This window comes from Actinomadura fulvescens, from assembly GCF_039533225.1.
GTDB lineage: Bacteria > Actinomycetota > Actinomycetes > Streptosporangiales > Streptosporangiaceae > Spirillospora > Spirillospora fulvescens.
The window spans coordinates 1-57,671 of record NZ_BAAATD010000004.1 but is presented as its reverse complement, the minus strand read 5'-3'; the positions used below and the strand labels follow the sequence as shown (position 1 = coordinate 57,671).

Sequence of the window (57,671 nt, the reverse complement as noted above, 5' to 3'; positions counted from 1 at the left end):
GACCTACCGCGCGCTGGTCGCCTTCGACCCGCCCGCCATCGATTTCCTGCTCCCGCACGGCAACTGGTCGGCGCCGCCCCCGCGCCCGGCCGGGGTCACGAGCGCCACCCCGTACGCGGACTGGCTGATCACGGTGTTCGACCACTGGTACGCCGGGCCGCGCCAGCGCGCCGAGGTGCGCCTGTTCGGTGAGATCATCCAGTTGCTGCTGGGGGGCGCCTCGGCCCAGGAGCACATCGGGCTGTCCCCGGTCGGCGTCATCACCGTCGAGACCGACGGCGGCATCGAGCAGTCCGACACCCTCAAATCCGCCTATGACGGAGCCCCGGTCACGGGCCTGCACGTGTCACGGGATTCGTTCGACGCCGCCCTTTCCCTGCCGCCGATAGTCGCCCGGCAGATCGGGGAACGAGCTCTTTCCGCCATTTGTGGCTCATGCCCCGAAAACCGGGTCTGCGGGGGCGGGCTCTACACCCATCGCTATCGGGCCGGCCACGGATTTGCGAACCCGTCGATTTACTGCCGCGACCTCTCCCGGCTTATCAAGCATATTCGGCGGACCGTGGCGAAGGATGTCCACCGGCTTCGGGAGAGCAGGCCTTGAATCTCTCCGAATACATTGTGCCGGCGCCGATCTTCCAGGACCTCGCCGCCGGCGCGGGCGGCCCGCGCGCAGCGCGCTTTCTCGCCGGTATGCAATACAGCAAACATGTGTTGCTGGTCAAAGGCGTGCGCGACACCGCGACGGCGCTCGGACATCCAGAGGCACGGCTGGCACGGCAGGCCTATGAATTGCTCACGGAACTGCAGGACCGCGCACCGGAGGCCGTTGACGAAGTCATGAAACACCCGCCCGTCGCCGCCTGGTCACGCCGTACCATCCAGGCGATGACCGAGCGGGCGGCCGGTGTCACCGTGGCGCCCGGTCAGCTGGCCGGGCTGGCGGCGGCCGCCGCGAGCCGTGCCGGGATCGCCGCCACCGTGGAGCTGCCGGTCCTCGACGGCACCCTCATGCTGCCCTCGATCGGACGGGTCACCGGTCTGCCGGCCGGAAGCCTCGCCCGGATCCGGACGGCCGCCGCCCGGACGAGCGGCGCCCACGGCGGCCGGACCCGGCATGGCGAGATCGAGGTGACCGCCGGGGACGTGATCCTGCGGCTGCCCGCCGAGACGGACGCGGTCGCCCCGGACGCCGCGGGCGGCCCGCCCGGTTGGCAACCCCTGCGCACGCTGACCTGTACGGCCGGCGACGTGTCACTGCGCGTTCTCATCGAGGACGTCGACCCGCATCGCATGCCCGGGGCGGGGAACGTCGCCCCCCGGCTGTCCTCCGCCGAGGTGGCGCGGTGGCAGCGGACCATGGACGCGGCATGGGACCTGCTCACCCGTCATCATCACGATGCCGCGGTCGAGGTGGCGGCGATCGTACGAGCGCTGACCCCGCTCAAGTCACCAGAGCAGGGCCACACCAGCGCCACGTCACGCGAGACCTTCGGTTGCGTGGCCCTGTCGGCCCCGCTGGACGCGTGCGCGGTGGCCGTGACGCTCGCGCACGAGACACAGCACGGGAAACTCTCGGCCCTGCTCGACGCGATGCCGCTCCTGCTGCCGGAGGACGGGTCACGGTATTACGCACCGTGGCGCGACGATCCCCGGCCTCTGAGCGGCTTGCTCCAGGGGGCGTACGCGCATCTCAGCGTCGCCAGGTTTTGGCGCCGGCAACGCCACCACGAGCGGGCGGACGCGGCGGCGATGTTCGCCGAGACCGAGTATGTGCACTGGCGGGACGCGACCGCGCTCGGCATCGGCACCATCGTCGGCAGCGGCCGGCTGACCCCCGCGGGCCAGGACTTTCTCGCCGGGATGGCGGGTGAGATGCGATCGTGGCAGGCGGACGACGTGCGGCCGGAGGCGGAGGCGGCGGCGCGGCAGGCCGCCGCGGAGCACCGCGCACGCTGGCAGCACGGGTCAGAGGGGCGGAGGGTCGAAGTCGAAGTCGAGCCGTGATCTCTGGGTGGCCACCACCGTGTCGGGGTGCTCGGGCCCGAGCACCTGCGCGTAGAGCTCGAACGCGTAGCGGCGGAGCCGTTCGGCCTCTTCCTGCTCGCCACAGGTCTCCATGTCGATCGACAGGTTGGCCGCGCAGGCGATGGTGAGCGGGTTCCTTTCGCCGAGGAGCGCTTGGAGCTGGTCGAACGCGCGTTGCCCGAGCCGCCGGGCGGCCTCGGGGTCGCCCGTCTCGGCCAGATCGCTCGCCAGGTTGACGGCACAGGTCAGCGTGAAGTGGTGCGCCCAGCCGACCGATTCCTTCAGCGCGGCCAAAGCGGCCTCGTCGTGCGTCCTGGCCTCGGCGAAGTCTCCGTGCGCGCGGAACAGGAGGGCCAGGTTGATCGTGCAGCCCTGGTTGAACGGGTGGTCGGGGCCGTAAATGTACGGATACCGGTCCATCGTCCGGTGGGCGAGGGCGAGGGCGTCGTCGATCTCGTCGCGGGCGCGCATCGCGTTGGCCAGGCTCATGGCCGCGGCCAGCGTGTCCTGGTGCTCGAACCCGAGAATGCGTTCCTCCCGCTCGAACGTCTCCCTCGCGAGCTCGTACCCTTCGTCGGCGAGCCCGTTGCGCCGCTGGGCGATCGACAGGTCCTTGGCGGTCCGCAGCGTCCAGTGGTGGTCGACGCCCAGCTCCTGCACGCTCAGCCCGAAGGCGTCCTCACCGAGGTCGACGGCCTCGTTGTATTCGCCGATCAGGCGCACGGCACGGGCGAGGCCGTTGAGCCAGTTGACCGTGTCCTGGACGCTGACGCCCACGCCCGAGACGCTCTGCCGGTACGCCGCCTCGTGGAGTTCGCGCGCCGTCCGGTAGTCGCTGATCAGCGCGTAGTCGATGGCGAGGTTGTTGATGGTGCGCAGGGTCCGCCGGTCGTTGGCGCCGAAGGCCTCCTCGTGCCTGCGCCGGGACTCCTTGTCGTGTTCGAGCGCGCCACGGAAGTCACCGGCGGCTCTGATGTCGGCGCCATGGCTGTTGGTCAGGCGCAGGGTCTCCTCGTGCTCGGGGCTGAGCACCCGGTTCATGACCTCCAGCGTCCGGCGGTTGAGCTCGAACGCCGCGTTGGGCTCGCTCAGCTCGCGCAGCAGGGCGCCCAGGTGGCGCCGGGCGACCAGGACGTCCGGGTGCTCGGGTCCCGACAGCTCGGCCCAGGCCTCGATGAACTCGTCGGCGAACGTCCGGCCCGCCTCGAAGTCGCCGGAGCTGTAGAGATAGCGGAGCACGTTGAGTGCCGCGGTGCGCACCGCGGGCCGGTCGCTCTGGGCGATGAGCGTCGGCCGGATGTGCCCGACCAGGCTCTGGTAGCGCGGCCAGGCGGCGGTGTCGTCCGGGTTGCCGGGCGTGGCCCCGGCCAGCAGGTAGTGGACCTCCTGCCGGACGCGCCGGGTCTCGTCGTCGTTGAGCTCGGCCCGGATCAGTGCCTGGATCAGCCGGTGCACCTGGATCGTCCGGCTGCGCGACTCGACCTTCGCGAGCGCGAACCGCCCGAGCTCCCGGATCGCGCGGCTGAGCAGGATGGGATTGTCGAGCAGGCCGCTCAGCGCCGACTCGCCGAAGTCGGGCGGAATCGGTGCGAAGACGTCGCGCGGGATGGGCTCCGGTCCGAAGAAGGCGCAGCAGCGCAGCACGTCGACCGCCTCGGGCAGCTTGGCGGACAGCTGCGACACCGACAGCGCCCAGACCGCCGTCATCGACTGCGGATATTCGGTCGGCTTGCCCTCGGCCAGCAGCGTCTGGGCGTGCTGCGAAAGCTGGCGCAGGTACTCCTCGACGGACATGCCCGTCTCCGACAGCAGCGCGCCGGCCTGTTCGAGCGCCAGCGGCAGGTCGCCGAGCTGCTCGGCGAGCCGGTCGGCCTCGTCCGCGTTGACGGCCCGGGGCACCCGCTTGTTGAGGAACGCGACGCTCTCGGTCCGGGTGAAGACGTCGATCGAGATGGTGTCGACGACGCTGTCCCAGCGCTGGTTACGGGAGGTGATCAGCACATGGCCCGGGCCGCGCGGCACGATCTCGTTGATCTCTTCGGGCTGGTCGGCGTTGTCGAAGATCAGCAGCCAGCGTTTGTAGGGCTGTCCCCGGCGCAGCGCGTCCAGGACCGCCTCGGCGGCGTCGTCGATGCCGGTCGCCGTCGCCGGGGGCAGGCCCAGATGGGACGCCAGGCCGGCGAGGGACGAACGCACCAGCTCGGGGCGGTCGGCGGGGATCCACCAGACCAGGTCGTACTCCGACCGGAAGCGGTAGGCGTATTCGATCGCCACCTGTGTCTTGCCGACTCCGCCGAGCCCGTGCAGGGCGTGCGGGGTGTGCGGCACCACGGCCGTCACGTCGGCCGGGGCGCCGCCGTGCAACTGTCCCAGCAGTTCGTCGCGACCGGTGAAGTTCTTGTTCTGCTGCGGGACCTTGCCCCAGATCTCGGGGAAACGCCCCGGAACGGGAGGAACCTCGGAGGGCTGCGAAACGGTCATGGACGCCTCCGGGGCGGAGTCGTTGGCCGGTCGGGCCTTCATGTTAGACGCGGCAGGGCGAAAGTTCATGTATCGCCGGACGTCATTGTCACTACTCTTCCGTTCCGGCTCCCGAAGGGGTACCCGCCACGTTCGCCGTAAGGGAAACCCGCCACGTTCGCTGTAAGGGGTAGCTGCCACGTTCGCTGTACCGCCATGGCATGATACGGAGACATTGTCGCTTGATGATCCAAGGGGTCCGCATGGCCGGGGAAGCGAACAGCTACGAGACCGAACTGATCGACGTCAGCGGACTCTCGCTGCGGGATCTGGACTCCATTGAGGGATCCAGCCTCGCGAAGGCATTGCAACGGCTCCTCACCACCGACGACACGGCACCGGTGGCCGGGTTTAGCGCGGTAATTCGGCCAGCCGAAATCAGTTCACCCGCGTAGGTCGGAATCACAGCGGCAACTCACGTCCGACAAACCACCGCACTTCACCCGCACTGCCTTCGAACTTCTGATACGGGGGCAGATCTTGACGTACCATTATTACCGGCGGTTGGATTGCGGCGACAGGGCCTGCCTACGATCACCAAGGTGGTTCCGTGGAAGACGGGGACTGGCAACGGCTCATCGATCAGCTGTCGAACGGGGACTGCACGCCATTCCTCGGCGCCGGAGCATGTCACGGCACGTTGCCGAGCGGTGCCGACCTCAGCACGACCTGGGCCGCGAGCTGTGACTACCCCTTCACCGACACCTTCGATCTCGCCCGGGTGATGCAGTACGCGGCGTTCACCCATGGTGACGCCGTTTATGTCAAGCAACTCATCTGCCGCGAGCTCGAATCGGCGGCCCCGCCGGACTTCTCCTCACCGATCGAGCCGCATGCCCTGCTCGCGGGCTTTCCGCTGCCGGTCTTCATCACCACCAACTACGACGACTATCTGGCCAAGGCGCTTGAGGAAGCGGGCAAACAACCCCGCGTGGCGCTCTGCCCCTGGTCTGACCACGGGGTTTACGACAGCGAACTCTTCGACGCCGTCAACGAGCTCGACGACGACCCCGACCGGCCGCTGGTCTACCATCTCCACGGCAGCTGGTCCAAGCCGCATTCCCTGGTCCTCACCGAGCGCGACTATCTCGAATTCCTGGTCAACGTCGCCGCGGCGAAGAACAACGACGACCGCCGTCTCGTCCCCGGTCCCGTCCTTACCGCACTGACCAGCCGGCCACTGCTCTTCATCGGCTACAGCCTGCGGGACCTCACCTTTCTCGTGCTTTTCTACGGCCTGCTGCGTGACATTCCCGGCATTCACCGGCGACGCAACGTGAGCGTGCAGTTGCCGCCTCCCACCAATGGCGCCTCGGCCGGCGCGGCAGAACGTGCGAAAAACTTCATGACCAGCTATTTCGCGGAATGGAACATCTCCATCTTCTGGGGCAGCGCCGCCGAATTCTGCGCCGAGTTGCGGTCACGCATGGGGAAGACGGCATGACGGCGCGCGCGGGCTCGGCGCCGCCGGCCAGCCCCTACGTCGGCCTCCGTGCCTTCGCCGCCGAGGACCGCGGGCTGTTCTTCGGGCGTGCCCGGGAGACCAGGGACGTCGCGGCGCTCTGGCAGGCGAACCGGCTGACCGTTCTGTACGGGGCGTCCGGCGTGGGCAAGACCTCGCTGCTCCAGGCCGGGGTCATCCCGCGTGTCTCCACCAGGAACGCCGACATCTGGCCCGTCGGGCGGGTCGCTCCACGGCCCGCCGGGACGACGGGCAACCCGTTCGTCGCCGCCCTGCTGGCCTCGTGGTCGCCCGAGGAGGAGCCGGCCGCCGGCAGCCTGCGCGACTTCGTACGCGGGCGCCCGGAGCGCGTCGACCGCTACGGTGACCCGCTGCCCACCCTGATCTCCATCGACCAGGCGGAGGAGCTCTTCAGCGACTTCCCGCGGCTGACCGAGGAGCGCGACGAGTTCCTCACGGAGCTGGCCGAGCTGCTGGGCGAACGTTCCGGCACCGGCCTGCGCCTCCTGCTGTCGCTGCGCGAGGACTATCTCGCCGCCGTCCTTCCCTACGAGAACATGCTCGCCCAGGGAGCCCGGGCGCGGTTCCAGCTCAGGCCGTTCGAGTCCGCGGCGGCGCTGGAGGCCGCCCGGCGCCCGCTGGAGGGCACCCACCGGCGCTTCGCCGCGGGCGCGGCCGAGACCCTGGTCGAAGATCTGCGCACCATCAGGCTGACGGCGGCCGACGGTACCCGCTCGACCGTCCTTGTCGACACCGTCGAGCCGGTGCAGCTCCAGGTGGTCTGCGCGGCGCTCTGGGCGTCGCTCCCGTCCAGCGTCAGCAAGATCACCTCAATTCATGTCCGCGAGCACGCCGACGTCGACCGGTTCCTCGCCCGGTTCTGCGGGCGCGCGCTGTCGGCGGTGGCGGCCGAGCACGACCTGCCGGCCTCACGCATCCGCGCGTGGTTGCGCCACACGTTCATCACCGAGCTCGGCACACGGGGCACCGCCTACGAAGGCCTCACCCAGACCGCCGGGATGCCCAACGCGGTCGTGCACGCCCTCGAAGACCGCCACATCCTGCGCGCCGAGCAGCGTTCCGGCTCCCGCTGGTACGAGCTGCAGCACGACCGCCTGATCGAGCCGATCCGGCAGGCCGACCCCGGTGAGCACCTCCAGGACGCGCGGCTGGCGCTGCACGAGGCCGATGTCTCGCTGGCCCAGCGCCAGGCCGAGCTGGCCCTGGCCGCCGCGGGCGACGACCTGCGCATCCGGGCTCAGGCCGAACGCCTGCTCGGCGACATCGCGGTGCGTCGGCAGGACATCGGCGCGGCGCAGGCCCGGTACCGGACGGCCGCGAGCCTCTTCGAGGTGCTCGGCGACACCGCGTCCGTCGGCAACGCCCTCGCCGGGGCGGGCGAGCTGTCCATGCGCAGCGGACGGCACGAGACGGCCGTGGCGGAGCTGCAGGCCGCCGTCACCCGGATCCCCACCACGCTCCACGTCCGCACCCTGCTCGCCAGGGCGCTCTGGCACGCCGGGCAGCCCCGGGCGGCGGTCATCGTGCTCAACGAGGCGCTGGCCATCGACGGCGAGAACGTCGACGCCCTGCGCGCCCGCGGCGAGATCCTCGCCGACGAGGGCTCGTCGGTGGAGGCGCTTTCCGACCTGGGACGCGTCCGGCGGCACCAGGGCGCGACGACGCTGGCGGCGCGCGCCCTCGCGCTGGCCATGTCCGGCAAGCTCGAAGCCGCCGAGCAGGAGGCCGAGGACGCGCTGGCCAACGCCGAGGACGACGGGCCGGTGCTGCTGCGGGTGGCGATGGTGCACGCCCTCAGCGGGCAGGACACGTCCGCGGCCCGGCTCGCCGGGCTGGCGTTGTCGGCCGCCGCCCCGGAGGTCCCCCCGCACCTGCGCCCCAAGGCGGTGGCCCTGGCGTCCCAGGTCCTGGACCCGTCGGACGAGGGCCGCTGAGGGCATCGCACCGACCTCCGCGTCAGGGCGCCAAGGCGGGTAACGGTTAAGACTCCTACTAACTGTGCCTCTTGAACTGGTACGGACCACCTTTTATCTTCGTGGCCACGCGCGATTCTGCTCGTTGCGCACTCGCACCGCGCACAATTTTTCATGGGCGGAAGGGGGATGGCGGCGGCTTCCGGCCGCACAGGGACCACGCCAAGGACCGGGGGGTTGGCGGAGAAGCGAACCAGGGGGCGCGCGTGCGCGCCCGCAGAAGCCGGAGAAGGCGGGGAGATGAAGCGGCACCTCATGGGCGCCATGGCGGCGGGCCTGACGTTGGCCCTCGGCGTGAGCGGATGCAGCAAGGGAAGTTCGTCGGGCGACGGCGACTCCGACGGCAAGACGATCAAGTTCGTCGCGGCGATCTACGACGACAACACCAAGGGCTTCTGGGACGGCCTGATCAAGGACTTCGAGGCCAAGAACTCCGGCTACAAGGTCAACCTCGAAATGGTCGACTGGACGCAGATGGACGCCAAGGTCAAGACCTACGTCCAGACGAAGCAGGTCCCCGACATCCTCAACTACAACGCGTTCTCCGACTTCGCGCGGGACGGCCTGATCTACAAGGCGGCCGAGGTCGTGTCGCCGCAGGTGCTGAGCGACTTCACGCCGACGTTCGTCGAGCAGGCCAAGTACCAGGGCGAACAGTACGGGCTGCCGTTCATCAGCAGCGCCCGGCTGCTGTTCTACAACAAGGACCTGCTCTCCAAGGCCGGCATCAAGGAGCCGCCGAAGACCTGGGCCGAGGTCAGGACCGCCGCGGAGAAGATCAAGGCCAAGGGCACCATCGGGTACGGGCTGCCGCTGGGACCGGAGGAGTCGCAGGCCGAGTTCTACTCGTGGGCGATGAACAACGGCGGCGGCTGGGTCGACGCGTCCGGCAAGTGGGCCATCAACCAGAAGGCCAACCTCGACACCCTCACCTTCCTGCGGGACCTCACCAAGGCGGGGCTGACGCAGCCGAACCCGGAGACGACCGACCGCAAGACGGTCTTCAACCAGTTCGCGCAGGGGAAGATCGGCATGGCCATCGGCGGGCCGTTCACCCGCGAGGCGTTCATCAACAAGGCGAACAAGGACCTGCCGTTCGGCGTCACCTCGCTGCCGAGCAAGAGCGGCACCGAGCACAACACGCTCGGCGTCATGGACGTGCTCGCGGCGTTCAAGAAGGCCGACGGCAAGAACAAGGACGCCATCGCCAAGTTCCTCAACCACTTCTACCAGGCCGAGAACACCTCCAAGTTCCTCAAGCTGGAGGGCTTCCTGCCGGTGACCAAGTCCGCCGGTGACGCGCTGAGCGCCGACCCGTACTTCAAGCAGTTCGTGGACGCGCTGCCGACCTCGAAGTTCGCGCCGACCGGCAACCCGGCGTGGAGCGCGGTGGCCGGTGCCGTGAAGCAGAGCCTCGGCACCGCGGTGGCGAACGAGAACCCGAAGAAGGTCCTCGACGACATCCAGAAGACGGCCGAGAAGAGCGGCTGAGTTGCAGGACGTCACGACACGTGGTGCCGGGGCGGCGACCGCCCCGGCGCCGCGTCCCACGCCCGGGCGGCGGCTCCGCCGAGCGCTGTCCCCGCTGCTGTGGCTCGGCCCGTCGATCGTGCTCATCGCGGTCGTGGTGCTGTGGCCGGTCATCGAGATGGTCCGCACGTCCACCCTGAAGATCAGTTCGTCGGGGGTGACGCTCGGCTCCAACGGGACCACCAACTACTCCGACCTGTTCGCCGAGGACGACCTCCTCCCCGTCCTCGGCCGCACGCTGTTCTGGGTGGTCGGCACCGTGGTGGTGACGATGGTGCTGTCGCTGGCGCTGGGGCAGCTGCTGAACGCCCGGTTCCCCGGCCGCCGCGTCGTGCGGTGGGCGGTCATCGTGCCGTGGGCGGCGTCGGTGCTGATGACGGCGCTGATCTGGAAGTGGATGCTGGACAACTACTCCGGCCTGGTCAACCGCGTCCTGCTGGACCTGAACGTCATCGACAAGCCCGTCAACTGGCTCGCCCATCCCGACCAGGCGATGTTGTGGATGATGTGGGTGGCGGTGTTCGTGTCGCTGCCGTTCACCTCGTTCGTGATCCTCGCCGGACTCCAGACCATCCCGCGCGACGTGTACGAGGCGGCGCGCGTGGACGGCGCGACCGGATGGCGGACCTACTTCCAGATCACCCTGCCACTCCTGCGGCCCGCCATCCTGATCGCGTCGATCGTGAACGTGATCAACGTCTTCAACTCGTTCCCGATCATCTGGGCGATGACCGGCGGCGGTCCGGGCCACGCCACCGACACCACCACGACGTTCATGTACAAGATCGCCTTCTATGACCAGAACGTGGGCGAGTCGGCCGCCATGGCGGTGGTCAACTTCGCGCTCGTCCTCATCATGGTGCTGCTGTACCTGCGCGCCTCGCGCTGGCGGGAGGAGGTCCGATGAGACCCCGCACGGTCATTCTCACGGGGGTCGGCTGGCTGGTCGGCCTGCTCTTCCTGCTGCCGTACCTGCAGATGCTGCTGACCTCGCTCAAGCCCGAGAACGAGCTCACCAAGTCGCCCGGCACGTACCTGCCGTCCGACTGGAAGTGGTCCAACTTCGTCGACGTCTGGAGCTCGCAGCCGATCTGGCAGAACATGCAGGTCTCCCTGATCGTCGCCGCCGTGGCCACCGTGGTCACCCTGGCCTGCGCGCTGCCCGCCGCGTACTACACGGCCCGTAACCGTTTCCGAGGCCGCAACGCGTTCCTCCTGCTCGTGCTCATCACCCAGATGTTCGCGCCGACCGCCCTCGTGATCGGCATCTACCGGGAGATGGTGGCGCTCGACCTGACCGACACGCTCCTCGCGCTGATCCTGGTGAACGCGGCGTTCAACCTGCCGTTCTGCATCTGGATCCTGCACGGCTACTTCTCCAGCATCCCCCGCGAGTTGGAGGAGGCGGCCTTCCTGGACGGCGCCGGCCGCGTGAGCGCGCTCACCCGCGTCACCCTCCCCATCTCGATGCCCGGCGTGGTGACGGCCGTCGTCTACACGTTCATCGCCGCCTGGAACGAGTACATCGTCGCGCTCACCGTGACGGCCTCCCCCAACCGCCGTCCCCTCACGGTCGCGATCCCGTCCTTCGTGACCCAGTACCAGGAACACTGGCAGTTCCTGTTCGCCACGTCCCTGATCGCGATCGTCCCCGTCGTGATCCTTTTCATCTTCATCGAGCGCTACCTCATCGGCGGGCTGACGGCGGGCTCGGTCAAATGACCGTCATCGCCCTGGACGTCGGCGGCACGTCCATGAAGGGCGCGGTCATGTCGGGCGACACCATCGTCCACGCCGAACGCCGCCCGACCGGCCGCGACCGGGGCCCGGAGGCGGTCGTGGGCGCGATCCTGGACTTCGCCGCCGACCTCAAGTCCGCCACGAAACCGGTGGCCGCCGGTCTCGCCCTCCCCGGCGTGGTCGACGACGCCACCGGCACGGCCGTCCGTTCGGCCAACATCGGCTGGGAGAACGTCCCGATCCGCGACCTCGCCACCGAACGCCTGGGCATTCCAGTCGTCATCGCCCACGACGTGCGCACCGGAGGCGTGGGCGAAGCCGCCCGGGGCGCCGGTCGCGGTGTGGGCGACTTCCTCTTCCTTCCGATAGGCACCGGCATCGCCGCGGCCCTGATGATCAACGGGATGCCCTATCCCGGCACCACCTCCTGGAGCGGGGAGATCGGCCACATCGTCGTCCGCCCCGGCGGGGAGCCCTGCGCCTGCGGGGCCTGCGGCTGCCTGGAGACCTACGCCTCCGCAGCCGCCATCTCCCGCCGCTACCACGTGCCGACCCGCTCCCCCATCGGCATCTGGGAACCCCCGCTCCCGCCCGAGACCCCCGCTCCCGCCGAAGAGGTCATAGCACGCGCCGAGAAAGGCGACCCCATCGCCGCCCGCGTGTGGACAGAAGCCCTGGACACCCTCGCCGACGCCCTGGCCACCGCGACGATGCTCCTAGACCCATCCCTGATCGTCATAGGCGGCGGCCTGGCCGAAGCCGGAGAACGCCTCTTCACCCCCCTCCAACTCCGCTTGGCCAACCGCCTCCCCCTCCGCCTCGCGCCACCTTTGGCCCCCGCACAACTAGGCCCCGAAGCCGCCATGCACGGCGCCGCAGTCCTCGCCTACCAAGCCGCCGACTAACAACCAAGCAACAGCGCCCCGGACGCGACACCGCGCAGAACCCGACGCCGCGCCTAGAACTCCTAGCAGAATGACCGCATTGGGATGAGTGCTGTCATGGTGCGGTCGGCCCGTACCCGGGCCGGTTGGTCGGTCAGGACCGACCACAGGCGGGTGCCGAACTCGAAATGCCACCACTCCTCCGCCAGGACCACAAAGCCCTGCCGCCGAAGGGTGTGGTACAGCAGGCGTCTTAGCGTGCGCACCGGTCCGGCCAGGTTCTCCAAGGCTGCGGTCATGGCCAGACTGGTGAACTCGTCGAACGCGGTACCCAGTGCCAGCGGCATCCCTTGCCAGGTCAACGTGAGGTCGACCGCTCCGCCGGTGAGGTGGGGCGGGGGCTCGGTGGGGTCGTCCGAAGGCGGTGCTACCAGATCTTCCGCATTGGGGTCGAGGGGCGGGCCGATCGCCTCGAACAACTCGCGCTGCAGGGTCAGGGGCCGCCAGCCGTCGAAGACGGCGAGGCCGAACCGCGGCGGAAGGGTGGCGGCCGCCTCTTGCAGCCGCACAAGCACCTCGGTCCTGAGCCACTGCTGGTCGACATGCAGGACGCGCAGCGCGCAGGACGCGCAGCGCGCAGGACGCGCAGCGCGCAGGACGCGCAGCGCGCAGGACGCGCAGCGCGCAGGACGCGCAGCGCGCAGGACGCGCAGCGCGCAGGACGCGCAGCGTGCAGGGCGTCACGTGCAGGGCGTCACGTGCAGGGCGTCGGGCGTGCAGAACGCGGGACGTGCAGAACGCGGGACGTGCGTTAAGGGGTGGGCGGATAGGTCGCTATTGCCGGCCGGGTGGGATTAGTGCGTGAGGATCTTGAGGCCGACGACTCCTACCAGGATCAATGCCAAGCACACGAGACGTCCTGCGGTGGCGGGCTCGTGCAGCCAGACCATGCCGAAGACGGCGGTGCCTACGGCGCCGATTCCCACCCACACCGCGTACGCGGTGCCTAGTGGCAGTTCACGCAGGGAGTGGCCGAGGCCGCCCATGCTGGCCGCCAGCGCCACCAGGAACAGCACGGTGGGCCACAACTTGGTGAAGCGCTGGGACTTCTCCAGCGCCGCCGCCCACACCGTCTCCATCAGCCCCGCGACGATCAGGATCAGCCAGACCATCGGACTCCCTCCGGTATCCGGTCGGGGAGTCGATCTTGTCGTTCCCGCCCCGAGAAGGGCCAAACCGAGCCCCAGAGCGCGGCGCGATGGACGTTCGTCGCGTGTCCAGCAGGACCGCTTCGTTGGCGCCAGGGTTTGACGTAGAAGCCCCAATGAGTGAAGTTCCGAGCGAAGCGATGGACCAAGCGCCGCGGAAGTCGGTGTCGGTCACTTCAACCGGTCGGCGTGTGGAGAATCGCCCAGACCGCCTTGCCGCCGGTTTCCAGCGGTTGCGCGCCCCAGTCCTTTACGAGCGCGGCAAGCATGGCAAGCCCTCTGCCACCCTCAGCACTTTCGTTCAGAGGGCGGGCCACGGGCATCTCAGTAGAGGAGTCAAGAATCTCTATCACCGGCCAGGCCTCCGCCCGTCCCACCCGCACGGTCATGTTTACGGAAGCAGTGTGCTTCGATGCGTTCGTCACCAGCTCGGAGACCACGAGCTTGCCGACGTAGGGATCGTGGCCCCAGTCGGCGAGGATGACGGCCACCCAATCACGCGCGTTCTTGACCGACTCCGATCGCGCGGGAACAACTAGAGACGCGAAGCTCGACACGGCCATCACCTCAAAATGGGTTCCTGTGACTTGTCGCACAGGATCGCTCGCGCACCGTAGTGACCTCTACAGGGAGCAAGCGAGCGCAAACGGTTTGCTTGCGGTCGGTACCGCCCTGGTTTTGAGGAGGCACCATGGCTTCGAGAAAGCCGACTCCTGATCTCCGGCGATTCGGTGCAGAGGTGACACGGCTCCGTGAGGAGTCCGGGATCACGAGCCGGACGCAGCTAGCCAAGCTCGTTTCGGTCACACGCTCCTACGTCGGGCAGGTCGAGAACGGCACCACGCGATGCCGACGCGACTTCGCAGAACGTCTCGACCAGGCGCTCGATACCGGAACGGCACTGACGGACCTGTGGGACGACTCCCTTCGATCAGCCAGCTACCCGAAGGCTTTCGTGGATTTTGTAGCGGCCGAGGGAATCGCCACCCTGCTCCGCTGCTACGAGAACCGACTTATTTATGGACTGTTCCAAACTCCTGCCTATGCGGCGGCGGTCCTGGGCTCCGAGAAGCCCGTCGAGGGACGCATCAAGCGCCAGACGACGCTCGACAGGCAGTCTGTGATCATCAGTGTGGTCATGGACGAGAGCGTGCTGAACCGCGAGGTCGCTCCTCCTGGCGTGATGCGAGAGCAACTCGCTCGGCTCTTGGAACTCTCAGAGTGTCCGAACATCCACATCCAGATCGCCCTGTCCCATCGCTACTACCGGGATGCTCGCGGACCATTCGCGATCGCCTCGTTGCCTGATCATCGTGAGGTTGTTTGGCTGGAGGCAGCGGCCAGGTACGAGACCTCCACAGACCTCGAAGAGATCGCGGTCGTGGCGCGTACCTTCACTAGGCTCCAGGCCGAAGCGTTGAACACGAGTGATTCGCGGGAGTTGATCCGGCGGACTCTTCAAGAGAGGTGGCTTAAGGATGGAGTGGCGCAAGAGCAGGCGGTCCGGTGAAGAAGGCGGTAACTGCGTTGAACTCGCCGACCTTGGCGCAGACGGTGTGGGCTTGCGGGACTCCAAGCTCCCTGACGATATTCATCTGACCATCACCCGGGACACCTTCCGGAAGCTCATAGAAACTGTCCGGATGCTCTGATCACTCAGCACAGGCTGGGGCGCGCTTCTCCGTCGGGCGGGCCTCAGCCTCCTCATGGCCAAGGCTCCTGAGGACTGGCTTGGCCGTGTTCTCTCATGCATGCAAGGCGCTACTCCTCCGACCACAGGGCGTGGGAACGCGGTTGGGAGCCGGGGCACCTGAAGTCGTGGAGCGGCCTGGGCATCGGAGGGTCCCTCGGGGATGCCTTTTGTGAGCTGGATGGAAGGGGCGGGGGGTGTGGGGGGCGGAGCCCCCCGCTGGGGTTTGGGGCGGAGCCCCAATGAGGGGAGCCCCGAGCGGAGCGAGGGACGGTGCCTGGTGGCGGGAGGTCAAGGAGGAGAGGGCCGAGAGGAGCGAGGGGTGATGCCTGGTGGCGGAGCCCCTCGTGGAGCGAGCGGCTCCAGACGGCGGGGCCGCCTTTGAGGCGGCCCCGTTGGGTCAGGCGATTGCTTCCAGGGGCTCTCCGGTGGGGGTTTTGGGCGGGCTGTCCTGCTGGTCGAACTGGGTGCGGTAGAGCTCGGTGTAGCGGCCCTCGGCGGCCAGGAGGGCCTCGTGGGTGCCGCGTTCGACGATGCGGCCGGACTCGACGACCAGGATCTGGTCGGCGGCCCGGATGGTGGAGAGGCGGTGGGCGATGACGATGGCGGTACGGCCCTCCAGTGCCTCGGAGAGGGCCTCCTGGACGGCGGCCTCAGAGGTGGAGTCGAGGTGGGCGGTCGCCTCGTCCAGGATCACCACGCGGGGACGGGCCAGGAGGAGGCGGGCGATGGTCAGGCGCTGGCGTTCGCCGCCGGAGAGGCGGTAGCCGCGTTCGCCCACGATCGTGTCGAGGCCGTCGGGGAGTGACCTGATGAGGTCGTCCAGGCGGGCGCGGCGCAGGACGTCCCAGAGGTCGGGCTCGGTCGCCTCGGGACGGGCCAGCAGGAGGTTGTCGCGGATCGACTCGTGGAAGAGGTGGCCGTCCTGCGTGACCATGCCCAGGGTGGCGCGGATGGTGTCGAAGCTCAGGTCGCGGACGTCGACTCCGCCCAGGCGTATGGCGCCCTCGTCCACGTCGTAGAGGCGCGGGAGCAGCTGGGCGATGGTCGACTTGCCGGCGCCGGACGAGCCCACCAGGGCGATCATCTGGCCCGGCTCGGCCTTGAACGAGACGTCGTGCAGGACCTCGACGCCGCCTCGCGTGTCGAGGGTGGCGACTTCTTCCAAAGACGCCAGCGACACCTTGTCGGCGGACGGGTAGCTGAAGCGGACGTGCTCGAACTCGACCGAGACGTGGCCGGCGGGGACGGGCTTGGTCGCGGGCTTCTCGGCGACCAGCGGCTTGAGGTCGAGGACCTCGAAGACCCGCTCGAAGCTCACGAGTGCGCTCATGACCTCGACGCGGGCGCTGGCCAGGGCGGTGAGCGGCGCGTAGAGGCGGACCAGGAGGAAGGACATCGCCACGACCGCGCCCGCGTCGAGGGTGCCCTTGAGGGCGAGGAAGCCGCCCATGCCGTAGACCAGGGCCAGGGCGAGGGCCGAGACGACCGTGAGCGCGGTGATGAAGACGTACTGCACCATCGCGGTGCGCACGCCGATGTCACGGACGCGGCGGGCCCGGCGGGCGAACTCCTCGGACTCGCGGGCGGGACGGCCGAACAGCTTGACCAGGGTCGCGCCCGGCGCCGAGAAGCGCTCGGTCATCTGGGTGCTCATCGCCGAGTCGTGCGCGGCCGCCTCGCGTTGGAGGCGGGCCAGGCGGGAGCCCATCCGGCGTGCGGGGAAGACGAAGATGGGGAGAAGAACGAGGGCCAGCAGGGTGATCTGCCAGGAGATGCCCATCATGACGATCAGCGTCAACAGGAGCATCACCAGGTTGCCGACCACGCCGGAGAGGGTGTCGCTGAACGCGCGCTGGGCCCCGATGACGTCGTTGTTGAGCCGGCTGACCAGCGCGCCGGTGCGGGTGCGGGTGAAGAACGCGACCGGCATGCGCTGGACGTGGTCGAAGACGGCGGTGCGCAGGTGGAGGATCAGCCCCTCGCCGATACTGGCCGACAACCAGCGGTTGAGCAGCGCCAAGCCTCCCTCGGCCACGGCGATGATCGCGATGATCACGGCCAGCCAGACCACGGTGGAGGTGGCCGAGCCCTTGACGATCGCGTCCACCACTCGGCCCGCCAGGACGGGGGTCGCCACGGCGAGGACGGCGGTCACCACGCTGAGGAGCAAGAACCAGCCGAGCGAGGACCGGTGCGGGCGCGCGAAACCCCAGATGCGCTTCAACGTGGCCTTGGAGAACGGCCGTTTGTCATCTTGTGCGTTCATCGCGTGATGCAACGACATCCACGCGGTCACTTCCATATCCATGGCACACCGTCGCTTGTCAGAGGGGCTCAGCGGGCCGCCGTCCGGCGGCCTGTGAACAGGATGCAACCTCAATATTGCTTGAGGTCAACCCCGGCTTCCACCAGGGTCTCTCACAGGTCTGACACTTTGCGTCGCCGAAACTCATCGGGCAGCCTCTGGCCATGGGAATCGACATCGAGAAGGCCCGTGCCGAGACTCCCGGCAGCGCGGGCGTCGTCCATCTCAACAACGCGGGCGCCGCGCTTCCTCCCCGTGCGGTGACCGAATCCGTCTTCGCACACCTGGAGCTGGAGGCGACGATCGGCGGTTACGAAGCCGCCGAGCGGAACGCCACCGCGATCAAGCGCTTCTACGGCGCCGTGGCGGAGCTGATCGGTGCCGTTCCCGAGGAGATCGCCTACGTCGAGAACGCCACCCGGGCCTGGGACATGGCGTTCTACGGCATCCCGTTCGAACGCGGCGACCGGATCCTGACTACGACGAGCGAGTACGCCAGCAACGCCATTGCCTACCACCAGATCGCGGCCGCGCGGGGGGTGAGCATCGAGGTCGTCCCGGACGACGAGCACGGGCAGATCTCGCTGGAGGCGCTGGCCACCGAGCTGGCCAAGGGCGGGACCCGGCTCGTCGCGATCAACCACATTCCGACCCACAACGGCCTGATCAACCCGGCCGCCGAGGTCGGGCGGCTGGCCCGGGAGGCCGGCGCGCTCTACCTGCTGGACGCCTGCCAGTCGGTGGGCCAGCTCGCCATCGACGTCCGCGAGATCGGCTGCGACATGTTGTCGGCGACCGGGCGCAAGTTCCTGCGCGGCCCGCGTGGCACCGGTTTCCTGTATGTACGGCGCGACGTCATACAGACCTTGGAGCCGCCGTTCCTCGACTTGCAGGCCGCCGAGTGGATCACGCCCGAGACGTACGAGGTGCACGATGACGCACGCCGCTTCGAGACCTGGGAACGCTTCGTGGCCGGGCAGGTCGGCCTGGGCGTCGCGGCCGACTACGCCGCCGCGCTCGGCATCGACGCGATCGAGGAACGGGTGACCGGCCTCGGCGCCCTCCTGCGCGACGAGCTCTCCGCCCGCCCCGGCGTCACGGTCCTGGACCGGGGTGAGCGGCGTTCCGGCGTCGTCACGTTCACCGTGGACGGGCACGAATCGATGGCGGTCAAGCTGGCCCTGCGCGAGCGGGGCGTCAACGTCAGCGCGACCGACGGCGCCCACCAGCGGTTCGACCCGCGCGCGGTCCCGTCCGCCGTACGGGCGTCGGTGCACTACTACAACACCGAAGACGAACTGGACCGCCTGCTGGCGGCGCTCCCTAGCTCCTGAACGTCTGGAAGACCCTGCGGGCCGCCGGCTCGTCCAGAACGAGCCGGTTGGCGTCGCCCGGATGGGGCCGTACGGGAACGGTGCTGAACCGTACGGCGTCCGTCCCGGTCTTATCGAGGCTCTCGGCCAGCTCACGCAACATCCCCAGGTCGAGCGGCCCGGTGCTCTTGATCGAGCCGGACGCCGCCTTGAGGAACGCCGCCAGCCGCGGCGCCTCCGTGATCCGCAGCTGCTTGGCCCGGCGCAGCATGGAGGCCATGAACCGCTGCTGCCGCTTGATCCGTTCCAGGTCGGAGCCGTCCCCGAGGCCACGCCTGGACCGGACGTACGCCAGCGCCTGATCCCCCCTCACGAGCTGGCGGCCGGCGCCGAGGCGCAGCCCGGACGCCCGGTCCCACACCGCCTTGGGCATCACGACCTCCACCCCGCCGAGCGCGTTCACCATCCGCTTGAATCCCGCGAAGTCGATCGACAGCGCCTGGTCGACGCGTACCCCCGTCAGCTTCTCGACGGCCTTGAGCGAACACGCCAGACCGCCCACGGCATAGGCGCTGTTGAGCGGTCCGGTGCCGCCCGGCCGGACCTCGCCGGACCTCGTGCGGCAGGACGGCAGCGTCGCCATGAGATCGCGCGGGAGGCTGACCGCCGAGACCCGCCCGCGGTCGCGGGGCACATGCACCAGCATGATCGTGTCCGACCGTGCCTGGAGGCCGTCGCCGCGTTCGTCGGAGCCGAGCACCAGGATGTTGAGCGCCTTCGCCGCTCCCGGCCGCTGCCCGGAACCGTCGGGGCCGGGCTTGCCCGCGCCGCCGCCGCGCAGCAGCACGGTCGGCACGAGGATGAGGGCGGCCGTCACGACCGCTGCCACGCCGATGAGCGTCCACCCGCGGACGCGGCGGGGATTCGTCCGACCGGCGGCCGTCTCCGCCAGGCGGTGCCGCTGCCGGACGAGCGTGGCGGGCGGTTCGTGGTCGAGGTCGTGACCGAGGCCGCGAACCAGTTCGAGGTCGTCCATGATCACTCCTCCTCGTTCATCGGGTTGGTGTCGCCCAGGACGGCCCGGACCTTGCGCCGGGCGCGGTTGAGACGCGAACGGACCGTGCCGACGGGGATGCCAAGCGCCTGCGCGACCTCCTCGTAGGTCAGATCACCCCACGCCACCAGCAGCAGCACGTCCCGGTCACGGCGCGGCAGCCCGGCCAGCGCCTCGGCCAACATCGGCCGCGACGCCGTCGCCGTCACCCCGGCGGCGACCCGGTCGGCGGGTCCCTCGACGTGGCTCTCCACGGGACTGCGGCGCAGTGCCCGGTAGCGCGCCGCCTCGGAGCGGTGATGCCGGGAGACGAGCTTGGTCATGATGCCGAACAGCCACGGCCGCGCGTCCGCGTGGCTCAGGTCGTACCGGCCCCGGCGGCTGAACGCGACGAGGAACGTCTCGCCTACGAGGTCCTCGGCCACCTCGGGGCCCAGCCGCCGCGCGACGTACCGGTAGAGCATGCCGCTGTACCGGTCGAACAGCGCGGCGAACACCTCCGGCTCCGTGCGCGACCGTTCGATCAGGTCTGCGTCGGCCTTGGTCGGCGGAGCCGTGGGGGCGGTCATCGCGGACACCATGACATGAAGCCCGGCCTTCCCGTGGGGATCTCTCGTACGCGGATGTATCGCCACAACCACCGATCCGGGTTCACGCCACGGGTTGGCAAAGTCTCGATGTGCCCCACGCGTCGGAAACGGAATGCCGGGAAGGACCCGGAGCATGAACGCCACTGCCCAGCGGGCCGACGTCCTCGTCCTCTTCGGCATCACGGGTGATCTCGCCAAGAAGATGTTGCTGCCCGCGCTCTACCAGCTGACCGCGCGCGGCGAACTCGACGTTCCGATCATCGGCGTGGCCAAGTCCGACTGGGACGACGAGGGGCTCCGTTCCCACGCGCGCGAGGCGATCGCCGCCGTCCATGAGATCGACGACGAGGTCTTCGGCCGCCTGTCCGAACGGCTGAGCATCGTCACCGGCGACCTCAAGGACGACACGACGTTCGCCCGGCTCCGTGAGGCCGTGCAGGACTACGGATTCCGGACGTACTACCTGGCGATCCCGCCGTCGCTGTTCGAGCCGGTGGCCCAGGCGCTCGCCGGGGCCGGGCTGAACGACAACGGACGGCTGGTGGTGGAGAAGCCGTTCGGCCACGACCTGGAATCGGCGCGGGCGCTCAACGCGGAGCTGCAGAAGTACTTCGACGAGGACCATCTGTTCCGGGTCGACCATTTCCTGGGCAGTGAGCCGGTCGACGGGCTGATGATCGCGCGGTTCGCCAACACGCTGCTCGAACCGCTGTGGAACCGGTCGTACGTGGACAACGTGCAGATCTCGCTCTCGGAGGACTTCGACGTCGCCGACCGCGGCTCGTTCTACGACTCGGTCGGTGCCCTGCGCGACGTCGTCCAGAACCACCTCCTGCAGGTGCTCGCGTACCTGATCATGGACGCGCCGGCCAAGCCCGACGCCGACTCGTGGCTGAACGAGAAGTGGCGCGCCCTGAGCGCCGCCCGCGCCATCTCCGCCTCGGACGTCGTACGCGGGCAGTACGAGGGCTACTCCGACGTCGAGGGCGTCAAGCCGGGCTCCACGACTGAGACGTTCATCGCCCTGCGGATGTACGTCGACAACTGGCGCTGGGAGGGCGTCCCGTTCTACATCCGTTCCGGCAAGTCCATGGCCGTGACCTCCACCGAGGTCATCGCCGAGCTGCGCAGGCCGCCGGTCACGCTCTTCCAGACGCACGAGGGCACCGCACCGCCCAACCTGATCCGCTTCCGCCTCGAACCCAAGGCCGGGATGACGTTCGACCTGCTCGTGGAGCAGCCGGGAAACGAGGACCGGCCCGTGCCCGTCCCGGTCTCCGTGGACTTCTCCGACGTCCTCGGCCCGGGCGAACTGCCGTACGAGCACATCCTCAGCGCCGCGGTCTCCGGCGACCCCGAGCTTTTCACGCGTTTCGACCTGGTCGAGGAGTCCTGGCGGATCGTCCAAGACATACTGGACCCGCCGGACATGCCCGAGCCGTACAAGCCCGGCACCAACGGGCCCTCCTCGGCCGAGCTGCTGCCCGGCCCGGGCGGCTGGCACGAACTCGAAGGCGCCATGCACAAGTGACCAGCGGCGACTTTGATCACCAATGCGTAACTAGGTGAACTTTCGGGCTAAGCTGCGCATCCTCAATGGTGCACGGGGGCTCCGGCGAGACCGCTCCGCCCGTCCCGAACAGTCGTCGAGGAGGTCGCGCGGTGAAGGAAACCCGGCACGAGCCGGAGTCTGCGGACAAGTCCGCCGACCCCACGGAGACCGTAACGGACCCCAACCGTACGGACACGGCCGAGTTCCCCCTCCCCAAGCCCGCCCAACCCCCCGCGGACGAGGAGAACCCGGACGCCCAGCAACTCTCAGCCATCCTGGGCGCCGAAGCTGAGCCCGCACAAGACCCCGCCCGGGCCGAGGCCACGTCCACCCAAACTCCCCCCGTCGCAGCCGCCGAGGCCGGCGCCCCCGCGCAGGCAGACCCCGCTGGGGGCCAGCCCACCTCCGCGCAGACGCAATCCACCGCGCCCGCCCACACAAAACCCACGGCCGCGCAAACTGACCCCGCCGCGTCGGAGAACGCCGCACCCACAACACCTGGCGCCGCCGCGATGCCCGAGGCTGGCCCGCCCGCACAACCAGACCCCGCTACGCCCGCGCAGACGGAACCCGCCACAGCCAGACCTGCGGGGGGCCAGCAGACGGAACCCGCCGCATCCATCCAAGCTGACCTAGCCGCACCCAGGTGGGCAGAGGACGCTGTGCCTGCAGCGCCAGCCGCCGTGGCCGGGGCTGGCGCGCCCGCGCAACCAGGCCCCTCCGCGCCCTCGCCAGCCGAACCCGCTACGGGCCGTACCTCCGCGCAGGCGCAACACCCGGCTGCGCCCGCGTCGGCAGAAGCCACGGCCGCGCAGACTCACCCCGCCGCATCCATGTGGGCAGAGAACGCCGCGCCTGAGGACGGGGCTGGCGCGCCTGCACAAGCCCGACCTGCCGGGCCCACGGCCGCACAACAAGGCCTTGCCCAGGGCAAGACCACGGCCGCCCAAACTGCCCCAGCCGCGCCCACAGCGCCTCACGCCGAGGGCGAGGCTGGCGCGCCCGCGCAGGCAGAGCCCGCTACGGGTCCGCACACCTCCGCGCAGGCGCAACGCCCGGCTGCGCCCGCGCAGGCAGAAGCCACAGCCGCGCAAGCTGACCACGCGGCGTCCACGTGGGCGGACAACGCTGCGCCTGAGGGCGGGGCTGGCGCGCCTGCGCAAGCCCGACCTGGCGGACCGACTGCCGCACAACAAGACCTGGCCCGGGGCGCGACCACGGCCGCGCAGACTGGCCCGGCCGCGCCCACCGGGGCTGACGCCGACGGCCGGGCCGGCGCGCCTGCACAGGCCGAGCCCACTACGGGCCAGCACACCTCGGCGCAGACGGAACCCACCGCGCCCATCCAAGCTGACCTAGCCGCACCCAGGTGGGCAGAGGACGCCGCGCCCGCAGCGCCAGCCGCTCAGCACGATCCCGGCACGACCGCGCAACAACCCCCCGCCGCACGCTCGCAGACGGAACCCGCTGGGGGCCAGCACACCTCCACGCAGGAGCAACGCCCTGCGCCAGCCCACACCGAGCCCACGGCCGCGCAAACCGACCCCGCATCCACGTGGGCGGACAACGCTGCGCCTGAGGGCGGGGCTGGCGCGCCTGCGCAAGCCCGACCTGCCGGACAGCAAGACCTTGCCCAGGGCGAGACCACGGCCGCGCAACGTGGCCCGGCCGCGCCCACCGCGGCTGGCGCCGAGGGTGGGGTTGGCGCGCCCGCGCAGACAGAGCCCACTGGGGGCCAGCACACCTCCGCGCAGGCGCAACACCCCGCGCCAGCCCACACAAAGCCCACGGCCACGCAAACTCACCCCGCCGCGTCCACGTGGGCGGAGAACGCCGCGCCTGAGGGCGGAGCTGGCACGCCTGCGCAAGCCCGACCAGGCGCGCCCACGGCCGCGCAATCTCGCTCAGCCGCGCCCACAGGGCCTGACGCCGAAGGCGACGCTGGCGCGCCCGCGCAGGCAGAGCCCGCTACGGGCCAGCGCGCCTCCGCGCAGGCAAAACCCGCCGCGCCCACACAAGCTGGCCCAGTCGCACCCAGGTGGGCGGAGGACGCCGCGCCCGCAGCGCCAGCGGCCAAGCACGGACTTGGCGCGACCGCGCAACAAGGCCCCGCCGCGCCCTCGCAGGTAAAGCCCGCTGGGGGCCAGCACACTTCCACACAAGCGGACGCGCCGGCCCACGCAGAGCCCACGGTCACGCAAACTCACCCCACCGCATCCACATGGGCAGAGAACGCCGCGCCTGAAGGCGGGGCAGGCGCGCCCTCACAGGCAGAACCCGCTACGGGCCAGCGCACCTCCGCGCAGGTAGAAACCACGGCCGCGCAGACTGACCACGCTGCGTCCACGTGGGTGGAGGACGCTGCGGCTGAGGGCGGGGCTGGCGCGCCCGCGCAGGCCGAGCCCACTGGGGGCCAGCACACCTCCGCGCAGGCGGAACCCACCGCGCCCACACAAGCTGGCCCAGCAGCACCCAGGTGGGCAGAGGATGCCGCGCCCGCGGCGCCAGCCGCCCAGCACGGACCCGGCACGACCGCGCAACACCCCGCTGCGCCCGCGCAGGCAGACGCCACGGCCGCGCAGACTGGCCACACTGCGTCCACGTGGGCGGAGAACGCTGCGGCTGAGGGCGGGGCTGGGGCGCCTGCGCGACCTGGCGAGACCACGGGCGCGCAGTCTGCGGCGGTTGGGGTGGATCCTGATCGCGGTTCGTGGACTGTTGAGGTTCCTGGTCTTTCCCAGCCCGTGACGGAGGCGGTCGATCCGCCGCCGGTGACGGTGGAGTGGCGGCCTGAGGGCGATCCTCCTACGCCTGCGCAGGCGAGGGAGTGGAGGGCGGCGGTAGCGCCGCCTGAGCCGGTTCAGGGGTGGGGCGTTGCCGATCCGCTGCCGTTGCGCAGCGAGACTCCGGCTTCGACGGACTCGGGTCAGTGGGCGGTGCCGTGGGCGGGTGCGGAACAGGAGGTCCCGCGTAAGAAGAGGCGCCGCGGGCTGATCGCGACGGTGCTTGTGCTCTTGGTGCTGGCCGGTGGGCTGGTGGCGGGGCAGCTGTTGCGTCCGCTTCCTAAGCCGACGGTCACGTTGACGTTGGCCAAGACCAGTCACACGTTCGCCGGGAGCAAGCCCTCGTTGGCCTGGCCGGTCCAGGGGCAGTCGGCGTTGTACGTCGATGGCGTCGGGAGCATGGGCGCGGCGGGTGGTTCGGCGTCCATTCCTACGGCGAGTGTGGCCAAGGTGATGACCGCGTACGTGTTCCTCAAGAGCCATCCACTTGCCAGCGGACAGGCGGGTCCCGTCTACACCGTTTCCAGGGAGGCCGCGCTGCGGCTGGTCGGGCAGAAGCGGCGCGGCGAGTCGTTGCTGGAGGTCACGGCGGGGCAGCGGCTCACCCAGCGCAAGGCCCTCGAAGCACTGATGATCATTTCGGCGAACGACGTGGCGCACGAGCTGGCGCGGTGGGACGCGGGCAACCCGACGGCCTTCGTCGCCAAGATGAACGCGGCGGCCAAGCAGCTCGGCATGACCGGCACCCGGTACACCGACCCCAGCGGCTACGACTCCCGTACGGTCAGCACGGCGGCCGACCAGGTGAAGTTGTTGCGGGCGGCGATGCGCATCCCGGCGTTCGCCGAGATCGTCAGCAAGCGCACCTACGTGCCCAGCGACGGCGGCGCGATGCGGGTGGGCGGCAACATGCTGCTCGGGCAGTTCGGGGTCGTCGGCGGCAAGACCGGCTTCACCGACGCGGCGGGCGGCAACTACGTCTTCGCGGCCCGCAAGCGGGTCGGCGACGTCAACGCCCTCATCGTCGGCGCGGTGATGGGCCAGCGTTCAGCGAGCGCGGTCGGCGCCATCGACGCGGCCAAGAACCTGGTCGCCGGGGCCCAGGGGGCGCTCGTCTCGGCCACGCTGGCCCCGGCCGGGCAGCAGGTCGCGCAGGTCGACGACGGCATGGGCGGCACCACGCCGGTGACCACCAAGGCCCCGCTGACCGTGATCGGCTGGCCCGGGCTCACCGTGCCGGTGCAGGTCAAGGCGTCCGCGCCGCACGAGGCCCCGCAGGGCACGCAGCTGGGCACGGTGTCGGCGGGAGCCTCGCGCGTGCCGCTGGTCCTGGGCGCGGATCTGGCCGAACCGCCCATGACCAAGCGGCTCGTGCGCCTGGCCGACTAAGCGGTTCGGCGCGGGTCGTCCAGCTCGGCCGGGCGGTCCACGGCGGGGCTCAGCCAGACGGTCAGCACCATCTCCATCTCCAGACGGCTCTCCGGGTCGTAGAGGCGCTCGCCGAACAGCTCCTCCAGCTGGTGCAGCCGGTAGCGGACCGTCTGGGGGTGGACGTGCAGCCGCGTAGCCACCTCCGTGGCGTTGAATCCGCTCTGCAGGCACGCCAGGAGTGTGCGGGCGAGCCGTTCGCGATGGCGCGGCCGGACGGTCCGGAGGGGGGCGAGGCGCAGGTCGGCGACGGCGCGGACGAGTTCCTCGTCCTTGAAGACGACGAGCGTCGGCATGTGCTCCGAGCAGCGGATCAGCTGATCCGACGGCAGGATGCCGCGCCGCGCCAAGGGCAGCGCCTCGCGCGCCCAGCGGAGCGACTTGGACGCGTCCTCGGTACGGACGGTGGGCCCCATCGCGGCGACCCAGTTGCGCAGCGACGAGTCGAGCAGGCGTCCCCGGCCCGGCCCCTCGGGGTCGGGGACGAGCAGGCACGGCTCGCGCCGGTTGACGTCGGCGAGCACGTCGGGCGGCAAGGAGGGGTGGGAGAACGGGTGCTGGCCGCGCTCGTACAGAACGACCGCCGCGACCGTTCGTGGAACGCGCCATTGGGCGAGCCGCGCGAGGTCGGCGATCGCCTGTTGTGACGCGGGCGGCTCGGCCAGCAGCAGGTCCAGCAGGCGCCGGCGGCGGTGTTCGAGCTCGCCCGCCTCCTGTTCGCGCGCCTTGGTGTACCCCTCGGTCGCGGCCCGCGCGATCTCGTCGAGGAACGCGAAGATGGCCTCGGCGATGCTGGCCAGGTGGCGGCGCGAGACGTTCATCTGCTCGGATTCCGCGGCCAGCCGCCGCCAGGCCACCCGGGCGCCCAGCCTCAGCGTGCCCTGCAGCACGTCGAGGTTGCGGCCCTCCCGGGCCTCCGCCCAGCCGATCTCCCGGTAGACCGCGGCGACGGGCTCCCAAGACGCGTTCGGGTCGACGATCAGGTCCACGAACTGCCGCAGGGCGCCCTCCACCGCGAGACGTACCAGCCGGGCGTACTCCTCGTCCTGCGGCCGGTCGTACTCCGGGATCCCGGCGAGGATCTCTTCGATCATCTCGTCTGCCAGCTCGGCGAGATGGGGCCGGAAGATGTCGGAAAGCTCACCCGGCACCCCGGCCCAGGGCTTCAGGGGCGAGTGTTCCTCGATCGCCATGGTCACCGTCCGCACCTCCCGGCCCCCGGATCAGGAACGCGGGGGCGTTTCGGAAGTTACCTCGGCGTGATCCAGAGCACTTCACCACATGTGAAGCAATGAACCCGTCGAATTGTCACCCGGCTGACAACGCCCGTTCAGACACGCCGGTTTCCCGGCCCGGCGAACACCGCCGCGGCGCCGAGTCCCAGATAGATGAACCCGGTGGCGTAGCGCTGCCGACGCTGGAACGCCGGCCTGGCACGCAGCCAGCCGGCGACCGAGTCCGCGGCGAGCGCGTACAGGATGTCACTGCCGAGCCCGATCAGCCCGGTGATCATTCCCATCACCAGGATCTGCATGGGCACCGCGCCCGCCTCCTGGTCCACGAACTGCGGCAGGAACGCCAGGAAGAACAGGATGACCTTCGGGTTGAGGATGTTGACCAGCGCGCCGTCCAGGTAGACCCGGCCCAGCGACTGCGGCTTGAGGTCGGGCGTGTCGTGTCCGCCCCGGCTGCGGAACGTGCGGATCGCCATGTAGACCAGGTACGCGGCGCCCGCGTAACGCACGATCCCGAACGCGGTCGAGGAGGCCGCGATCACCGCCGACAGCCCCGCCGCCGCGGCCACCATGTGCACGATCGTGCCGGTCTCGACACCGAGGGCGGAGGTGATCCCCGCCCGCCGGCCCTCCGCGATGCTGCGCGCGGTGATGTACAGGTGATTCGGCCCGGGAATGACGATCAGTGTCGTCGCCGCGAGCAGAAAGAGCAGTGGATTCGTCACGACACGGACGTTACGGGCGGCACTGGACCCCGAGTAGAGCCAAACCGGGCCACCGACCGTGGACCAATCCGGGCGGCTCAGGTGCCGGCGGGAGCGGGGCCGACGGCCAGGGCGCCCGCGAGCACGAGCCGCCCCGACATGCGCACCATGCGGGTGACCTCCTCGGTCGGCCGCCGCAGGGCGGTGAGGCTGACCAGCGCGGCGAGCAGGACGTGGCCGAGGACGATCTCCACGTCGTCGAGATCGGGCACCGGGTCGCCGATCGCCGTCGACAGGCGGTCGCGCACGAACAGGAACAACACCGTGCGCGCGTCGTCCACGCTGGAGTCGTCCGAGGTCACCGCCTGGATGATGGCCGACGTGAGGGTGAGCTCGCCGGCCGCGACCTCGACGATCCGCTCCAGCAGCGCCGTGAGGCGTTCGGCCGGGGTGTCGCCGATGGCCAGCGCGTCGATGTCGTCGGTGATCCGGTGCGCCCAGGTGGCGGCGACCTCGGTGAGCAGGTGGTCCTTGGTGGCGAAGTAGCGGTACACCGTCGCCCTGGCAACGCCCGCGCGGTCGGCCACGTCGTGCATGGTGACGGCCGGGTAGCCGCCCTCGTGCGCGAGCTCGCGGGCGGCTTCGAGCAGCCGTTCCCGCCGGGCCTGCTGATCCTTGCTCAGCGTCCGCGTGACGGTGATCCGCACATCGCCGGTCAAGTGTCGCCTCCTGTGTGTGGCCGACCCCATTCTCCCGCACATTTGTTTCACCCCGGTCGCACGCGGGGTGGTGAATACGCGGAAAGAGGCCCCCGCCCCGAGTACGGCGGGCACGGCAGGGGCCTGAGTACGGCAAGCCCCGACCACATCCGGCCGCCCACGCACACCACGTCGGCACGTCCGCGTCGGCACGTCCGCGTCGGCACGCCACGCTGGCGCGCCACGCCGCGTCGCCACGCCGCACGCCACGTCGCCACGTCGCCACGCCGCACGCCGCGTCGGCACGCCCGCGTCCGCACGCCACGTCCGCACGCTGGCACGCCACATCCGCACGCCATGCGGGCACACCGCGTCGACACGCCCACATTGGCACGCCGCGGCCGAACGCCGCGCTGGCACGTCCGCGTCGGCACGCCCGCGTCCGCACGCCACGTCGCCACGCCGCACGCCGCGTCGGCACGCCCACATCCGCACGCCACGTCCGCACGCTGGCACGCCACGTCCGCACGCCATGCGGGCACGCCGCGTTGGCGCGCCCACATTGGCATGCCGCGGCCGAACGTCCGCGTCGGCACGTCTGCGTTCTGGGTGGCGGGGCTTCTCTTGCCGGGCGTGGCTGGGAGCGTCAGGATGGCGAGGGATGCGGCCTACCGCTTGCTTGGTTGAGACGTTAGCCTAGATCCCAGTCTCACTCCAGGGAGCCGCCCATGCCGCACCCGCCCACCCCGACGACCGGCGTCATCGTCACCGGCGGCGCCTCCGGCATCGGGGCCGCCAGTGCCCGTGCCCTGGCCGAGGCCGGCCGGCCCGTCGCGCTCTGGGACCTCGCCGATCCCACCCCCGTCGCCAAGGACATCGCCGGGACGTACGGCGTCGCGGCCCATCCCGTCACCATCGACGTCACCGACACCGCGGCCCTTCCCGACGCCGTCGCCGCGAGCCGGGCCGTGCTCGGCACCATCGGCGGCCTTGTGCACGCCGCCGGAACGCCGGGGCCGCACCCGGTCGGCGACCTGACCGAGGAACGCTGGGACTCCGTCCTCGACGTCAACCTGCGGGCTCAGGCGCTCCTGGTCCAGGAGCTCCTCAGCGACCTCAAGGCCAACCCCGGTTCCGCCATCGTCGGCATCGCGTCCATCGAGGCGTTCCTCGGGAACGCGTTCATCCCGGCCTACTGCTCGTCCAAGGCCGGGCTGCTGGGCCTTACCCGATCCCTCGCCCACCTGCTGGGCGGCGACGGCGTCCGGGTGAACGCGGTCTGCCCTGGCTACATCGACACCCCGATGCTGCGCCGGTCCACGCCGGAGGAGCTCATGGCGCGCTTCTCCACCAAGGCCGTCCTCGGCCGTCTCGGCGATGCGGACGAGGTCGCCAAGGCCGTGCGCTTCCTCATGAGCGACGACGCCTCGTTCGTCACCGGCACACACCTCACCGTCGACGGCGGCACCACGGCGGTGGACCACTGATGGAGACTTCCATGACCACATCCGCGCCGCTCGCCGGGACCGCCGCGCTCGTCACCGGCGGCGGCAGCGGCATCGGTCTCGCCTGCGCGCGTCGCCTCGCGGCCGACGGCGCGACCGTGACCATCTGCGGCCGTACGGAGGAACGCCTCGCCCGCGCCGCCAAGGCGATCAGCGTCGACGGGGCCGAGGTGCGGCACATCGTCGCGGACGTCACCGACGAGGAGCAGGTCGCGGCCGCCGTCGCGTTCGCCGCCGATCCCGCGCCGCTGCGCGCCGTCGTCCACAGCGCGGGCGGGTCCACCTCGATCGGGCCCATCGGCTCGCTCGACACCGCCGCCTGGCGCGCGACCCTCGAACTCAACGCGACCGGCACGATGCTCACGCTCAAGCACGCCGCCACCCGGATGGCGCGCGGCGGAGGCGGCGCCTTCGTCGCCATCTCGTCGGTCGCCAGCTCCAACACACACCGCTGGTTCGGCGCGTACGGCGTCTCCAAGGCGGCCGTGGACCACCTCGTCGCGCTCGCCGCCGACGAGCTCGGCACCGCAGGGGTGCGCGTCAACGGCATCCGGCCCGGCCTCGTCCGCACCGAGCTCGTCGCCGGGATCGCCGAGCCGGGCCCGATCCTCGACGACTACCTGGCCTGCATGCCGCTCGGGCGCGTGGGCGAGCCCGAGGACATCGCCGAGGCCGCGCGTTTCCTCGCCGGCCCCGAGTCGTCCTGGGTGACCGGCCAGGTCATCAACGTCGACGGCGGCCACCACCTGCGCCGCGGCCCGGACTACCGCGCGATGTTCGAGCCGATGTTCGGCGCCGCCGCCCTCGACGGCGTCCCCGCGCCCGAGGAGTGATCGACCGCATGCTGGGAGCACGCTGATGACCGACCTCAAGGTGGACCTTCTCGACGGTGACATGTACGCGACCGACCCGTGGGCCGTGTACGCGCGGCTGCGCGCCGAGGCGCCCGTCTACCACGACGCGGACAACGGCCTGTACGGGATCTCCCGGCACGCCGACGTCTTCGCGATCGAACGCGACGCCAGGCTGTGGAGCAATGCCGGAGGCTACCGGCCGCAGCTCCCCTCCGACCCCTCCATGATCGGCTACGACGATCCCGAGCACATGCGCCGGCGCCGTCTGGTCTACGACCGTTTCACCCCGCGCGGCGTGTCCCGCTACGAGGACAGGATCCGCGCCACCGCGATCGACTGCATCGACACGGCGCTGGAGAAGGGCACGCTCGACGCGATCGCCGGGCTCGCCGCGCCGCTGCCCGCCCGCGTCATCGGCTGGCTGCTGGGCTTCCCGGAGGACGCCTGGCCGAAGATCGTGCACTGGTCGGAGACGGCGGGGCTCGCGGGCGGCGGACGCCGCTACATCACCGACGCCGCGACGATCGCGGCCGGCGAGTTCGCGCTCGCGGTGCTGGAGATGGCGAAGGAACGCCGCGCCTGCCCGACCGACGACCTGCTGTCCATCTGGTCGAACGTGGGGCCGGGCCAGCCCGCCTACGACGACGAGCACCTCGCGCACGAGGCGCTGCTGCTGCTCGTCGGCGGCGCCGAGACGACCCGGACGGTCATCGCCACGGCGATCGACGCGCTCATCGAGCATCCGGACCAGGCGCGGCTGCTGCGCGACGACCCCTCGCTCGTCCCGGGCGCGGTGGAGGAGTTCATCCGCTGGACGACGCCCATCCTCAACATGTGCCGCGTGCCGAGGCACGACACCGAGCTGCACGGCGTGACCATCCCGGCGGGCGAGCAGGTGCTGCTGATGTACGGCTCCGCCAACCGCGACGAGACGGTCTTCGACGCGCCCGGCACGTTCGACGTGACGCGTACGCCGGGCGACCACATCGCGTTCGGCCTGGGCGCCCACTTCTGCCTCGGCGCCTCGCTCGCGCGACTGGAACTGAGGATCTTCTTCGAGGAGTACCTCGCCCGCGTCGGCGGCGCCGAACGGGCCGACGCCGAGGGGCCGCGCTTCTTCCGCAACGCCTTCTTCCGCGGCGTGAGCTCGTTCCCCCTCACCCTGACCCGGCGGAGCCGCACATGACGGCACCGGCACGCTCGTTCAACCTGGCGGACCTGTTCGAGGTGGTGGCGGACGCGTGCCCGGACCGGCTCGCGCTCGTCGCCTCGGGCGACGACACCGGCCCGGCCGAGGTCCGGTTGACCTACGCCGAGCTGGACGAACGGGCCGACCGCGTCGCCCGTCATCTGGCGGCGGCGGCCGGCGTCGGGCCCGGCGATCACGTGGGCATCCTGGCCCGCAACCGCGCCGAGTGGCTCGAATCGATGATCGCGTGCTTCAAGCTGCGCGCCGCGCCCGTGAACGTCAACTACCGCTATGTCGCCGATGAGCTGGCGCATCTGCTCGGCGACTCCGAATGCGTCGCGCTGGTCGCCGAACGCGACCTGCTGCCCGCCGTCGACCGCGACCGCCTCCCCTTGCTGCGGCATGTCCTGACCATCGACGGCGACTACGAGACGGCGCTGGGGGCGGCCTCGCCCGAACGGCCGTCCGGCGAACGTTCGTCCGACGACCCGTACCTGCTCTACACCGGCGGCACCACCGGGCTTCCCAAGGGCGTGCTCTGGCGGTGCGAGGACATCTTCGTCGCGGCGATGGGCGGCGGGAACTTCGGCGGCGATCCGGTCACCGCTCCAGAACAGCTCGCGGCCTGCGCGGACCGTGACCCCCTGCGCGCCCAGGTACACGCGCCGCTCATGCACGGCGGCGGCCAGTGGATAACCTGGATCACGCTCACGACCGGCGGCACCGTGGTGTTGTGGACCGGCCGCCACTTCGCCGCGCGCCCGGCACTGGAGCTGGCCGTACGGGAGCGCTCGCAGATCCTCATGCTCGTCGGCGACGGCATGGGCAGGCCGATCGCGGACGAGCTGGCCACCGGCGCGTACGAGGGCCTGGAGGTCTTCGCGTTCGGCTCCGGCGGCGCCCCGCTCTCGTCCGGCGTCAGGGAACGCCTGCTCGCCGCCGTACCGGGCGCGTACGTCTCCGACAACCTCGGCGGCTCCGAGACCGGTGCGATGGGCACGGCGGTCGGTGACGGGCGTTTCCAGCTCGGCCCGGAGTTCGCCGTTCTCGGCCCGGACTTCAAGCCCGTAGCGCCGGGCGAAGAGGGCATCGTCGCGCGCACCGGTCACATCCCCATCGGTTACTGGAACGACCCGGGCAAGACCGCCGCGACGTTCGCCACCGGTCCCGACGGGCGGCGCTGGGCGCTCCAGGGCGATCACGCCCGCGTCGAGGCGGACGGCACGGTCACCCTCCTCGGCCGCGGCTCGCTCATCATCAACACCGGGGGCGAGAAGGTGTTCGCGGAGGAGGTCGAGACGGTCCTGCGCGCGCACCCGGCCGTGACCGACGCGATCGTGGTCGGGCTTCCCGACGAACGCCTCGGCCGGCGGGTGACGGCGGTCGTGGCGACCGACGTCCCCGGCAGTGCGGAACGACTGACCGATCACTGCCGGGAACGACTCGCGGGTTACAAGGTGCCGCGTACCTTCGTCTTCGTGGAATCGGTCCGGCGTACGCCCGTGGGCAAGCCCGACTACGCCTGGGCACGGGACCACGCGGCGTCGACGACCTGAGCTGCACGCCCTGAACTACGCGACGTCGACTTCGCGGCGCCGTTCGGCCCAGAGCAGGGAGTGCCGGATGGCGTCCGCGATCGTGTACTCCGGCTTCCAGCCGAGCAGGTCGCGGGCCTTGGCCGGGTTGACGAAGGCGCCGACCACGTCACCGGGACGGGCCGGGGCGTCCTCGGCCAGGAAGCCGTCGCCGACGACGTCCCGGAAGGCGGTGACCAGCTCCCGTACGGTCGTGCCGTCTCCGGTGCCCAGGTTGATGACCTGGTAGGCCCGCTGCCGGCCCGGCCCGAGCGGCGGCACGATGGCGTCGAAACGGCTCGCGGCCTCGTAGAACGCGCGGGCGATGTCCCAGACGTGGATGTAGTCGCGGATCGCGGTGCCGTCGCGGGTGTCCCAGTCCACCCCGGTGATCTTGAACGGGACGCCCAGCCGGTACGCCTCGATCATCTTGCCGAGCGCGTGCGTGGGCTTGCTGTTCTGCAGGCCGGTGCGCAACTGAGGATCGGCGCCGATGGGGTTGAGGTAGCGCAGGGAGATGACCCGCAGGCCGTACGCCGCCGCGAGGTCCCCGAGCATCAGCTCGGCCATCATCTTGGAACGCGTGTAGGGGTTCTGCGGCTCCAGGCCGGACTCCTCGGTCACCGACAGGTCGGGCTCGGGCCGGTACATTCCGGCCGTGGACGCGAAGATCATCCGGTCGCAGGAATTGCGGTGCAGGTGCCCGGCCAGTTCGAGCGTCTTGGTCAGGTTGACCCGGTAGTACCGCAGTGGATCGGTCATGGAGTCGGGCACGACGATGAGCGCCGCGCAGTGCACGGTGACGGTGATGTCGGGGTGGTCGCGGAAGATCTGGTCGACCAGGTCTCCGTTCGCGATGTCGCCCTGGTAGAAGATCTTTCCCTCGGTGAATTCGGGCCGGCCGGTGACGAGGCTGTCGAGCACGACGGGGGTGACCCCGCGCTCGGCGAACGCCGAGGCGATCGTGCTGCCGATGAACCCGGCACCCCCAGTGATCAGGACTTTCACGGTGTTTCCCCTGCAATCCGTTGAGCTCCCCTGAATCCGTACGCACAGGATCAACAGCCCGTGGTGGACGGTCAACGCCGCGTCGTCCGGCTGACCGGCTCCGGACTCGCGTCAACCGGCGCCCGGCACCGGGCGTCCGCGTGTGGTTCGTCGGGCGTGAGGTGCACGGCATGCCGCGCCGGAATTACGGACGCACCAGGCCGGTGGATTCGGCCACCACCCAGGTGGTCTGTTTTCGGGCCACGACGTACAGCGTTTGGGGGATCCGTTCCGGACGCGAACCCGCCATCGTCGTGTCCATGCAGCTCATCCGCGTCCTCATCGTGGACGATCACGCACTGTTCGCCGAGGCGCTGTCCGCCCGCCTCGGGCGCGAACCCGACCTCGTGATCCTGCCGGTCGCCGCCGACGTACGGCGTGCCCTCGCGCTCACCGCGACCGAACGGCCGCACGTGATCGTCCTCGATCTGACCCTGGGTCCCGAGAACGGGCTGGACGTGCTCGACCGGGTCCGCGAGCACCATCCGGACGTGCGGGTGGTGGTCCTCACCGCGATGAGCGACGTGAACGCGATCGTGCAGGCCATCCGGCGCGGCGCGGTCGGCTGGCTGTCCAAGACCGAGAGCGCCGACCTGGTGTCGCAGGTCATCCGCGGCGCGGCCCGGCGGGGCGGCTGGATCCCGCCCGAAGTGCTCGGCGACGTCCTGCGGCGGCTCATGGACGACGCCCCCGAGCCGAACGGCGGCGCCCAGTTGCTGGCCGACCTCACGCCGCGCGAACGCGAGGTGCTGCAGTGCATGGTCGACGGCCTCAACCGCGTGGAGATCGCCGACCGGCTCGGCCTGTCGGCCAACACCGTCCGCACGCACACCCAGAACCTGCTGGCCAAGCTCGACATGCACTCGGCCCTGGAAGCGATCACACTCGCGATGCGGGCCGGTATGCGTCCGGGCCGCCGCGAGTAGGAGAGCCCGGCGCCGTGATGCAAACGACGTAGCGGGCCATCGTCTCGATGGGCGATTCGATCTCCGCGAGCCCTTCCTACGCTCGGGCCAACCCCAGGGCAGCCGGAGGGAAGATCGTGGAGATCGACGAGGTCGCGGCGCGCGTCATCCGCAGCTACTGGGCGGTCCTGCTGATCATGACGGTGCTCCCGCTGCTGCTCGTGGGGTTCGTGATGAGCGGCAAGGAGCCGCCGCACGTCGCCAAGTCCCGCATCCAGGCCAGCAGCCGCGCCACCGACGCGGCGCCCGGGGACGCGGGCGTGAGCATCGTGGTGAGCCAGGTCAAGGCGTTCGCCACCAGCCACACCCTGCTGCTGCGGGTGACGGGGGCGCAGAACGTGACCCGCGACCCGGTCGGGCTCGCCAAGCGGATCGAGGTCGCCGGCCTGGGCACGTCGACGGTGGTCGAGCTGTCGGTCAAGGACGCCGACGCCACCGTGGCGCGGGCGCTCACCGACGCCATCGGCACCGCCGTCGTCGCCGAGATCAACGAGTCCAACCAGGGTGCGATCACCCGCCAGCTCCTGGAGCTCGACAAGCGCATCCGGCAGTTGGAGAAGCGTCTCGGGCCGCTGTCGCGCGAGGCCGGAGCCGTGCCGCGGCCCGACATCGGCGCGGCCAACGAACGCGAACGCGTCCAGGCCGAGCTGGCCGACCTGCGTTCCAGCCGCACCGACCTGCGCACCCAGCTGTCGGCCTCCGGGACCGCCTCGGTCGTGCAGCCCGCCGTCCTGGCGCCGCGCTCCAACCCGGTGGTCATGATGTCGGCCATCGCCGGGCTGGTCGGGCTGATCTTCGGCATCCTCGTCGCGGTGGTGACCGAGATGTTCCGGCCCACGATCCCGGGCCAGCGCCGGGTGGCCAGGCGGCTCGGCGTACCGCTGCTGGGCTGGGCCGACCGCACCGACTCCGAACTGGCCGACCTCGGCCGCCGCATCCGCCTGGCCGCCAGGCGTGCCGGGGTCACCCAGGTGACGCTGGTGACGACCGGCACGGAGCCGCTGCCCCCCGAGCTGGTCTCCAAGGTGGCCGCCGCGGTGTACGGCGACGACACCAAACTCGTCACGACGGCCGTCACGACGGCCCTCCCGGAGAGCGACGACGGCAGCTCCAAGGCGGCGGCGAACGGCCAGGTCAAGGACGCGGGCAAGGACAAGAGCGGCGACGCCAAGGACGAGGGTTCCCCCTCGCCGGCCGGCACCTCGGTCGTCCGGGCCGGCAGCAGCACGGCGCTCAAGCCCAGGTCGTCCGGCAGTGAGGCCGCCTCGACCAGCGAGCTGACGCAGCCGATGCGGATTCCGGTGCGCGCCGTCTGTCACGTGCACGCCTTCGAGGACCTCGATCCGGGGGCCGACGACGAGGTCGGCGTGGTCGCGGTCGCCGGGCCGGTGACCCTGCTGACGGGCCTGGACTCGGTCCGCGATCTGATCACCGCGTCCGGCTGGCCGCTGCTCGGGCTCGCCGCCACGGCACGCAAGAGGAAGGGGTAGCCGCATGACCACCGACAGCGCCGCCACCGACACCGCCACTGACGGCACCGCAGACAGGGCCGAGCGCGCCACGATCCCGTTCGCCGTCCCGACCGTGGCCGGCGACGTGCCCGACGCCGTCGCCAAGGTGCTCGGCTCCGGCTGGATCACCACCGGCCCGCAGACCGCCGCGTTCGAGCAGGACTTCGCCGGCCACCTGGGCGCGGCCCACGTCGTCGCGGTCGCCTCCTGCACCGCCGCGCTGGAGCTCTGCCTGCGCGCGATGGACCTGCCGCCGGGTTCGGCGGTGCTCACGCCGAGCCTGACGTTCTGCGGGGCGGTCAACGCGATCCTGCACGCCGGTCACCGGCCCGTCCTGGTCGACATCGACGCCGGCACGCTCGTCGCGAGCCCGGCGACGGTCGCGGCGGCCGCCGCCCGCACCGCGCCCGCCGCGATGATCACCCAGAACCAGGGCGGCTACCCGGTGGACGTCGCGGCGCTCACCGAGGCGGCGGGCCTGGACCGCACGAGGGTGATCGAGGACGCGGCGCACGGGCCCGGCGCGGCCCGCGACGGTGTTCCCGTCGGCGCCCGCTCGTTCGCGGCCTGCTTCAGCTTCTACGCCACCAAGAACCTGCCGATCGGCGAGGGCGGAGCGGTCGCCACGTGCGACCATGCCCTCGCCGACCGGGTCAGGTCCATGCGGCTGCACGGCATGAGCAAGGACTCGTGGCGCCGTTACCTGCCCGGCGGCAGCTGGCGCTACGACGTGAAGAACGTCGGGCTCAAGGCCAACATGACCGACGTCCAGGCGGCCATCGGGAGGGCCCAGCTCGCCGCCCTGCCCGGCTGGCAGAAGGAACGCGGCGAGCTCGTCGCCCGCTACGACGCGGCCATGGCCGGCCTGCCCGGCCTGACGCTCCCCCAGCGCGAGCTCGACGGCGTCCAGCACGCCTGGCATCTCTACCAGGTGCGCGTGCCGGACCGGGACGCGATCATCGCCGAGCTGGAGACGGCGGGCGTGGGAACGTCGGTGCACTTCATTCCGGCCAACCACATGACCGCCTACCAGAGGATCCTCGGCGCCGAGGAGTGCGCGGCGGTTCCGGTCACCGATCAGGTGGCCGCCGAACTGCTCTCGCTGCCGCTCTACCCCGGCCTGTCCGCCGCCGCCCAGGACCGCGTCATCGCCGCGATCACCGAGGCCCTGCGGACCCGAGGCTGACCGTGCCCAGATTCCCGCGGCGCCGCCCGCTGTACCGCCCGCTGTACCGCCCGGGCGCAGACGGCCCCTCACGCCCCCCGTGGCGGCTTCGCCGCGCGGGTGAGCCCACCGGCCCGGCGCCGCCCGCCGAAGCGAGCCCGCTGGCCCTGCTGATGGGCCGGGACGAGGTGGTGCTGGCCGGGCGGCGCGGCCACCGGCTCGTCGCGGGCAGGCGCGTTCTGGTGACCGGCGCCTGTGGCACGGTCGGCTCGGCCTTCTGCCACCAGGTCAAGAACCTCGACCCGGCCGCGCTCTGCCTCGTCGACCGGGACGGCGCGCGGCTCCGCCACCTCGGCCAGGAGATGACCGGCACGCTCGACGCGGAGCGCGTCATGCTCGCCGAGACCGACGTGAGCGAGCGCGACGCCGTCGACGACGTCTTCCGTGCCGCCCGTCCCGAGCTGGTGTTCCACACCGCCGGGCAGAACGAGCTGGCCAAGGTGGAGCTGCGCCCGTCCCGAGGCGTCACCGCGAACGTGCTCGGGACCCGCCACGTCGTGGACGCCTCCGTCCTGCACGGGGTGGCGCGCATGGTCTTCGTCTCGTCCGACAAGGCGGCCGACCCGACGTCGGTGCTCGGCGCCACGATGCGGCTCGGCGAGCTGCTCACGCAGGGTGCGATCGGCGGCCCGACCTGCTTCGCCGCCGTGCGGATCGGCAACGTCATCGGCGAGCCGGGAGCGCTGCTGAGCACGCTCGCGCACCGCATCTCCTCGCACGAGGTCGTCACGATCACCCATCCGGAGGTGGCCCGCCACTTCATGACCGTCACCGAGGCCGCCGGGCTGCTGTTGGAGGCCGCCGCGCTCGCCGAGGAGGCCGAGACGTTCGTGCTCGACATGGGCAGCCCCGTCCCGGTGATCGAGCTCGTGCACCGCTACGCCGAGCAGCTCCGGCTGCCCGAGGTGACGATCCGGTTCAGCGGGCTGGGTCCGGGCGAGAAGCTCGCCGAGAAGACGTTCGCCGACTCCGAGCGGCGCATTCGCACCGCGCATCCGAAGATCTGGGCCACCCGGCCCGCACCGCCCCCCGCCGGGCTCCCGCAGTTGCTCGACGCCCTCTGCGACGCCGCCCGCGGAGGCGACGACGACGAGGTGCGCCTGCTGCTGCGGCGGCTGCTCCCCGAGTACCACCCCGTGCGACGCCCGCGCCCCCAGCGTGAGCCGGGCGGCGAGACGCCGCTCTGCGACGCGGGCTGCAGCCCCGATCCGCCCGGCCTGTGAGGTGCTCCATGAGTCCAAGCCGCAAGCTCAGAGTGGCCACCGTGATCACGCGGTTCAACGGCGGCGCCGGCCAGGTGGCGCTGAACGGCGCCCTCGCCCTGCCGTCCGGAGCCTACGAACGCGCCGTCATCACCGGTGGCGTCGGCATCGACAGCAAGGCCGGCGAGTCCGCCGGCGACGGGCGTGGCGACGGAAAGGTGCTGTACGGGGACGAGGCGGTGGCCAACGCGGCCGCGGGCGACCTCACCCCGCACGCGCACGCGGCCGGGATGGAGATCGTCCAGGTGCGGCCCCTCGTTCCGCAGATCTCGCCGCGCGACGACCTGGCCGCCCTGCGCACGCTCACCCACGTCCTGGCCGAGGGCCGGTACGACGTGGTGCACACCCACAGCGCCAAGGGCGGCGTCATCGGCCGGGTCGCGGCGGCGCGCGCGGGAGTCCCGCGGATCGTGCACACCTGGCACGGCTTCCCCTTCAACGAGTTCCAGTCGTGGGCGCGGCGCCGCGCCTACATCGCCCTGGAACGCGTCGCGGCCAAGCACACCGACGCCTTCCTGGCGATCGGCTCGGAGACCATCACCACCGCCCTGCGCCTCGGCCTGACGACGCCGGAACGGGTACGCCTGTCCTGGCCGGCCGTCGACACCTCCGCCTACGCGACCGTGCCCGGCTCGCGCGCGCAGGCACGCCGCCGCCTCGACCTGCCGCTCGGCGTGAAGGTCGTCGGCTCGGTCGGGCGGCTCACGTTCCAGAAGGGCCCGGAGATCTTCGTCCGGGCGCTGGCCGACCTGCCGGACGACGTGTTCGGGTTGTGGGTCGGCGGCGGGCCGATGGCCGGCGAGCTCGCCGGGCTGACGGCGAAGCTCGGCGTCGGTGACCGGATGCGCTGGCTCGGCCACCGCGACGACGTCGCCGACGTGCTCCCGGCGTTCGACCTCATGGCGATGGCCAGCCGCTGGGAGGGCCTGCCGTGCGTGCTGGTCGAGGCGATCAGCGCGGGCATCCCGCTGATCGCGACCGCCGTGCCGTCCAACCAGGACCTCGTGCTCGCCGGAGAGACGGGCCTGCTCGTACCGCCGCAGGACACCGCGCAGCTGGCCCGGGCGATCGCGCATCTGCTCGACAACCCGGCGACGGCCGCCCGGATGGCCGAACGTGCCCGTGACCGGGTCGGTGACTGGTTCTCGCCGCAGTACCTCGGCGGCGTGCTCGACGACACCTATCGGGGGAGCTCAGAGCGGCCGTACCGGAAGTGATCGGAGAGATGATGCCGCCGACCACCAAGGCTCCGCGGGCCGCACCGCCGGCACCGCCACGGCCGGCCGCGACCGAGACGGCCGCACCCGCGCCGGAGCTGCGGCGGCGCAGGTCGCTAGCCGCGATCGTCACGGTGCTCGGCATCGCGTCGCTGCCGATGCTGATGCCGTTCGGGATGGGCCCGGGGCCGGGCAACACCGGCCTGCCGGACGCCGCGCTGATCGTGGTGACGGTGGTCGTGCTGCTGTGGGCGGGCTCGCGCCGGCAGCCGATTCGCTGGCCGTTCCTCATCCCCACCCTGATGACGATCATCGCGGGCGGCATCGCCTCGATCGCCAACGAGGGCGCCGGCGCGCTGACGCTGGTCAAGGATCTGTTCGTGCTGCTGTGGGCGGTGAGTCTCGCCAACCTCGGCCGCGACCCGGCGCTGCTGCGCGTCGCCATCAGGGCGTGGGTCTGGATCGGCACGCTCTACGCGCTGGTGATGATCTTCGGCTTCGTGATCGGGAACGACACGCTGTCGGGCAAGCAGGTGGACGGCGAACGGGCGATGTTCACGTTCGGCGACGCCAACTACGCCTCGAACTGGTTCATCTGCGTCTTCTTCATCTCGCGCGCGTGCCGGTTCCCCGACAAGAACGCCCACCGGTACGCGGTCTGCGGGATCCTTCTCGTCGCCGAGGTGCTCACCGGCTCCAACGGCGGCGCGCTGGCGCTCGGCTGCGCGATCGTGCTCGGCCATCTCTTCCGGCTGTTCCGGGAGGGCAGGGTGCACCAGGCGCTCGCGACCGGCACGCTCGTCGTGTTCCTCGGCGGCGGCGGCGTGGCCCTGCTCTCGGTGGTCGACGTCCAGCCGCTGCTCGACCGGGCCAGCGCGGCCTCGCCCATCCTGCGCGACTCGATCGGCCGGACCACCGGCGAGAGCACCGAGTCGCGCAGCACGGTCTTCGGCACCACGATTCGGATGCTGGAGGAGCAGCCGCATCCGTGGGGCATCGGCCCGGGTCACACCGAGAAGGCGATGCTCGCGGGCCAGGAGACCTACGTCCGCGAGGCGCACAACGACTACATCGCGGCCGTGCTCGAACGCGGCTTCCTCGGCGGCGCCGCATTGATCGTGCTCGTCTTCGTGCTGCTGCTCACGTGCACGCGCGTCGCCCGGCGCGACGCGCTCACGCCCGCGTACGCGCGCCTGGTGCCGAGGCCGGAGCTCTTCGGCGCGCTGGTCGCGGTGTTCCTGATCTCCGGGCTCTTCTACGAGACCCTGCACTACCGCCATGGCTGGGCGTTCTTCGGGCTGATCGCCGCGCTCGCTCTCTTCGGCCGGAGGAGGGACGCCGCATGACCGGCACGCGGACTCCCCCGGTCGAGGCGCCGGCACGGACGATCACCGGCCGGCTCGTCGGGCTGATGGCGGGGAACATGGCCGGCCGCGTGGGCGCGCTGGCCTCGCTCGGCATCGCGACCGTCATGGTCGCCCGGATCGGCGGGCCGGCCCTGGTCGGCGCGTTCACGCTCGTCCGGATCCTGCCGGGGCTGCTCTGCCATCTGTCCAACGCCGGCCTGCCCGCCGCGGCGCCGTACTTCCTCGCGGGCAAGGAGCACGACCAGTCCCGGGTCCGGCCCACGCTGGCCTGGCTGACCGTCGTGGGGGCGCTGGTCGGCGGGCTGTCCTGGCTGGCCCTGAGCCCGTTGATCTATCTGGGGTTCTTCACGTCGTTCGGCTACTGGGTGGCGCTCGCCGCGACGGTCCCCGCGTTCACCCAGGGTTTCGTCTCGGTCGGCAAGGGACTGCTGCAGGGCACCGACGACCTGCGCGGCGCGAGCCTGGCGATCGCGGTCGAGGAGTTCGTCTTCCTGCCGATCTATCTGGTGATCCTGCTCGGCTGGTACGGCCCGGGCGCGCTGATCACCGGGCTGGTGCTCGCGGACGTGGCCGCGGCCGCCTGGATCGCGGTACGGCTGGCCCGGCGCGGATTCTTCGCCGGATGGGGCCGCCCAGACCTGCGGCTGGCCCGGACCATCTCCGGCTACGGCCTGCGCGGCTACCTCGGCCAGCTCATCGACCTGCTGCAACTGCGCTTCGACATGGCGCTCCTCGGCGCGCTCGCGGGCCCGAAGGTGCTGGGCGTCTACACGGTCGCCAGCAAGTTCGCCGAGCTGGTGCAACTGCCCGGGCTGGCGGTCAACTACGTCCTGTATCCCGACTTCGCCAAGGAGAGCCGGGCGGAGGCCACACGCCGCACCCGCAAGCTCCTCCTCCCCGCGTTCGCCGTGTCCGTGCTGGCGGCGCTGCCGCTGGCGGCCATCGCCGGGACGGCGCTGCCGTGGGTGTTCGGCGACGTCTTCGACGACGCGGTGATGCCCACCTACATCCGGCTCGCGGGCGTCGTCACCTTCGGCGTCACCGGGCTGGTCATGGCGTACCTGTACGGCGTCGGCAGGCCCGGCGCCGCCTCCACCGGGCAGGCGATCGGCCTCGTCGTGGTCGTCGTCTCCGGTGTGTTCCTGATCCCGGCGTTCGAGGCCGAGGGCGCCGCGCTCGCCACCGCGCTCTCCTTCGTCGCCACCACGGCCGCGTTGCTCGCGTGGTTCTTCCATGTCGCGCGCCTCCCCGACAAGAAGGGGTGAAGCATGTCCGCCGAGAAGGAATTCGAGCCCGCCGGCGAGCCCGGACCCCCCGGCAAGCTGGAGAGCCGTTCCATCGACCCGTCGGACGGCATCGCGCCCTCCACGGGCCGCCGGGTCCTCGACATCGCCGGGGCGCTCGCCGGTCTGGTGCTGCTGAGCATCCCGTTGCTCTGCCTCTACCTGCTCGTACGGCTGACCAGCCCCGGCCCCGGCGTCTTCAGGCAGACGCGGGTCGGGCAGGGCGGACGGCCGTTCGTCATGTACAAGTTCCGCACGATGCGGGAGGGCGTCGGCGGGCTGACCGTCACCGCCACCTGCGACCCTCGGCTGACCAGGGTCGGCAAGGTGATGCGGGAATGGTCGCTGGACGAGCTGCCCCAGCTGGTGAACGTGCTGCGCGGGCACATGACGCTGGTCGGCCCGCGGCCCGAGACCTACGACCTGGCCGTGCACTACGACGCGCGCTGCCGCTGGATCTTCGACCACCGGCCGGGGCTCACCGGCGTCTCGGAGGTGCGCTTCCGCGACTTCGACGTGCTCCCGCCGGGTGAGGAGGTCGACCTCGTCAACTACATCGAACGGATCGTCCCGGCCCGGGTCCAGATCGACGCGTGCTATCTCGGCGACCCGTCGATGCGCGCCACGTTCCGGGCGCTCTGGGACACCGTGCGGCACGTGCTCGGCTTCAAGGTCCCGCCGCTTCTGGTGACGGCGGAGGGCGCCGGGACCGGCCGGTCCGCGCAGCCGCGCACGGCCGAGACGCAACCGAGGGAGGAACCCGGCTCGGCCGCCTGACGCTCTCGACTCGGGGAAGGACATCGTCGATGGACATCCGCTTCAAGATCTCGGCCGTGGTCGCCACGTTCGTGCTCGTAGCGGGCTTCCTCGTGTACGTACAGCGCAGCGCGTCCGACCCGTACGAGCCCTATCGCGGGCCGCTCGCCAGCCCGGGCGCGGCCGATGCCACCCCCGGCACGACCCTGCACATCGCGCTCAACACCACGCCGGGCGACTACCCGCGGCTCAGGCGACTCGGCTACGACCTCGCCGACGTCAAGCCCGACGACGGCGGGCTCGCCGCCCTGCCGGCGGGGATGCGGGCGCTGCTGTGGGTCGGCAACTTCCAGTGCGACGCGTTCGAGCTGCCGTACGACGCGTTCACCGCGGCCGTCCGCAAGTACAGCGGCCACCCCAAGGTGTACGGCTGGTATCTGTCGGACGAGCCCGACCCGGGCACCTGCCCCAAGATCGCCGGAGACATCCGCCGCCGCGCCGACTACGTGCGGCGGCATGCCCCCGGGCAGGTCACGTTCATCTCGCTCACCGACTTCCCGATGAAGCCGGTCACGCCGAAGAAGGTCAACGTCGATCTCGTCGGCCTCGATCCCTATCCCTGCAAGGGCGCCGCGACGGCCCGCGCGGAGTGCAACGTCGACGCGATCGACCGCATGGTGCGCATGGCCGACGAGGCGGGCATCCCGCGCCGCGTGATCGTGCCGGTGTTCCAGGCGTTCGGCACTGAATGCTCGAAAGGCCCGCGGAATTACTGGCTTCCGACGGCGGACCAGTTCCGGCAGCTGCTGCGGCGCTGGGACCGGCTCGTTCCGCGTCCGCCGCTCGACATCGCGTACTCGTGGGGCCACCAGGGCGAGTGGGCCTGTCCCACGCTCGCCGACGCCGATGGCCGGAACGGACGCCCGGACCTGCAGACGCTCCTCAAGGAGCACAACGCGAAGTGACCTCACGCCGACAGGCGCGTACGTCAACGGCCGTGCGTCAGCGGCCGTGTGCGTCAGCGGCCGACGGCGGTGCCCGTGTCGTCGCCGCCGAGCGGCGGAAGCTCCAGGTGGCCCAGTTGCAACGCGGCCACTTCGAGCAGCCCGACCACCACGACGAACGCGGCTATCAGCACGCCGATCCGCTTCGGCGTGTTCAGTGAGTCCATCTTCGCGGCCGCGTTCGCCAGCGCGGTCACCAACGCGGCCTTCTTGCGCGCCATCCCCTGACAACTCCCCCCGGAACCGTTCCAGCAGTGGCAAACCTTACCGGGAACGGAGCCGGCGGGGGCGGCCGGGGTGACCTTGGACTCAGGCGAGCAGGCGGCTGGTCAGGTTGGCCGACCGGGCGTTGACGCATACGCCCGTGGCCAGGTCGTAGGCGAAGTTGTGCGCGAGGCAGTGCAGCCGCCCGTTCTGGATGACGGCGCCCACCGACAGGTCCTCACCCGCGTGCGGGCAGTAACGCGGGATGTCGTAGGAATGGCCTGCCGACTCCACCACGATGCGTTCAGACTCGTCGCGCCCCGTCTCGTACGCCTCGACGGCCTGGAGCGCGGGCGCGTTGGCGTGCTTGAGGAGGCCGACCAGGTAGTCGTTGTAGACATCGGGGTCGCGGTAGAGGCTGACCCGGAACGAGATGAGCAGATCCTCCCAGGCGAGCGCGCCCCTGAGAACGCCGTCCACCCAGCGGCCCGCCGTGGTGATCCGGTAGTGCGGCCGGGTGCTCCGGCGGGCCTCGCGGACCGTGAGCCCGTCCGGTGCGAAGTCGACGTCCCAGACACCGCCGTTCGGCCCGGTGATCTCGAAGCGGACCACCATGCCGATGTGGCGCACGAAGTAGTCGCTGAGGCCGCCCAGGTAGGTGAAGTGGGCGGCGAAGCGGTCGAACAGCCCGGCGTCGGGCTCGGGGTGCTCGGCGAGGACCCGGTCGAGGTGCGCGGCGCGGTCGGCGGCGTAGCGGGCGAGGTAGTCTGGCCGCGCGGCGTCGTCGAAGGCGAACCCGGCCGAGGTCGGATCGAGCGTGATCTCACCGGTGTCCAGGTCGATGGCGTCGCCCGGCTTGAAGTACTCCCAGCGCTGGGCCGGCAGGTGTTCGCGCAGCCATCGGGTGGCGACCGACGCGTCGCAGAACGCGCCGCCGTCCTGGTCGAGCACCCAGTTGAGATGCTCGACCTCCTCGCCGAGGAAGCAGGGCGGTCCGGCGAACGGCACCGCGAGTTCGGGCGCGGTCTGCCGGACGAGCCGCTGGGCGGCGCGGAGCTTGGCCATGCGCTTGTCCATGGAGATTTTGGCCATCTCCTCCGGCGGATACTCATAGCAGATCGGATGCCACGAGGCGCCCGCGGTCTGCAGGGCCATGATGTCGAGCCGCCCGCCGGCCTGGTGTTTGGCGCGGCGGGCCTGCGCCGCGGTCAGCCGGGCGTCGTTGCAGTGCAGGATGGCACGGCCGTCGACCACCACCAGAAATGCGGCATCATGACACATCGGAGACAACTCAGGAATCGTGGTGATCCAGGATCCGTGATTGTCGAGCGGGAATTTCTCCCAGGCCGGTATCTCGATTACCTGACGGCCCGCCGCGGCCTCCCGTATGCGTTCCCGGAAGGCAGGACCGGGATACCCCGGAATGAGGATTCTGGTCCGTTCGGGAAGGCGCGCGATGACCCAGGGGTCGAAATGATCTAGGTGTTCGTGCGACACGGCGATCCAGTCGGCGTCGAGCACCGCGGGAACGTCGAGATGATCGTTTCTCGGGTACTGGTGCCATGCGCCGAGGAAGGCGCCCGTTGGAGCGAGCCAGGGATCGGCGAGCAGGCGGAACGTGCTCCCGGTGACCGCCAGCCCGGCGTGTCCGAGAAAAGTGACCATCGGCATAGCAAGACTGTCGCCCCCGGGCATGGTGTTCGCACCCGCCGGAATGCGCAAGGTCGCTACGCCGTAGGTATGAAAGAAATGGCGGAAGCGAAACTGACAAACCTGGCTCGGACGCCCCGACAAAGAGGAGGGTTTACCCCAACTCGACCATGTCCACTTCCGGTCACAGCTTGGTCGGTTGCGGTCAATTGTCTGGACAGAGATGGCATTTCAGGTGACGGTCATCCTGGTGCTGGTATTAGGGACGGGGGGTCCTCCATGAACGACGGGCAGTCTCGGTCCTCGCCGACGGACACGCCCGAATACGCCGCGACGTTCACTGAGGTGAGCCCACGGGAACCCGAGCCTGGAGACTCGGCCCTGTGGAGGCGGCGGCTACGGCACGACATCAGGCACGAACTCGGAACGATCATCATGCTCGCGTCGGCGGTGGTGGTCGCCGACGACATCGGCCCCGGCAGCCGCGAGCGCATCGAGCAGCTGCTCGGCGAGACCCGGTGGCTCGACCATCTGATCCGCCAGCTCGACGAGGACAACGACGACGACATCACCACCCAGCCGATGGTCTGCCCGGAACGCATCCGGGTGGACGACCTCACCGCCGAGGTCGTCACGGGCATGCGCCTCGCCACCTCGCACGCGCTGGACTTCGAGGGCACCGAGGCCTGGGCGCACATGGACCCGGTGGCGCTCTGGCGGGCGCTTCGCAACGTTCTCGACAACGCCTGCCGGGTCGCCGCGGGCCGGGTCGACGTCCGTGTCAGCGTCGACCAGGGCTGGGTCACCATCCAGGTCGACGACGACGGCCCGGGATTCGGCGCGGGCGCGGGAGGGCTGGCCTCGCTGGGGCTGGGCATCGTGCACGACCTCGTCTCCGGCTACGGGGGGAGCCTGGAGATCCGCACCTGTGAGCTGGGCGGGGCGCGCGTGCGCCTGCTGTTGCCCTCAGCCCCGCCTGTCGACGACTGGCGGCCTCATCCGTGAGGGTCATCGTCTGTGACGACCACGCGGTGTTCGCCGACTCGTTGTCACTGGTCCTCGCCGACGCGGGGCACGTCGTCGTCGGGGTGGCCTACTCCCCCGGCGACCTGCTCCCCGTGCTGCGCGGCAGGCGGGCCGACGTCTGCCTGATCGATCTGCACTTCCCCGGCGGCACGGTGCTGGAATGGATGCCGCGGCTGCGCGCCGCCGCGCCCGAGACGATGTTCGTGGTGCTGACCGGTTACCTGGAGCAGGAGGTCCTGGACGCCGGTCTCGCCGCGGGCGTCCGCGGGTTCACGCACAAGGGCCAGCAGGCCGGCGACATCCTGACCGTGCTGCGGCGGGTCGCCGGCGGTGAAGTGGTGATCGACCAGGGCACCCGCCGGGACGCCCCGGACGTCCGGCCGCGCAGCCAGGCACAGAAGGTCGCGCAGTTCCTCACCCCTCGTGAACGGGAGGTCCTCACCCGGCTCGCCCGCGGCGAGTCCACGCAGGCGCTCGCCAAGGCGATGGGCGTCACCCGCAGCACCGCGCGCAGCCACGTGCAGAGCGTGCTGAGCAAGCTCGGCGTGCACTCGCAGCGCGAGGCCGTCATCGAGGCCGCGCGGCACGGGCTGGTGAGCGTGGAGACCGGCGAATGGCTGGTCGGCTGATCCGACGTCTGGGAGATCGGGGGAGTTGCCCGCCCGCCACGACCGAATCCGGACGTGGAGGGCACGGCCGGGACGCGTTAACTTCCGCATAGGAAGAGGAGGTCTTCATGCCTCAACGGCGAGGCGCGCTGCCCATCTCCGACGCCGAGATCCTCAACTGCCCCGACACCTACGCGCGAGGCGTGCCGTACGACTGCCTCGACCGCCTGCGCGGCAGGACGCCGGTGGTGTGGCTGGACGGGCGCTTCGGGAACGAGCCGGGATCGTGGGCGGTGCTGAGGTATGCCGACGTGCGCCGCGCGCTGTCCCGGCCCGAGCTGTTCTCTCCCATTCCGCTGGAAACGGTGCACGGGCCGGTCACGGGTGGTCCGGAGTCCGAGCACGGGACCGCCGCCGACATGACGATCGACCTGGACCCGCCCGCCCGGGCCCTGCTGAGCCGGATAGGGCGCGAGAGCATCGACCTCATCACGGACGTCCTCCACGAGATGCCGGAAACGTTGCGCAACACCATGGCCGGTGGCGCGTACGCGTTGCTCCGCCATCCCGAGGAGTACGCACGGCTGCGTGCGGGCCGCGGCGACGAGGCGTTCGTCGACAGCGCGGTCGAGGAGATGTTGCGCTGGTGGACTCCGGTGCCGCAGGTCCGGCGGCTCGTCCGGCGCGACACGACGATGGGCGGCGTGCCGCTGCGGGCCGGGGAGCAGCTGGCGCTGTGGCTGACCGCGGCCAACCACGACGACGAGGTCTTCGCCCATCCGGGACGCTTCCTTCCCGAACGGTTCATGACCGGGAGCGAGCGGCATCTGAGCTTCGGCCACGGCACGCGAGCCTGCCTCGGCGGCCACCTCGCGCGCGTGCACCTGCGGGCGATGGTCGCCGCGATCCTCGAACGCCCCGGCCGCCTGGAACTCGCCGGCGAGCCAGTCCGGCTCCGTTCGACCACCCGGCACGGGTTCGAGAGGCTGCCGCTGCGCTGGTCGTCCGGCTGATCGTCCGGCGTCCGCTTCCGGCCACCTGATCCCCGCGCGGCGTACGAGACGTACCTCACATCACAGGGCGCACAACGAGATCAGGCGCCCTCTGTGACAGGACCCGGACGTCCCGATGACGTTCTGGCGACATCCCGCCCATAGGTTGGTGACCGTTCGCCGCACGTTCGCTGGAACTCTCCTGAACGCCGGCTGAGTTCTTGATGTCAGCCGGCGTCGATCAGCCGAGCGGTGCGCCCGGCCGTCGGGGACGGGGTCGGATCGGACGAGGAGTGCGGGTTTTGGGACTGACGAGCGGGGGGCTGCTCGGGCTGCTCTCCTTGATCACCATCGCCTGCCTGGCGGGCACGGTCCGGGCCTGGCCGAGGCTGGCGGACGCGGGGCTCAGGACCACGGCGATGCGGGCGGGGCTGCTGGCCGCCGGGCAGCTGATGATCATCCTGACGCTGCTGGTCGGGGTGAACGGCTACTACCTCTTCTACGGCACCTGGAGCGACCTGATCGGCGCGGCGGGCGGTGACGCCCAGGTGCGGCAGCACCCGCCGGCGGGCTCCGGCGCGGACGCCGCCGCCGCCACCCGGGTGGTCAGGACGGTGCAGGCCAAGCTCGGCCCGCGCGACGGCGCCAAGCCCGGCCGGGACGGGCAGGTGCAGCACCTGGAGATACACGGCGTGCGGAGCGGCGTCCGCACCGAGGCGTACGTCTACCTGCCGCCGGAGTACTTCCAGCCAGAGCACGCGACGAAGCGTTTCCCGGTCGCGCTCTTCATCGCCGGCTATCCCTCCCGCGACCGGCTCACCTGGATCGAGAAGGGCCGCCTTCCGGAGGAGGTCGTGCGGCAGCGGGCGGCGGGCCGGATCCAGCCGATGATCTACGTGATGATGCGGCCGACGGTCGAACCGGGCTGGGACACCGAGTGCGCGGACGTGCCGGGCGGCCCCAAGGTCGAGACGTTCTTCGCCCAGGACGTGCCCGAGGCGATCTCCGACACCTACCGCGCGGCGCGGTCCCGCCAAGGCTGGGGCGTCGCGGGCTACTCCGCGGGCGGATACTGCGCCGTCAAGCTGGCGATGCTGCACTCCGACCGGTTCACCGCCGCGGCCAGCCTGGCCGGGCACTTCCGCGCGATCCTCGACACCACGACACGGCAGCTCTATGACCGCAGCAAGCAGCTGCGGCAGGACAACGACCTGCTCTGGCGCCTGCGCAACCTGCCCCAGCCGCCGGTCTCCGTCCTGGTGGCCTCGGCCGCCATCGGCGAGAAGACCTATCCGCAGGCGACGGCGTTCATGCGGACGGCGCGCCCGCCGCTGCTGGTCGACAAGGTGCTGCTGCCCACCGGCGGCCACAACTTCAAGACGTTCCGCAAGTACATCCCGCCGACCATCGAATGGCTGAGCGCACGGCTGCGAGGAGAAGCCCGGTGATCTCGCTGGAGCCCACGGGCGCGGGACTGATCCTCCCGGTGTGCCTGCTGGCCGCGTCCGCCTGCGTGCTGGCGGTGCGGCGGTGGCCACGGCTCACCCGGGGCGGCGTGCGGCCGCTGCTGGCCCGCACCGGCCTGCTGCTGACCTGCCAGGTGCTGCTGACGGCGGCGATCGTGCTGATCTCCAACCGGTACTTCGTCTTCTACGCCACCTGGAAGGACCTGCTCGGCGGCGACCGGGTGAACGTGCACGTCGAGCGGGTGCAGCAGAGCAGGGGCGAGGCGGACCCGGCGTCGCTCGTACGGCGGACCACGACCGGCCTCGGGCCGGCGCGCCGTGACCGGCCGCACGATCCGGCCAAGGACGGCCAGGTCGACCGCCTGGAGATCACGGGTGCGCGCAGCGGCCTGCGCGGCGAGGCGTACGTCCACCTCCCGCCGGAGTACTTCAAGCCGGAGTACGCGGCCCGGCGGCTGCCGGTCACGATCTTCATGTCCGGCGCGCCGTCCGACGACCGGCTGGCCTGGATCGACCAGGCCCGGCTGCCCCGCGGCGGCGCCGCGGCCCCGATGGTCTCCGTGATGATCCGTTCACCGGAGGGCCTCTCCCCGGCGAAGCGGCCGCCCGCCGGGTCTGAACGGCCGACCGCTTGCCTAGACGTACCGGGACAGCGTGGAGGCCGCGCCGAGACCTTCTTCGCCCAGGATCTACCCGTGGCGCTCAGCGACACCTATCGGCTGCCCCAGACACGCCAGGGATGGGGAATCGCCGGATTCGGCGCGAGCGGCCAGTGCGCGGCCCGGCTGGCCATGCTGCGTTCCGACCGCTTCGCCGCGGCTGCGAGCGTCTCTGGGGTGTTCATGCCCGCGCAGGGCCCGTACTACGGCGGCAGCAAGGCCTACCAGCAGGACAACGATCTGTTGTGGCGGCTCAAGAACCTGCCCGCGCCACCGATCTCGTTCCTCGCCGCGGCGGGCAAGGCCGATCCGAGGACGGCACAGCAGGCCGCCCAGTTCGTGAAGCTCGCCCGCCCTCCCATGACGGCCGAGCAGCGGGTACTCGCGGTCACCCCGGAGACCCTCAGGGGCTGGCGCGACCACGTTCACCAGGTGACGGACTGGATGGCCCGCCATCTGCGGGCCGAGTAGTGAGACGAACGGCGAAACGGGCAGCGAATCCGATTCGGTGTACGCCTTCGGGAGTATGCGAGAACGCGCCCCTGAGCCGACGCCGCGCCGGGGATCGTTGGCCTAGCGTGCAGGAATGAGCACCTCGCCGTCCCACCGCCCGCACTGGCCGAGGCCCGCCGAATGGCCGGTCTGGGTCGTGCCGCTGCTGATCCTGCCGATCCAGATCGTCGGCTCGTTCGGCGCGCAGCGGGGGCAGAAGGCGGAGCGGCACGGCCCGGCCTGGTGGCAGGACAGACCCAGCCCTGGAGGGGGCGGCGGCGGCACGGGAGCCGCGGACGCGGCTCGCGACATCACGCTCCTGGACGAGCTGGGGATCATGCTGCTGATCGCCGGGCCCGTGCTGCTGTTGCTCCGCCGCCGTTACCCGCGGGAGACGCTCGTCGCGGTCGGGGCCATCACGGCGTTCTACGGGCTGCGCGGCTACACCCCCGGGCCGGTCTACCTGTCGTTGTGCGTGGCGATGGTCGGGGCGGTCGTGGCAGGGCACCGGCTGCTGGCGTGGGCGGGCACGTTCGGGACGCTCGCGGGGATGCTGGCCGTCCTCTGGCTGTTCGACGGGAAGGGCGACCCGGTGGACGCGGCCACGCCCAACCTGGTCGACTCGACGATGGTGGTCGGCTGGGCGCTGGTGGTGCTCACCGGTGCCGAGCTGGTCCGGATGCGGAGTACCCAGCTGGCCGAACGGGCCCGGACGCGGGCGGAGGAGGCCCGGCGCCAGGCCAGCGAGGAACGGCTGCGGATGGCCCGCGAGCTGCACGACGTCCTCGCCCACAACATCTCGATGATCAACGTGCAGGCCGGGGTCGCGCTGCATCTGATGGACGACGACCCGCAGCAGGCCAGGACCGCGCTGGCGGCGATCAAGGAGGCCAGCAAGGAGGCGCTCACCGAGATGCGCTCGGTGATCGGCGCGCTGCGGGCCGAGGGCGAGAGCGCGCCGCGCTCCCCCACCGCCGGGCTGTCGCGGCTGGAGGAACTGCTCGACCGGGCCCGCAACGCCGGGCTGCCGGTGACGGCCAAGACCGAGGGCGACCCGCGTCCGCTGCCCGCCGGGGCCGATCTGGCGGCGTACCGGATCGTGCAGGAGTCGCTCACCAACGTCAGCCGCCATGCCGGTTCCGGACCGGTGACGGCCGAGGTCCGGATCGCCTACGGTGAGCACGAGATCTCCGTACAGGTCGACGACGACGGGCGAGGCGTCTCCTTGCTGGACGACCACGCGGGCACCGGCAGCGGCATCCGCGGCATGCGCGAGCGGGCCACGGCGCTGGGCGGTTCGTTCACCGCCGGGCCCCGGCCGGGCGGCGGGTTCCGCGTGCGAGCGACGCTGCCGACCACGGACGAGCCCGAGAGGGAAGCACAATGATCAAGGTCCTGCTGGCCGACGACCAGATCCTCGTCCGCGCCGGGTTCCGGGCGCTGCTGGACGCCCAGGCCGACATCGAGGTGGTCGGGGAGGCGAGCGACGGCGAGGAGGCCGTGGCGCAGGCCCGCCGGCTGCGCCCGGACGTGATCCTCATGGACATCCGGATGCCGGGCCTGGACGGGCTCAGCGCGACCCGGCAGATCGCCGCCGACGAACGCCTGAACGGCGTGCGCATCGTCATCCTCACCACGTTCGAGCTGGACGAGTACGTCTTCGAGGCCCTGCGCGGCGGCGCCGGCGGGTTCCTGGTCAAGGACACCGAGCCGGTCGAGCTGATCCACGCCGTCCGGGCCGTCGCGGCGGGCGACGCGCTGCTGTCGCCCAGCGTCACCAGGCGGCTGATCTCCGAGTTCGCCACCCGTGCCAAGGAACCGGCGCCGTCGCCGCGGCTCAACGCGCTCACCGAGCGCGAACGCGAGGTCATGACCCTCGTCGGCGAGGGGCTGACCAACGAGGAGATCGCGGCCCGGCTGGTGGTCAGTCCCGCGACCGCCAAGACCCACGTCAGCAGGACGATGGTGAAGCTCGGCGCCCGGGACCGGGCGCAGCTGGTCGTCTTCGCCTACGAGTCCGGGCTCGTCAAGCCGGGCTGGCTGTCCTGAAACTCTCACCCTGCGCGCAAATGCCGTGACTCTGCGAGAATTTGCTGTCACGGACGGCAAGGCCATGACAGGGTGGTATCCGAACATCGGCCGACGGCAGCGAGAGGAGGAGCTCGGTGCCGCACAACACGAAGGTCCTCGCGGTCGACGACCGTGAGGAGAACCTTGTGGCGCTCACCGCCGTACTCGATTCGTTGCCCGTCACCGTGGTTCCCGCCACTTCGGGCCACGAGGCCCTGCGGGAACTGCTGCGGGACGACTTCGCGCTGATCCTGCTGGACGTCGTGATGCCCGACATGGACGGGTTCGAGACGGCCGGGCACATCAAGGGCAGGGCCCGGACCCGCGAGGTCCCGATCATCTTTCTCACCGCCGCCGGCTCGGGCGGCGACCAGGCGTTCCGCGGCTACGAGGCGGGCGCCGTCGACTACCTCACCAAACCGTTCGACCCGTGGCTGCTGCGCGCCAAGGTGTCGGTCTTCGTCGAGCTGCACCAGCGCAACCTGCAGCTGCACCGGCAGGCCGCGGCACTGCGCCACGCCATCGCCGAGGACACCGGCCTGCCGTCCTGCGAGGAACTACTCAAGATCCTCCACCAGCGGATCGCGCTGATGGAGGACGATCTGGCACGGGTGCGCGCCGAGACGCCGCCGGATGTGCCCAGCGACTCGCTCGACCGGCTGGAGGAGCACGCGGCCGAGCTCCGCGGCACCCTCGACGCCCTCACGGCCGGCACCTGAACGGCCTCTGATCCCCGGAGCCCCTCCCGCGATGCGAGCTCGGGCGTTGATTGATCATTACTGTGCGTAGCGGGTTTTGGGACGTCCTCAATCCAGCCTATTGACGTTCCATCGAACATCTCCGCAGGTCAGCGGCTCAAGATCGTTATCGACCGGTGTTGTTTTCGGTTTTGCGCAAGTAAGTACTTGGAGGTAACTTCGCTCCAGATCGTCACGTAAGTGACGGGAGTCACCTGTGTCCGTTTCGGACGTTCCTCCCCTGGAGTGCACATGAGCAAGACCCCCGAGGCCCCCCTCGGCCGGGTGCGCTGGAAACGGCTCGCGGCGATCACCGCGCCCGCCGCCCTCGGCGCCGGCGCACTGATCTTCATGACCGCGCAGGGCACGATCGCCTCGTCCTTCGCCGTCTCCGGCAGCAGCTTCAAGGTCAAGGCCGACTCGCTCGACGGGACCGGGTTCGTGCAGTACGGCGGCGTCGACCACGAGAGCAACGGCACCAAGCACCCCGTGCAGGTCTCGGGCATCAAGAACGCCACCATCCGCAACATGTGCCAGTCGGTGAAGGTCGGCCCGTTCACCCTGCGGCTGACCGCGGGCACCGGCAAGACCCCGGTCACCGCCAGGAACCTGACGTTGGACGTGGCCCAGCTGGACGCCGACGCGGTGTTCGAGAACATCGAGATCGGCCGCGACGCCAGCACGCTGGACAAGGGCCCGGGCAAGGGCGCCGCCGGCATGTTCGGCCAGCAGGCCGACGAGATCCACCTGACGAACGTCCGGCAGACCGCCTGGGCGACCACCGCCGGCACGTTCAGGCTGGCCGACCTGTCCATGAAGCTCGGCGACGAGTGCTTCTGAGAGCCCTGAGAAATTCATGACCAACGCTGAACCGCACGGGTTCCGCCGGTGGAGGCGGACACGTCCCTTCTGGGGGGGCGTGTTCGCCGTCCTCGGCGGCATCGAGCTCATCGCGATCCCGCTGGCGCCCATGCCGGTGACCATCCACCAGGGCATGGCCGGCGTCGCCAGCTGGCTGATCGGCGCGCTTCTCATCGCGGCCGGTGTGCTGCTGTGGTTCCAGCCCGCCCAGCGCAGCTTCTTCGGCATCCTGATCGTCCTGCTGTCGCTGGCGTCGTTCCTCACGTCCAACTTCGGCGGCTTCCTGCTCGGCCTGCTGCTCGGCCTCGCCGGCGGCGCGATGGGGTTCGCCTGGTCGCCGCTCCCGTCCAGGCGGGATGACGAGGAGACCGACCGGACGACGGTCCACGGCTACATCCTCGACCCGAAGCCGGGTTTCCCGGCCGATACCGTCCCGCAGCCGCAGGCACCGGCACCGGCACCGGCACCGGCACCGGCGAACGTCCAGCCGCAGCCGAATGGCGGACGTGGGGCCCACGCGGCTCCGCGCAACCGGAGGCTGATGGCGTTCGCCGCTCCCGCGCTCCTGCCCGCCGTGCTCGGCGTGCAGTTCCTCAACCCGGCCCCATCGCCGCAGGCCACTCCGGAGCCTGCCGCGAGCCCCTCGGCGTCCCCCTCGCCGACCCCGTCCACCACCCAGACCCCGGCCTCTGGAGTCCCCGCTCCCGGCACGTCCGCCACCCCCGGCGCGCCCACCAGCCCCGAGGCGTCCGCCAGCCCCGAGCCCTCCGCGGGCAAGCCCGAGGAGTGCCCGGAGATCCCGGCCGACACCTCCGGCCTCTCGCAGAGCGAGGCGGGCAAGCTGCTCCGGGATCTCAAGGGCGCCGCGGACCCCCAGGCCTGTTTGAAAGCCGGCAAGGCCAAGCCGGCCGCCAGCGGCTTCCAGACGTACACCGACCCGTCCACGCTCCGCGCGAGCTCGCTGACCATGTCCGGGTTGAGCTATGACGGCGTCGCCGAGCTGGGCACCCGGAGCGGCACCGTACGCGCGCTGAAGTTCAGCATGAGCAAGGCGGTGCTCAAGAACGTCGACCAGACGGCCGCCAGGACCACGATCAGGACCCCGAGCCTCACGCTGAACGGCGGCGTCGTGATGTACACGACCAAGATGTCGTCCAAGCTGCTGGGCATCCCGCTGACCTTCACCCCCGACCAGCCGCCGCCACTGACGCTGCCCTTCATGGTCATGACGGACGTGGTCTCGGAGCAGGCCACGGTACGGGCCGGCGGCGCGGAGATCGACGCCCTCGCCATCCGGGCCTAGGGCGTGTCTCGAAGTCGGCGCCCGTAGCGAGCGGCGTCCAGGTGCGTGCATCGCGGGGGCGGAGGAGGGAGTCGGCCCGGGTTTGGCCGTCGACTGACGACAACTCCGCGAGGTGCGTGCCTG

Annotated in this window: 50 protein-coding genes (1 of these 50 running past the window's edge); 37 read left to right on the top strand and 13 right to left on the bottom strand. The window is 70.8% G+C overall.

All coding sequences use genetic code 11. The features are described 5' to 3' along the window. Both ABD333_RS15975 and ABD333_RS15970 read left to right on the top strand, forming a co-directional pair. Positions 1-604, top strand: partial view of an FxsB family cyclophane-forming radical SAM/SPASM peptide maturase gene (locus ABD333_RS15975; RefSeq protein WP_344541675.1) — the final stretch only. Its footprint begins 611 nt before the window's first position; 604 of the gene's 1,215 nt are visible here — the last part of the coding sequence; its start codon lies beyond the left edge, outside the window; it ends in the stop codon at positions 602-604. Next, the gene (locus ABD333_RS15970; protein WP_344541674.1) at positions 601-2,007 is read left to right on the top strand and encodes an HEXXH motif domain-containing protein; all 1,407 of its coding nucleotides are present in this window, start codon (positions 601-603) and stop codon (positions 2,005-2,007) included. Before ABD333_RS15975 ends, ABD333_RS15970 begins: the two co-directional genes overlap by 4 nt. Here the strand turns inward: ABD333_RS15970 and fxsT are convergent. Next, positions 1,969-4,509, bottom strand: coding sequence for an FxSxx-COOH system tetratricopeptide repeat protein (fxsT, locus tag ABD333_RS15965; RefSeq protein ID WP_344541673.1), 2,541 nt, complete (start codon positions 4,507-4,509; stop codon positions 1,969-1,971). The genes ABD333_RS15970 and fxsT overlap by 39 nt on opposite strands. Before the next feature lie 242 nt (positions 4,510-4,751). Between fxsT and ABD333_RS15960 the strand changes: the two genes are divergently transcribed. From ABD333_RS15960 to ABD333_RS15930, 7 genes are all read left to right on the top strand, one after another. Then, positions 4,752-4,943 (top strand): hypothetical protein, encoded by a 192-nt coding sequence (locus ABD333_RS15960; RefSeq protein WP_344541672.1) that lies wholly within the window; start codon positions 4,752-4,754, stop codon positions 4,941-4,943. 155 nt (positions 4,944-5,098) lie between these two features. Further along, positions 5,099-5,992 carry an SIR2 family NAD-dependent protein deacylase gene (locus ABD333_RS15955; RefSeq protein WP_344541670.1) on the top strand — a complete coding sequence of 298 codons (894 nt, stop codon included), beginning with the start codon at positions 5,099-5,101 and terminating at the stop codon, positions 5,990-5,992. After that, on the top strand, positions 5,989-7,965 hold the full coding sequence (locus ABD333_RS15950; RefSeq protein ID WP_344541668.1) for an nSTAND1 domain-containing NTPase: 1,977 nt from the start codon (positions 5,989-5,991) through the stop codon (positions 7,963-7,965). The genes ABD333_RS15955 and ABD333_RS15950 overlap by 4 nt, the downstream gene beginning before the upstream one ends. A 279-nt stretch (positions 7,966-8,244) precedes the next feature. Then, on the top strand, positions 8,245-9,495 hold the full coding sequence (locus tag ABD333_RS15945; protein ID WP_344541667.1) for an extracellular solute-binding protein: 1,251 nt from the start codon (positions 8,245-8,247) through the stop codon (positions 9,493-9,495). Between the two features lies 1 nt (position 9,496). Continuing rightward, on the top strand, positions 9,497-10,441 hold the full coding sequence (locus ABD333_RS15940) for a carbohydrate ABC transporter permease (RefSeq protein WP_344541665.1): 945 nt from the start codon (positions 9,497-9,499) through the stop codon (positions 10,439-10,441). Further along, positions 10,438-11,256 (top strand): carbohydrate ABC transporter permease, encoded by an 819-nt coding sequence (locus tag ABD333_RS15935; protein ID WP_344541663.1) that lies wholly within the window; start codon positions 10,438-10,440, stop codon positions 11,254-11,256. The genes ABD333_RS15940 and ABD333_RS15935 overlap by 4 nt, the downstream gene beginning before the upstream one ends. Then, positions 11,253-12,179 carry an ROK family protein gene (locus ABD333_RS15930; RefSeq protein ID WP_344541661.1) on the top strand — a complete coding sequence of 309 codons (927 nt, stop codon included), beginning with the start codon at positions 11,253-11,255 and terminating at the stop codon, positions 12,177-12,179. The genes ABD333_RS15935 and ABD333_RS15930 overlap by 4 nt, the downstream gene beginning before the upstream one ends. A gap of 62 nt (positions 12,180-12,241) precedes the next feature. On the opposite strand, the gene ABD333_RS15925 is transcribed toward ABD333_RS15930, so the two are convergent. The 3 genes from ABD333_RS15925 to ABD333_RS15915 all read right to left on the bottom strand — a co-directional run bounded on the left by ABD333_RS15925 (position 12,242) and on the right by ABD333_RS15915 (position 13,923). Beyond that, complete coding sequence (locus tag ABD333_RS15925; RefSeq protein WP_344541659.1) at positions 12,242-12,727, bottom strand: M15 family metallopeptidase; 486 nt, start codon at positions 12,725-12,727, stop codon at positions 12,242-12,244. 285 nt (positions 12,728-13,012) lie between these two features. Beyond that, positions 13,013-13,330, bottom strand: a complete 318-nt coding sequence (locus tag ABD333_RS15920) for a DMT family transporter (RefSeq protein WP_344541658.1) — start codon at positions 13,328-13,330, stop codon at positions 13,013-13,015. A 212-nt stretch (positions 13,331-13,542) separates the two neighbouring features. After that, positions 13,543-13,923, bottom strand: a complete 381-nt coding sequence (locus ABD333_RS15915; protein WP_344541656.1) for an ATP-binding protein — start codon at positions 13,921-13,923, stop codon at positions 13,543-13,545. Positions 13,924-14,057: 134 nt separating this feature from the next. Between ABD333_RS15915 and ABD333_RS15910 the strand changes: the two genes are divergently transcribed. Together ABD333_RS15910 and ABD333_RS15905 are read left to right on the top strand one after the other, a co-directional pair. Then, positions 14,058-14,876: a helix-turn-helix domain-containing protein gene (locus ABD333_RS15910; protein WP_344541654.1), complete on the top strand. Its 819-nt coding sequence runs from the start codon at positions 14,058-14,060 to the stop codon at positions 14,874-14,876. After that, positions 14,845-15,018: a DUF397 domain-containing protein gene (locus ABD333_RS15905; protein ID WP_344541652.1), complete on the top strand. Its 174-nt coding sequence runs from the start codon at positions 14,845-14,847 to the stop codon at positions 15,016-15,018. Before ABD333_RS15910 ends, ABD333_RS15905 begins: the two co-directional genes overlap by 32 nt. Positions 15,019-15,456: 438 nt before the next feature. Here ABD333_RS15905 and ABD333_RS15900 read toward each other — a convergent pair whose 3' ends face one another. Then, entirely contained in the window at positions 15,457-17,367 is a 1,911-nt protein-coding gene (locus ABD333_RS15900; protein ID WP_344541650.1) for an ABC transporter ATP-binding protein, read from the bottom strand. A 161-nt stretch (positions 17,368-17,528) separates the two neighbouring features. On the opposite strand from ABD333_RS15900, the gene ABD333_RS15895 reads away from it, so the two are divergent. Then, on the top strand, positions 17,529-18,698 hold the full coding sequence (locus ABD333_RS15895; RefSeq protein WP_344541649.1) for an aminotransferase class V-fold PLP-dependent enzyme: 1,170 nt from the start codon (positions 17,529-17,531) through the stop codon (positions 18,696-18,698). Here the strand turns inward: ABD333_RS15895 and ABD333_RS15890 are convergent. Further along, complete coding sequence (locus tag ABD333_RS15890) at positions 18,688-19,713, bottom strand: LCP family glycopolymer transferase (protein WP_344541647.1); 1,026 nt, start codon at positions 19,711-19,713, stop codon at positions 18,688-18,690. The genes ABD333_RS15895 and ABD333_RS15890 overlap by 11 nt on opposite strands. A gap of 2 nt (positions 19,714-19,715) precedes the next feature. Then, on the bottom strand, positions 19,716-20,300 hold the full coding sequence (locus ABD333_RS15885; protein WP_344541645.1) for an RNA polymerase sigma factor: 585 nt from the start codon (positions 20,298-20,300) through the stop codon (positions 19,716-19,718). Between the two features lie 154 nt (positions 20,301-20,454). On the opposite strand from ABD333_RS15885, the gene zwf reads away from it, so the two are divergent. After that, positions 20,455-21,852: a glucose-6-phosphate dehydrogenase gene (gene zwf / locus ABD333_RS15880; RefSeq protein ID WP_344541643.1), complete on the top strand. Its 1,398-nt coding sequence runs from the start codon at positions 20,455-20,457 to the stop codon at positions 21,850-21,852. A 3,023-nt stretch (positions 21,853-24,875) separates the two neighbouring features. Continuing rightward, on the top strand, positions 24,876-26,045 hold the full coding sequence (locus ABD333_RS15875; protein ID WP_344541641.1) for a D-alanyl-D-alanine carboxypeptidase family protein: 1,170 nt from the start codon (positions 24,876-24,878) through the stop codon (positions 26,043-26,045). Here ABD333_RS15875 and ABD333_RS15870 read toward each other — a convergent pair. From ABD333_RS15870 to ABD333_RS15860, 3 genes are all read right to left on the bottom strand, one after another. Continuing rightward, on the bottom strand, positions 26,042-27,277 hold the full coding sequence (locus ABD333_RS15870; RefSeq protein ID WP_344542635.1) for a PucR family transcriptional regulator: 1,236 nt from the start codon (positions 27,275-27,277) through the stop codon (positions 26,042-26,044). The two genes, ABD333_RS15875 and ABD333_RS15870, sit on opposite strands and share 4 nt — an antisense overlap. 137 nt (positions 27,278-27,414) lie before the next feature. Continuing rightward, positions 27,415-28,044: a LysE family translocator gene (locus ABD333_RS15865; RefSeq protein WP_344541639.1), complete on the bottom strand. Its 630-nt coding sequence runs from the start codon at positions 28,042-28,044 to the stop codon at positions 27,415-27,417. Between the two features lie 77 nt (positions 28,045-28,121). Beyond that, positions 28,122-28,742: a TetR/AcrR family transcriptional regulator gene (locus tag ABD333_RS15860; RefSeq protein WP_344541637.1), complete on the bottom strand. Its 621-nt coding sequence runs from the start codon at positions 28,740-28,742 to the stop codon at positions 28,122-28,124. A gap of 707 nt (positions 28,743-29,449) precedes the next feature. Here ABD333_RS15860 and ABD333_RS15855 point away from each other — a divergent pair. The 4 genes from ABD333_RS15855 to ABD333_RS15840 are packed head-to-tail and all read left to right on the top strand — an operon-like array spanning position 29,450 to position 33,825. After that, the gene (locus tag ABD333_RS15855) at positions 29,450-30,208 is read left to right on the top strand and encodes an SDR family NAD(P)-dependent oxidoreductase (RefSeq protein ID WP_344541635.1); all 759 of its coding nucleotides are present in this window, start codon (positions 29,450-29,452) and stop codon (positions 30,206-30,208) included. A gap of 11 nt (positions 30,209-30,219) precedes the next feature. After that, a complete protein-coding gene (locus tag ABD333_RS15850; protein ID WP_344541633.1) occupies positions 30,220-31,059 on the top strand; it encodes an SDR family oxidoreductase in 840 nt (279 codons plus the stop codon). 25 nt (positions 31,060-31,084) lie between these two features. Continuing rightward, the gene (locus ABD333_RS15845) at positions 31,085-32,266 is read left to right on the top strand and encodes a cytochrome P450 (protein ID WP_344541631.1); all 1,182 of its coding nucleotides are present in this window, start codon (positions 31,085-31,087) and stop codon (positions 32,264-32,266) included. Beyond that, positions 32,263-33,825, top strand: coding sequence for an AMP-binding protein (locus tag ABD333_RS15840; RefSeq protein ID WP_344541629.1), 1,563 nt, complete (start codon positions 32,263-32,265; stop codon positions 33,823-33,825). The genes ABD333_RS15845 and ABD333_RS15840 overlap by 4 nt, the downstream gene beginning before the upstream one ends. Before the next feature lie 15 nt (positions 33,826-33,840). Here the strand turns inward: ABD333_RS15840 and galE are convergent, their stop codons facing one another. Further along, the gene (gene galE / locus ABD333_RS15835; RefSeq protein WP_344541627.1) at positions 33,841-34,851 is read right to left on the bottom strand and encodes a UDP-glucose 4-epimerase GalE; all 1,011 of its coding nucleotides are present in this window, start codon (positions 34,849-34,851) and stop codon (positions 33,841-33,843) included. A gap of 299 nt (positions 34,852-35,150) precedes the next feature. Here galE and ABD333_RS15830 point away from each other — a divergent pair, with 299 nt between their 5' ends. The 9 genes from ABD333_RS15830 to ABD333_RS15790 all read left to right on the top strand — a co-directional run bounded on the left by ABD333_RS15830 (position 35,151) and on the right by ABD333_RS15790 (position 45,441). Further along, a complete protein-coding gene (locus tag ABD333_RS15830) occupies positions 35,151-35,816 on the top strand; it encodes a response regulator (RefSeq protein ID WP_344541626.1) in 666 nt (221 codons plus the stop codon). A 116-nt stretch (positions 35,817-35,932) separates the two neighbouring features. Next, a complete protein-coding gene (locus ABD333_RS15825) occupies positions 35,933-37,345 on the top strand; it encodes a GumC domain-containing protein (RefSeq protein ID WP_344541624.1) in 1,413 nt (470 codons plus the stop codon). A 4-nt stretch (positions 37,346-37,349) separates the two neighbouring features. After that, a complete protein-coding gene (locus ABD333_RS15820; RefSeq protein ID WP_344541622.1) occupies positions 37,350-38,552 on the top strand; it encodes a DegT/DnrJ/EryC1/StrS family aminotransferase in 1,203 nt (400 codons plus the stop codon). Positions 38,553-38,554: 2 nt separating this feature from the next. Next, positions 38,555-39,814, top strand: coding sequence for an SDR family NAD(P)-dependent oxidoreductase (locus ABD333_RS15815; RefSeq protein WP_344541620.1), 1,260 nt, complete (start codon positions 38,555-38,557; stop codon positions 39,812-39,814). 8 nt (positions 39,815-39,822) lie between these two features. Further along, a complete protein-coding gene (locus ABD333_RS15810; RefSeq protein WP_344541618.1) occupies positions 39,823-41,070 on the top strand; it encodes a glycosyltransferase in 1,248 nt (415 codons plus the stop codon). Further along, complete coding sequence (locus ABD333_RS15805; RefSeq protein WP_344541616.1) at positions 41,067-42,416, top strand: O-antigen ligase family protein; 1,350 nt, start codon at positions 41,067-41,069, stop codon at positions 42,414-42,416. The genes ABD333_RS15810 and ABD333_RS15805 overlap by 4 nt, the downstream gene beginning before the upstream one ends. After that, the gene (locus ABD333_RS15800) at positions 42,413-43,702 is read left to right on the top strand and encodes an oligosaccharide flippase family protein (RefSeq protein WP_344541614.1); all 1,290 of its coding nucleotides are present in this window, start codon (positions 42,413-42,415) and stop codon (positions 43,700-43,702) included. Before ABD333_RS15805 ends, ABD333_RS15800 begins: the two co-directional genes overlap by 4 nt. A 3-nt stretch (positions 43,703-43,705) precedes the next feature. Continuing rightward, positions 43,706-44,497 carry a sugar transferase gene (locus ABD333_RS15795; RefSeq protein WP_344541612.1) on the top strand — a complete coding sequence of 264 codons (792 nt, stop codon included), beginning with the start codon at positions 43,706-43,708 and terminating at the stop codon, positions 44,495-44,497. Positions 44,498-44,526: 29 nt separating this feature from the next. After that, on the top strand, positions 44,527-45,441 hold the full coding sequence (locus ABD333_RS15790; RefSeq protein ID WP_344541610.1) for an alpha-amylase family protein: 915 nt from the start codon (positions 44,527-44,529) through the stop codon (positions 45,439-45,441). Positions 45,442-45,494: 53 nt separating this feature from the next. On the opposite strand, the gene ABD333_RS15785 is transcribed toward ABD333_RS15790, so the two are convergent. Then, entirely contained in the window at positions 45,495-45,701 is a 207-nt protein-coding gene (locus tag ABD333_RS15785) for a hypothetical protein (RefSeq protein ID WP_344541608.1), read from the bottom strand. Positions 45,702-45,789: 88 nt separating this feature from the next. Next, the gene (locus tag ABD333_RS15780; protein WP_344541606.1) at positions 45,790-47,355 is read right to left on the bottom strand and encodes an MBL fold metallo-hydrolase; all 1,566 of its coding nucleotides are present in this window, start codon (positions 47,353-47,355) and stop codon (positions 45,790-45,792) included. Between the two features lie 324 nt (positions 47,356-47,679). Here ABD333_RS15780 and ABD333_RS47830 point away from each other — a divergent pair, with 324 nt between their 5' ends. The 10 genes from ABD333_RS47830 (at position 47,680) to ABD333_RS15730 (ending at position 57,548) form a co-directional block, all read left to right on the top strand. Next, positions 47,680-48,339: a sensor histidine kinase gene (locus tag ABD333_RS47830; protein ID WP_344541604.1), complete on the top strand. Its 660-nt coding sequence runs from the start codon at positions 47,680-47,682 to the stop codon at positions 48,337-48,339. Beyond that, a complete protein-coding gene (locus ABD333_RS15770; RefSeq protein ID WP_344541603.1) occupies positions 48,336-48,989 on the top strand; it encodes a LuxR C-terminal-related transcriptional regulator in 654 nt (217 codons plus the stop codon). The genes ABD333_RS47830 and ABD333_RS15770 overlap by 4 nt, the downstream gene beginning before the upstream one ends. Before the next feature lie 107 nt (positions 48,990-49,096). Beyond that, positions 49,097-49,981 (top strand): cytochrome P450, encoded by an 885-nt coding sequence (locus tag ABD333_RS15765; RefSeq protein ID WP_344541602.1) that lies wholly within the window; start codon positions 49,097-49,099, stop codon positions 49,979-49,981. A gap of 281 nt (positions 49,982-50,262) precedes the next feature. Beyond that, on the top strand, positions 50,263-51,408 hold the full coding sequence (locus tag ABD333_RS15760; protein WP_344541601.1) for an alpha/beta hydrolase: 1,146 nt from the start codon (positions 50,263-50,265) through the stop codon (positions 51,406-51,408). After that, the gene (locus tag ABD333_RS15755; protein ID WP_344541600.1) at positions 51,405-52,556 is read left to right on the top strand and encodes an alpha/beta hydrolase; all 1,152 of its coding nucleotides are present in this window, start codon (positions 51,405-51,407) and stop codon (positions 52,554-52,556) included. The genes ABD333_RS15760 and ABD333_RS15755 overlap by 4 nt, the downstream gene beginning before the upstream one ends. A gap of 115 nt (positions 52,557-52,671) precedes the next feature. Continuing rightward, complete coding sequence (locus ABD333_RS15750) at positions 52,672-53,964, top strand: sensor histidine kinase (protein ID WP_344541599.1); 1,293 nt, start codon at positions 52,672-52,674, stop codon at positions 53,962-53,964. After that, a complete protein-coding gene (locus ABD333_RS15745) occupies positions 53,961-54,626 on the top strand; it encodes a response regulator (protein ID WP_344541598.1) in 666 nt (221 codons plus the stop codon). The genes ABD333_RS15750 and ABD333_RS15745 overlap by 4 nt, the downstream gene beginning before the upstream one ends. Before the next feature lie 116 nt (positions 54,627-54,742). Beyond that, the gene (locus ABD333_RS15740) at positions 54,743-55,366 is read left to right on the top strand and encodes a response regulator (RefSeq protein ID WP_344541597.1); all 624 of its coding nucleotides are present in this window, start codon (positions 54,743-54,745) and stop codon (positions 55,364-55,366) included. Between the two features lie 270 nt (positions 55,367-55,636). Beyond that, entirely contained in the window at positions 55,637-56,224 is a 588-nt protein-coding gene (locus ABD333_RS15735; protein ID WP_344541596.1) for a DUF6230 family protein, read from the top strand. A 16-nt stretch (positions 56,225-56,240) separates the two neighbouring features. Then, complete coding sequence (locus tag ABD333_RS15730) at positions 56,241-57,548, top strand: DUF6114 domain-containing protein (protein WP_344541595.1); 1,308 nt, start codon at positions 56,241-56,243, stop codon at positions 57,546-57,548. Positions 57,549-57,671: the final 123 nt, after the last annotated feature.

Excerpts from the sequence above, each read along its gene's own strand:
- fxsT (WP_344541673.1), bottom strand. The coding sequence starts at position 4,509 with ATGACCGTTTCGCAGCCCTCCGAGGTTCCTCCCGTTCCGGGGCGTTTC.
- ABD333_RS15960 (WP_344541672.1), top strand. The coding sequence starts at position 4,752 with ATGGCCGGGGAAGCGAACAGCTACGAGACCGAACTGATCGACGTCAGC.
- ABD333_RS15950 (WP_344541668.1), top strand. The coding sequence starts at position 5,989 with ATGACGGCGCGCGCGGGCTCGGCGCCGCCGGCCAGCCCCTACGTCGGC.
- ABD333_RS15945 (WP_344541667.1), top strand. The coding sequence starts at position 8,245 with ATGAAGCGGCACCTCATGGGCGCCATGGCGGCGGGCCTGACGTTGGCC.
- ABD333_RS15935 (WP_344541663.1), top strand. The coding sequence starts at position 10,438 with ATGAGACCCCGCACGGTCATTCTCACGGGGGTCGGCTGGCTGGTCGGC.
- ABD333_RS15930 (WP_344541661.1), top strand. The coding sequence starts at position 11,253 with ATGACCGTCATCGCCCTGGACGTCGGCGGCACGTCCATGAAGGGCGCG.
- ABD333_RS15920 (WP_344541658.1), bottom strand. The coding sequence starts at position 13,330 with ATGGTCTGGCTGATCCTGATCGTCGCGGGGCTGATGGAGACGGTGTGG.
- ABD333_RS15910 (WP_344541654.1), top strand. The coding sequence starts at position 14,058 with ATGGCTTCGAGAAAGCCGACTCCTGATCTCCGGCGATTCGGTGCAGAG.
- ABD333_RS15905 (WP_344541652.1), top strand. The coding sequence starts at position 14,845 with ATGGAGTGGCGCAAGAGCAGGCGGTCCGGTGAAGAAGGCGGTAACTGC.
- ABD333_RS15900 (WP_344541650.1), bottom strand. The coding sequence starts at position 17,367 with ATGGATATGGAAGTGACCGCGTGGATGTCGTTGCATCACGCGATGAAC.
- ABD333_RS15895 (WP_344541649.1), top strand. The coding sequence starts at position 17,529 with ATGGGAATCGACATCGAGAAGGCCCGTGCCGAGACTCCCGGCAGCGCG.
- ABD333_RS15890 (WP_344541647.1), bottom strand. The coding sequence starts at position 19,713 with ATGGACGACCTCGAACTGGTTCGCGGCCTCGGTCACGACCTCGACCAC.
- ABD333_RS15885 (WP_344541645.1), bottom strand. The coding sequence starts at position 20,300 with ATGACCGCCCCCACGGCTCCGCCGACCAAGGCCGACGCAGACCTGATC.
- zwf (WP_344541643.1), top strand. The coding sequence starts at position 20,455 with ATGAACGCCACTGCCCAGCGGGCCGACGTCCTCGTCCTCTTCGGCATC.
- ABD333_RS15870 (WP_344542635.1), bottom strand. The coding sequence starts at position 27,277 with ATGGCGATCGAGGAACACTCGCCCCTGAAGCCCTGGGCCGGGGTGCCG.
- ABD333_RS15855 (WP_344541635.1), top strand. The coding sequence starts at position 29,450 with ATGCCGCACCCGCCCACCCCGACGACCGGCGTCATCGTCACCGGCGGC.
- ABD333_RS15850 (WP_344541633.1), top strand. The coding sequence starts at position 30,220 with ATGACCACATCCGCGCCGCTCGCCGGGACCGCCGCGCTCGTCACCGGC.
- ABD333_RS15845 (WP_344541631.1), top strand. The coding sequence starts at position 31,085 with ATGACCGACCTCAAGGTGGACCTTCTCGACGGTGACATGTACGCGACC.
- ABD333_RS15840 (WP_344541629.1), top strand. The coding sequence starts at position 32,263 with ATGACGGCACCGGCACGCTCGTTCAACCTGGCGGACCTGTTCGAGGTG.
- ABD333_RS15830 (WP_344541626.1), top strand. The coding sequence starts at position 35,151 with ATGCAGCTCATCCGCGTCCTCATCGTGGACGATCACGCACTGTTCGCC.
- ABD333_RS15820 (WP_344541622.1), top strand. The coding sequence starts at position 37,350 with ATGACCACCGACAGCGCCGCCACCGACACCGCCACTGACGGCACCGCA.
- ABD333_RS15810 (WP_344541618.1), top strand. The coding sequence starts at position 39,823 with ATGAGTCCAAGCCGCAAGCTCAGAGTGGCCACCGTGATCACGCGGTTC.
- ABD333_RS15800 (WP_344541614.1), top strand. The coding sequence starts at position 42,413 with ATGACCGGCACGCGGACTCCCCCGGTCGAGGCGCCGGCACGGACGATC.
- ABD333_RS15795 (WP_344541612.1), top strand. The coding sequence starts at position 43,706 with ATGTCCGCCGAGAAGGAATTCGAGCCCGCCGGCGAGCCCGGACCCCCC.
- ABD333_RS15790 (WP_344541610.1), top strand. The coding sequence starts at position 44,527 with ATGGACATCCGCTTCAAGATCTCGGCCGTGGTCGCCACGTTCGTGCTC.
- ABD333_RS15785 (WP_344541608.1), bottom strand. The coding sequence starts at position 45,701 with ATGGCGCGCAAGAAGGCCGCGTTGGTGACCGCGCTGGCGAACGCGGCC.
- ABD333_RS15780 (WP_344541606.1), bottom strand. The coding sequence starts at position 47,355 with ATGCCGATGGTCACTTTTCTCGGACACGCCGGGCTGGCGGTCACCGGG.
- ABD333_RS15765 (WP_344541602.1), top strand. The coding sequence starts at position 49,097 with ATGCCTCAACGGCGAGGCGCGCTGCCCATCTCCGACGCCGAGATCCTC.
- ABD333_RS15750 (WP_344541599.1), top strand. The coding sequence starts at position 52,672 with ATGAGCACCTCGCCGTCCCACCGCCCGCACTGGCCGAGGCCCGCCGAA.
- ABD333_RS15745 (WP_344541598.1), top strand. The coding sequence starts at position 53,961 with ATGATCAAGGTCCTGCTGGCCGACGACCAGATCCTCGTCCGCGCCGGG.
- ABD333_RS15735 (WP_344541596.1), top strand. The coding sequence starts at position 55,637 with ATGAGCAAGACCCCCGAGGCCCCCCTCGGCCGGGTGCGCTGGAAACGG.
- ABD333_RS15730 (WP_344541595.1), top strand. The coding sequence starts at position 56,241 with ATGACCAACGCTGAACCGCACGGGTTCCGCCGGTGGAGGCGGACACGT.